Below are 55,064 nucleotides of genomic sequence, written 5' to 3' on the forward strand. Positions count from 1 at the left end.
TGAAGCACATTCCGGGGCATGGCCGGGCCACCGCCGACACCCATTTCCGCCTGCCGACCGTGGACGCGCCAGAAGCGGAACTTGACGCCACCGATTTCGCCGCCTTCGGGCTGCTGGCCGACCTCCCGATGGCGATGACTGCACATGTTGTGTTTAGCGCGATCGACGCCGCCCATCCGGCCACGACTTCTGCGACAATGATCGAACGGGTGATTCGCAAACGGATCGGGTTCCAGGGTTTGTTGATGAGTGATGACGTTTCCATGAACGCATTGGCCGGATCGATCGCCGAGCGTACGCGCGCGATCGTCGCGGCCGGCTGCGACATGGTTCTGCATTGCAACGGCAAGCTCGACGAAATGAAGGCCGTCGCAGCGGAAACGCCGGAGCTGGCCGGCCAGGCTCTGATCCGCGCCGATCGTGCACTTGCGGCGCGCAAGGCACCCACAGGCTTCGATCGTGACGCCGCGCGCGGCGAGCTCGACGCCCTGATCAACCGGCTGGGACCCGCGAGCGCATGACCGCTGAAATTCTGTCGTTTGAAACCGGCCGTCCCACGACGGAGCTGGCCGAGGCCGAGCCGGCGTTGGTCGTCGACGTCGAGGGCTACGAGGGCCCGCTCGATCTGCTGCTCGCGCTGGCGCGGCAGCAGAAGGTCGACCTCGCCAAGATCTCGATCCTGGCGCTCGCCGACCAATATCTTCAGTTCATCGAGGCCGCCCGCAAGATCCGGCTGGAGCTCGCCGCCGACTATCTCGTGATGGCGGCCTGGCTCGCCTTTCTGAAGTCGCGCCTGCTGCTGCCCGAGCCGCCGGCGCAGGAAGGTCCGAGCGCCGAGGAGATGGCCACGGCACTTGCCAACCGGCTGCGCCGGCTGGAGGCGATCCGCGAGGCCGCCAATCGCCTGATGAACCGGCCGCAGTTCCAGCGTGACGTGTTCCCGCGCGGTAACCCGGAGGCCATCGCGGAGGTCCGTCGTCCCAAATTCACCGCGACCCTGTTCGACCTGCTGTCGGCCTATGCCATCCAGCGGCAGTCGCGCGTCGTCACGTCCGTTCATATGGCCAAGCGCACCGTCTGGTCGCTCGCCGAGGCGCGCGCGTCGCTCGAACGGCTCGTCGGCATGACCGAGGTGTCGGACGACTGGGGATGTCTCGACGACTACCTGCTGGATTACGTCGTCGAGCCTGCACAGAAGGCCACCGTCTTCGCATCGAGCTTTGCGGCCGTCCTCGAGCTGGTTCGCGAAGGCAAGCTCGAGCTGAACCAGAAGCAGGCGTTCGCGCCGCTGTATTTTCGTAAGCGTCCACCGATCCAGCCCGGCGCCATGGCTGCGCCGGACTTGACGGTTGAGTAACGAACAAGGAGACCCTGCCATGGCAAGCTTGGCGGAACTGCGCATGGAAGAGCCCGACGAGATCGCGATCGAGCCCGCGGCGCGCCCCGAAGAGTTGCGCATCCTCGAGGCTCTCCTGTTTGCCTCGGCCGAACCGCTCGAGCAGGCCGCGCTCGCCAAGCGTATGCCTGAAGGTGTCGACATCAAGGCCGCACTGGCGCAGCTGCAGGCGGAGTACGCCAATCGCGGCGTCAATCTCGTGCGCGTCGCCAGCAAATGGACCTTCCGCACCGCCGGCGATCTCGCCTGGCTGATGACGCGCGAGAGCACCGAGACGCGCAAGCTGTCGCGTGCGGCGATCGAGGTGCTGGCCATTGTCGCCTATCATCAACCGGTGACGCGCGCCGAGATCGAAGAGATCCGCGGCGTCGTCACCTCCAAGGGAACGCTGGACGTTCTGCTGGAGACCGGCTGGATCAAGCCGCGCGGGCGCCGCAAGACCCCAGGCCGTCCGCTGACCTTCGGCACCACCGATGCGTTCCTGGCCCAGTTCAGCCTGGAGACCCTGGGCGATCTGCCAGGCCTGGAAGAGCTGAAGGGCACGGGCCTGCTGGATTCCCGTCTGCCGACCGGCTTCACCGTCCCGACGCCATCGGACGATCCGACGCTCCGGGAGGACGAGGAGCCGCTGGATCCGGGCGACCTCGATCTGGCGCTTGCGCCGGCGGTCGAGGCCGAACCTGGCGACGCTGAGGCGGCAGAGACCGAAACGGCGGAAATGGAGACGGTCGCAGCCGAGACAGCCGTGGCCGAGGCTGCCGAGGGCGAGATGGGAACCGCCGAGACCGCGGTTCAGGACGACGCCTCGTCGCAGGTCGCCGTTGGCGATCTGGAACTGCCCGGCACCGATGCGGAAACCGACACGACGGAGCTGGACTTCGCCGTCGAGGAGACCGAGCTCGAGCAGGAGGACGAGGCCGTGACCGAGCTCGTCGAAACTTCTGCCGAGGCTCAGGCTCAGGTGGAGGACGAGGCAGAAGCAGAGGCCGAGATCGACGCGGCAGACCACGAGATCGACGCCGCCGATGACGAGCACGATCGCGATACCGACGAGGACGGCTCGCCGCACCAAAACTAGTGGTCGGAGCTGTTAACACTCGCGTTATTACGTAGGTCCCGCCGCGAATTGTCGGACCTTAAGTGCTTGTTTTTGGAGGCGTTGGCGCCTACCTTCCGCCCAGATCGGGCTGTCCGCGCGCTATTTTCGGCCGGTGCTAGGCCGCGTTCGTGTTGCTGTTTCGCAATCGAATGCTAGAAGCGAAGTGTCGCGGTCAAGTCCATGGATATGACGCGGTTTCGGCGGTAGCGTCGACGGGCAGTCGGGTGAAGGCTGCGCCGGTGTTTGGAGGGTTGCAGGATGGGTTCGCTTAGCATTTGGCACTGGATCGTCGTGATCGCGGTCGTCCTGCTGTTGTTCGGGCGCGGCAAGATTTCCGATCTGATGGGCGACGTCGCGCAGGGCATTAAGGCGTTCAAGAAGGGCATGCAGGACGACGACAAGGCGCCGGAGAAGACCGAGCCCGTCAAGTCGATCGATCATGGCGCCACGCCTTCGGCCACCCGCACGGATGTCGGCAGCAAAGCCGTTTGATCTGCGCGTGAAAGGCGCGGGCGGCGCGCCCCCGCAGGGACGGCACCGGGACCTGTTCAGGCAGGCCCGGGCAGGCGGGATCAGAGGCGTCGTCGCGTAGGCGGATTGTTTCATGTTCGATATCGGCTGGAGTGAGCTGCTCGTCATTGGGGTCGTCGCGTTGATCGCGATCGGTCCCAAGGAGCTTCCGGGCGTCCTGCGCATGGTCGGGCAATGGATCGGCAAGGCGCGCCGGATGGCCTCGGAGTTCCAGGGCCAGTTCCAGGAGGCGATGCGCGAAGCGGAAATGGCCGACCTCAAGAAGAGTTTCGACGAGGTCCGTGAGGCCGCCAGCGGTTTCACCCCGACCGGCGTGATCTCCTCGTTGCAGCGCGACGTCGACAAGGCTCTCGATATCGAGGGGATCGACAAGCCTACTGAGCCGGCGCCCGCACCGGACGCGGCCGCTGCTTCGTCCGAGCCTCCTTTGATGACCCCGACGCCCCCCGAACCGCCACAGGCCGAGACCTTCGTGGAGGCTGAAGCTCATCAACCGGTGGGCGAGCCGCTGGCGATCGTACGTGAAATCAAGCCCGAGCCGCAGCCCGAAATGTCTGCGTCAGCAGAAGCTGAACGCCTGAAGGACGCCAAAGCGTCATGACCGTCGAAGATATCGAGGCCAGCAAGGCCCCGTTGATGGACCACCTGATCGAGCTGCGGTCGCGGCTGATCAAGGCGCTGCTCGGCTTCGGCGTGGCCTTCATCTTCTGCTTCTTCTTCGCCAAGCAGATCTACAACATCCTGGTGCTGCCGTTCGTCTGGGTGGCAGGTGCCGAGAACAGCAAGTTCATCTACACCCAGCTGCTCGAATATTTCATCACGCAGCTCAAGCTGGCGATGTTCGGCGCCGGCTTCATCTCCTTTCCGATCATTGCGACGCAGATCTACAAGTTCGTGGCGCCCGGCCTCTACCGCCACGAGCGCAATGCTTTCCTCCCTTACCTGATAGCGACCCCCGTCTTCTTCGTGCTCGGCGCCATGCTGGTCTATTTTGCGGTGTGGCCGATGATCGTGCGCTTCTCACTCGGCATGCAGCAGCTCGGCGGCCCCGAGACGGCGCAAATCGCGTTGATGCCAAAGGTCGGCGAATATCTGTCGCTGATGATGTCGCTGATCTTCGCCTTCGGCATCGCATTCCAGCTCCCGGTCATCCTGACCCTGCTTGGGAGGATCGGCATCGTCACCTCGCAGATGCTGAAGGAGAAGCGGCGCTATTTCATCGTGATCGCCTTCATCATCGCGGCCGTCCTGACGCCGCCCGACGTGCTCAGCCAGGCCTCGCTGGCATTGCCGCTGCTGGCCCTCTACGAGGGCGCGATCATCGCGGTCGGCATCGTCGAGAAGCAGGCGGCTGCGGCCAAGGCGGGCTCTTCGTCGGGCTCCGGCAACTTGCCGACCACGCCAGCGGAATAGGGCAGGCCCGCAAGCCCGGGCTCCATCCCGGGCGTTGCCTGTTCCCATCCGCCGCCTTTCGCGGTAGTGCAGGCCGGCCCGTGATCCACGGCGACTCGCCGACATCTTTCGTTCCCAGGACCGAACGACCATGCACGACATCAGATCGATCCGTGACAACCCGCAAGGTTTCGATGCGGCGCTGACGCGCCGGGGTCTGTCGCCCCAGTCGTCGCAACTGCTGGGCATCGACGAGCGGCGTCGCGCGGCGATCCTGGCGTCCGAGCAGGCGCAGGCCCGGCGCAACGCCGCTTCCAAGGAAATCGGCGAGGCCAAGAAGGCCAAGGACGAGGCGCGTGCGAGCGCGTTGATGGAGGAGGTCGCGAGGCTCAAGACCACGATGCCGGAGCTCGAGGCCGCAGCGAAGCAGGCCGACCAGGAGCTGGCGCGCGAGCTGTCAGCGATTCCGAATCTGCCGCTCGACGAAGTGCCCGACGGCAAGGACGAGCACGACAATGTCGAGCGCCATGTGTTCGGCGCCAGGCGCAACTACGCGTTCGCGCCCAAGCCGCATGACGACATTGGTTCACCGCTCGGCATGGACTTCGAGGCGGCCGCAAAACTGTCGGGCGCGCGCTTCGTCGTCCTGAAGAAGGGACTGGCGCGGCTGGAGCGCGCGCTTGGGCAATTCATGCTCGACCTGCACACGACCGAGCACGGCTACACCGAGATCAACCCGCCGCTGCTGGTGCGTAACGACGTCATGTTCGGCACGGGACAATTGCCGAAGTTCGAGGACGACCAGTTCTGGGCCGTGAAGGGCGAGCTGATTGCGGAGCCGGATGATCGCCTCAAGACCGAGCGGCTCGGACTCATTCCAACTGCTGAGGTTGCCCTGACCAACCTCGTGCGCGAGTCCATCGTCGACGAGAAGGAGCTGCCGATGCGGCTCACGGCGCTGACGCCGTGCTTCCGCGCCGAGGCAGGCGCGGCCGGCCGCGACACCCGCGGCATGATCCGTCAGCATCAGTTCACCAAGGTCGAGCTGGTCTCGATCACGACGCCGGAAGCCAGCAAGGACGAGCATGAGCGCATGCTGGCCTGCGCCGAGGAGGTGCTGCGCCGGCTCGATCTGCACTATCGCGTCATCACGCTGTGCACCGGCGACATGGGCTTCTCCTCGCAGAAGACCTACGACATCGAGGTCTGGATGCCGGGGCAAGGCGATGGCGGCGCCTTCCGCGAGATCTCCAGCTGTTCGGTGTGCGGCGACTTCCAGGCGCGCCGCATGGATGCACGCTATCGCGGAAGTGACGGCAAGCCGCGCTTCGTGCACACATTGAACGGCTCGGGCACGGCTGTCGGCCGTGCGCTGATCGCGGTCATGGAGACCTATCAGCAGGCCGACGGCTCGATCGCGGTCCCCGACGTGCTGCAGCCCTATATGGGCGGCCTCAAGGTGGTGGCCGCCGAGCCATAGCGCCGCGGCAAATTGCATCCGCCCCGGTCGCCGCCATTGCGTGGCGGCCGGCGGGTCGTATCCTCCGGTTCTGTTCAGCAATTGCTTTTCAGAAACCGGCAACATGGTCCTGCATCGGGATATTTTCTGGATCGGGCGGCAATGGGCCGTCACCGGCTCCGGCATCCAGGCGGTCGATCAGCGCCTGAAGGGAGCGTTCGACGTCGATTGCTCGAGGGTCTGGGACGAGGGTCTGCACGACTCGCTGCGCGATCAGCCCTGGTTCAACCCGGTCGACTTCGAGAAGGCGTTGAGTGTCGCGCGGGCCCGGTTTGCAGCAGTGCCGCCGACCGAGCCTTCAGCAGTGCCGGCGCCTCCTGCTCAGCAGGCAGCCGGCGTATCCGGCACGTCCAGCCTACCGTTGAGGCTGGGCATACGAGGGCAGCTCGCCAGGTTCCTGCCGCAGTGGCGGATCCGGCATTGACCGGGTGATGCCGGCGAGCGCTCGGGTTTGCCTCGCTGCTGCACAGCAGATAAGACACCCCCGAACGATGCTTTCGAAGAGACGGAAGGTTGGCCATGCGGATTCTCTGCACCAATGACGACGGGATCCATGCGCCGGGTCTCAAGGTGATCGAGGAGATCGCACGGGCCCTGTCCGACGACGTCTGGATCGTGGCGCCCGAGCTCGACCAGAGCGGCGTGTCGCATTCGCTCTCGCTCAATGATCCGTTGCGGCTGCGCGAGGTCGGCCCGCGCCACTTTGCCGTGCGCGGCACGCCGACCGACTGCGTCATCATGGGGGCCCGGCATATCCTGGGGGCGAAGCTGCCCGACGTGGTGCTGTCCGGCGTCAACAAGGGCCGCAACGTTGCCGAGGACGTGGTCTATTCGGGCACCATCGCCGGCGCGCTCGAAGGCACCATTCTCGGCTTGCCGTCGTTCGCCCTGTCGCAGGAATTCAGCATCGCCACTCGCGACAAGCCGTCCTGGGACACCGCGCTCAAATTCGGCCCGCAGATCGTGCGCAAGGTGCTCGAAGCCGGCGTGCCGAGGAATACAGTGATCAACGTCAACTTCCCCGCCTGTGCACCGGAAGAGGTCAGGGGCGTCGTGGTCACCCGCCAGGGCAAGCGCAATCTCGGCTTCTTGAAGGTCGATGAGCGGCGCGACGGCCGCGGCAACCCCTATTTCTGGATCGGCTTCGACCGGGCAGCTTCGCTCGATTTGCCCGACGAGGGGACGGACCTCGCAGCTCTCGCGGCGCACTACGTGTCAGTGACTCCGCTTCGCCTGGATCGCACGGACGAGGCGTTCTCCGGCAAGCTCAGCGACATTCTCGGCTGAAGCGCCTTCTACCCCTGCGGCTCAGCGCCACGCAGGGCATGATCGATCGCCTTTCCGAGCGTCTCGAGCTGGAACGGCTTCTGCAGGGCCGGCCGGTCGCGATATTCTTCCGGCAACCCCGACGAGCCGTAGCCGGTTGCGAAGATGAAGGGCCGGTTGCGCGCCTTGATGAGATCGGCCACCGGCGAGATGACCTTGCCGTTGACGTTGACGTCGAGAATGGCAACGTCGAAATAGGTGCTCTCGGCCAGCCGCATCGCTTCGCCGATTTCGCCGGCCTCGGCCGCGACGGTGTAGCCGAGCTCTTCCAGCATGTCGGCCACCATCATTCGGATCATGACTTCGTCTTCAACCAAAAACACAGAGCCGCGCGGCGGCCGCGGTGCAGTCATGATGTCAGTCCTTGCCCATATCCGATTTGACGCTCGCAAATAACGGCTTATGGCGCAACGTCAACAATGTCGTCTTTCATGGCCGTGCGGCGTGGGCACGATCGCCCATAAGGTGAACGAACCGGACCCGACTTGGTTCCTCGTGCGGAACGCGGTCGTCGTCGGGACCATGACGGTGCATCCTGGTTGCGACGGGCGCGCGGAAAATCGGTGCGCAACCCTCGCCCGGCAGGTAAATTGCGCAGGAGCCCACCAACCGACATCCCGATGCCCCCAGCTGCTCCTCCCGAGAAAATGATGTTTCAGCTGACCCTGCGTCGGCGCGGGATCAGCGATCAGGCGGTGTTGCGTGCGATGGAAGAGGTGCCGCGGGAGGAGTTCGTTCTGCCGGCCGACCGCCCGGACGCCTATCGCGACAGCGCGATGGCGATCGCTTGTGGACAGACCATCAGCCAGCCCTTCGTCGTCGCCTACATGACCGAGCAGCTCAAGCTGCAGAAGTCCCATCGTGTCCTCGAAATCGGGACGGGGTCGGGGTACCAGGCCGCGATTCTGTCCAGGCTGGTTACCAACGTCCTGACGGTGGAGCGCTTCCGGACATTGGCCGACAAGGCCAGGGAGCGGTTGGAGAAGCTCGGCTGCTTCAATGTCGAGGTCATGCTCGGCGATGGCTACGCGCTGCCGCCGGGGGGCGGCCAGTTCGACCGCATCATCGTAACGGCGGCGATGGATGAGATTCCCCAGAGCCTGCTCGACCGGCTGGAGCCGGACGGTATCCTGATCGCGCCGGTCGGGCCGCAACACGGGGTGCAGACGCTCGTCAGGATCACGCGGACGGGTGATCGTTTCGACCGAAAAGAGCTCGTCGACGTGCGATTTGTGCCGGCAATTCCGGGAATTGCGCGCGAACTCTAAAGAGACGGATCAGCAGGCCGCACAACGCTTTATTCGCGGCTTAAGCGCTTATTTACCGCGGCTGTGTTTACTCGAATTCGTTGTTTGTTGCGTACGAGTGAGTAACCATGCCCGCCACTGTCGAGTTGCTTCGCTCGCGCCGCCTGCCGCAGGTTGCGGCGTTGGCGCTGATGTCATTCGGCGTCGCCGGCTGCAGCGCCGACATGTCGACGCGGCTGTCGCAGACGCAAAATCCGTTTTCAAACCCGTTTGCATCCGATTCCACCGGGTCGGTGCAGGCGCAGCCGCCCCGGCAGCACCAGCAATATAGCCAGTCCTACACGCCGGCTCCCGCGCCGGCGCCAGCCTATTCGTCCGCGGCGCTGCCGCCCCCGGCGGTCGGGGCTCCGCAATCCTATCCGACGGGCGGCGGTGCCGGAGGCATGTCGTCGGGCGGGCGCGGCGTCGCATCCTATGCGCCACCCGCTGCGGTCCCCGTCGCAGCGCCCGCCGTCGCCGCACCCCAGGCCTATGCACAGCCGGCGCATTCCTATGCTCCGCCGGCTCAGCCGCGGCTCGAGACCACCGGCACCGTGCCGCCGCGTTCGGTCGCGGCCGCGCGTCCTGCCAGTGGCACCAAGATCATCGTCGGCACCAGCGATACGCTCGACATCCTCGCCAAGCGCTACCGCGTGACGCCGGCTGAGATCCTGGCTGCCAACGGCTACAAGGGGCCGCGCGCGTTGTCGCCGGGCCAGCAGCTGATCATTCCGCATCCTGGCGCGGTGGCGGCTGCGCCCGCGGCCCAGCCCGTTGCTGCGGCGCCAATGATCGCGCCGAAGCCGGTGGCGGCCGCAGCACCGTCCACCGTCCACTTCGTCAACCGCGGCGAGACACTCGCCAGCATCGCCCGCCAGAATCATCTGACGGCGGCTGAGCTCGCCCGCGCCAACAACATCGATCAGGCATCGCCGCTGAAGCTCGGGACCAGGCTGACCGTCCCTGGCAGGGCCGTAGCGGCAGCCGCGCCGGTGGCCCCGGTCGCAACCGTTCCCCAGGCGGTTGCGACCGTGCCGGCGCCAGCGCCGACGACGCGGGTTGCGGCGGCAGGTCCGGTCCAGAGCGCCCGCCTGGCCCAGGCCAATCCGGCGCCCGAGAAGGAGGAGGAGCCGGCGCGGCCGGCCGAAACCACCAGCTCGCTGCCGACCTTCCGCTGGCCGGCTCGCGGCAAGGTGATCACGAGCTACGGCGCCAAGACCAACGGCAAGTCCAACGACGGCATCAACATCGCCGTGCCCGAGGGCACCCCGGTGAAGGCAGCCGAAGATGGCGTCGTCGCTTACGCCGGCAATGAATTGAAGGGCTATGGCAATCTGGTCCTGGTGCGGCATTCCAACGGCTATGTCACCGCATATGCCCATGCGAGTGAGCTGATGGTGAAGCGCGGTGATCCGATCAAGCGCGGCCAGGTCATTGCCAAGTCGGGTCAATCGGGAGAAGTCGGATCGCCGCAGCTCCACTTCGAGATCCGCAAGGGATCGTCTCCGGTTGACCCGCTGCAATTCCTCAACGGGGCGTGAGCCGCGACGCCTGCCGTCCTCACATGCAAGGGCTCGCCTCTGGGCGAGCCCTTGTCGTTTGAGGCGGGATATCAGCCAAAGGCGTCATTGCGAGCGCAGCGAAGCAATCCAGGGTGGTGTGCGGGACTCTGGATTGCTTCGCTGCGCTCGCAATGACGGAGGCTGAGACTGGTTGCGTGCCACGTAGGCGACTGTCATCGCCTGCGATGGGGCGCGGAAGGTCGGATTACTTCGCGCTCAGCCGCACGCCGAGGCGGCCCGCCAGATCCTGCGTGAACTGCCAGGCGACGCGGCCGGAGCGCGAGCCGCGCGTCGTGGCCCATTCCAGCGCCTCGCGCTCCAACTGATCCGCGGCGACTGCGATGTCGAAATGGCCGCAATAGCCTTTGACCATCGCGAGATATTCGTCCTGGCTGCAGCGGTGGAAGCCGAGCCACAGGCCGAAACGGTCGGATAGCGAGACCTTCTCCTCGACCGCTTCGCCCGGATTGATCGCGGTGGAGCGCTCGTTCTCGATCATATCGCGGGCCAACAGATGGCGTCGGTTCGAGGTGGCGTAGAGAATGACGTTCTCGGGCCGTCCCTCGATGCCGCCTTCGAGCACGGCCTTCAGCGATTTGTAGGACGCATCATTGCCGTCGAACGACAGGTCGTCGCAGAACACGATGAAGTGGAACGGCGCGGCACGCAGGATGTCCATCAGCGCCGGCAGGCTCTCGATGTCCTCGCGGTGAATCTCGATCAGCTTCAGCCGGTCGGCCGGCTTGCGCGTGACGTTGATGCTGGCATGGGCGGCCTTCACCAGCGATGATTTGCCCATGCCGCGCGCGCCCCACAACAAGGCGTTGTTGGCCGGCAGGCCGTTGGCAAAGCGCTCGGTGTTCTCGATCAGGATGTCGCGCATCCGGTCGATGCCCTTGAGCAGGTCGATCTCGACACGGCTGACGCGCGGCACCGTCGAGAGCCGGCCGTTCGGATGCCAGACGAAGGCGTCGGCCGCGTTGAGGTCAAGCGCGGGCGTGGCACCCGCATGGGTTGCCGCCAGATGCGCGGCAATGGCTTCCAGCGCACGGGCAATCCGGTCAGCCGTATCGTCGGAGGCGGGGCGGGCAGGACGTTTTGCCGCGATCTCTCGTGGCTTTTGCGCTGCAGGCCGGGTGCCTTTGGCGAGCGGTCCGAGGGCGTTTTTGGCGGGGCTACGGGACGGGGCTTTGGCTGGTTTTTTCGACATGCTGCAAGTTCCTGATGGGGCAGCCATATCGGGCCTCGCCGGCTGCCGCAAGCGGGGCGAAATGAAGGGGCGGGGCGCCTTGCTATTGGGACTGCTGCCGCTATATTCCGCGCGAAATTCGCAAGAGGCCGGCCCGCGCCGAGACATGCGTGGTTCGCCGGCTATTCCCGTCTCACCGGGCGCTGCCCACGAGGATCGACCACATGCTGATCACCCCTGCCTATGCCCAGGCCGCCGGCGCTGGCGACACCAACAGCATGCTGATGTCGCTGCTGCCGTTCGCGCTGATCTTCGTGATCATGTATTTCCTGATCCTTCGGCCGCAGCAGAAGAAGGTCAAAGAGCATGCCGACCTGGTCAAGAACGTCCGCCGCGGCGACACCATCGTGACCCAGGGCGGCCTGGTCGGCAAGGTGACCAAGGTCGTCGACGACGACCAGGTCGAGTTCGAGATCGCCGACGGCATCCGCGTGCGCCAGATGCGCCAGATGATCACCGGCGTCCGCACCAAGGGCGAGCCCGCGAAGGCAGACGCAAAGGACGACAAGAAGGACGAGAAGGCCGCGAGCTGATTGCGGCCCGGCCAGATCAACTCCGGCCTTCGCTCTCTAGTGATGTTCTGATTTTTCGGGCCGGCTACGGCCCTTACGGACAAGCTCCATGTTGTATTTCACGCGGTGGAAGGCGCTGGGCATCATTCTCACGGCGCTCGTCGTGTGCCTGTGCGCGGTGCCCAACTTCTTCTCCGAGGCGACGGTCAAGACCTGGCCGGCCTGGGCGCAGCGCCGGCTGGTGCTCGGCCTCGACCTGCAGGGTGGCTCCTATCTGCTGCTCGAGGTCGACTCCAACTACATCAAGAAGGAGCGGCTCGATGCCGTGCGCGACGACGTTCGCCGCACGCTGCGCGATGCCAAGATCGGCTACACCGGATTGGTGAGCCGGGGTGATGGGGTCGAGGTCCGGATCACCAAGGAAGGCGACACGGGAACTGCGATCTCCAAGCTGCGTGATCTCTCGCAGCCGCTCGGTGGGCTGCTCGGTTCCAGCGGCCAGCGCAGCCTCGAGGTCAGCGATGCCGGCGGCGGACTGGTCCGGCTGACGATCCCGCCGGCGGCCATCACGGAACGCATCCGCCAGACCATCGAGCAGTCGATGCAGATCGTCGAGCGCCGCGTCAACGAGCTCGGCACCGTCGAGCCGGTGATCCAGCGCCAGGGCAACGACCGCATCCTGGTGCAGGTGCCGGGCTTGCAGGATCCGACGCAGCTCAAGAACCTGCTCGGGCGCACGGCCAAGATGGAATTCCGCATGGTCGACACCTCGGTGCCGGCGGATCAGGCGATGCAGGGGCGGGTGCCGCCGGATTCCGAGGTGCTGCAGAGCGCGTCGCCGCCCAACCAGCCCTATGTCGTCAAGAAGCAGGTGCTGGTCTCCGGCGGAGATCTCTCCGACGCGCAGACCGGCTTCGACCAGCGCACCAACGAGCCGATCGTCACCTTCCGCTTCAACTCGGCCGGCTCGCGCAAGTTCGCGCAGGCCACGACCGAGAATGTCGGGCAGCCGTTCGCCATCGTCCTCGACAACAAGGTGATCTCGGCGCCGGTCATCCGCGAGCCGATCACCGGCGGCTCGGGCCAGATCTCCGGCAATTTCACCGTGCAGTCGGCCAACGAGCTCGCGATCCTGCTGCGCGCCGGCGCGCTGCCGGCGCCGCTCACGGTCATCGAGGAGCGCACCGTCGGTCCGGGTCTCGGCGCCGATTCGATCGCCAAGGGTGAGCTCGCCTCCTATGTCGGTTCGATCCTCGTCATCGTGTTCATGCTGGTGACCTACCGGCTGTTCGGCGTGTTCGCCAACATCGCGGTGGTCGTGAACGTCGCCATGATCTTCGGTGTGCTGTCGCTGCTCAACGCCACGTTGACCTTGCCGGGCATCGCCGGCATCGTGCTGACGGTCGGCATCGCCGTGGACTCAAACGTGCTGATCTATGAGCGCATCCGCGAGGAGCTGCGTGGCGGCCGCAACGCGATCTCGGCGATCGACGCCGGCTTCAAGCGCGCGCTGGCGACCATTCTCGACTCCAACATCACCACCTTCATCGCCGCCGCCGTGCTGTTCTACATCGGCACCGGCCCGGTGCGCGGCTTCGCCGTGACGCTGGGCATCGGCATCCTCACCACGGTCTTCACCGCCTTCACGCTCACCCGTCTGATCGTCGCGGGGTGGGTGCGGTGGAAGCGGCCGCAAAGCGTGCCAATCTAGGAGCTACTGTGACACACTGGGTTCTCATCGGGCTTGGCATCCTGATCGTGGTGCTGACGGTGGTCAGCGCGCTCGGCCTGCTGCCGTCGCTGCGCATCGTTCCCGACGACACGCATTTCGATTTCACGCAGTTCCGCCGCATCAGCTTCCCGATCTCTGCGGCGCTGTCGATCCTGGCGATCGTGCTGTTCTTCACCCATGGCCTGAACCTCGGCATCGATTTCCGCGGCGGCACCCTGCTCGAGGTGCGGGCCAAGTCCGGCACTGCCGACATTGCGGGGATGCGCGCGAAGCTGTCGACGCTCGGCCTCGGCGAAGTGCAGCTGCAGCAGTTCGGTGCTGATACTGATGCATCGGTTCTGATCCGTATCGCCGAGCAGCCTGGCGGTGATGCCGCGCAGCAGGAGGCCGCCAACAAGGTGAAGGCGGCGATCGGTGATTCCGTCGAATATCGCCGCGTCGAGGTCGTGGGTCCGCGCGTCTCTGGCGAGTTCCTCGCCGTCGGCTTGCTTGGCCTGATGCTCGCGATCGTCTCGATCCTGATCTATCTCTGGTTCAGGTTCGAGTGGCAGTTCGCGCTCGGCGCCATGATCGCCAACGTCCACGACATCGTGCTGACCATCGGCTTCATGTCGATCAGCCAGGTCGACTTCGACCTCACCAGCATCGCGGCGCTGCTGACCATTCTCGGCTACTCGCTGAACGACACCGTCGTCATCTACGACCGTATCCGCGAGATGCTGCGGCGCTACAAGAAGATGCCGATGCCGCAGCTGCTCAACGAATCGATCAACTCGACCTTGTCGCGCTCGATCATCACGCACGTCACGGTGACCCTGGCGCTGCTGGCGCTGCTCTTGTTCGGCGGCCCGGCGATCCACAGCTTCACCGCGGTGATGATGTTCGGAGTCGTGCTGGTCGGCACCTACACCTCGATCTTCATCGCGTCGCCGATCCTCATCTATCTTGGCGTGCATTCGGTCCGAGCCGAAGCGCAGGAGGAGAAGCCGGCGGCGAAGAAGAAGATGCCGTGATTCGAAGGAAGCTTGCCTTCGGATCAGATCTGGAGGCAGCAAGCTGGTCTCGGGCATGACCACTCCGAACGACACTCCGCACTTCCCGCGATCGGCGCCGATCGACGGCTATGGCAAAGGCGGCTTTGCCTTTGCCGGCATGTCGCACCGCGGCTCGCTGTTGTGCCTGCCCGACTCGATCTGGGCCTGGGATGTCACTCGGCCCGGCCAGATCGACCGATATTCGCTGCAGCGCGTTTTCGACGCGGCGAATAGAATCGACACGCTCATCATCGGCACCGGAAACGAAGTCTGGATCCCGCCCGCACCGCTGCGCGCGGCCCTGCGCGGCGTGAACGTCGTGCTCGATGCGATGCAGACCGGCCCCGCGATTCGCACCTACAACGTCATGATCGGCGAGCGGCGCCGGGTTGCGGCAGCGCTCATCGCCGTCCCATGAGCGAGACGAGCGCCAACAGCGACGCCGCGTTCTGTGCAGGCCTTGTCCGCGAGCACGATTTCGACCGCTACGCCTCGACGCTGTTCATGCCACCCGAGCCCCGGCGTGCGCTGTTGTCGCTGTACGCATTCAACGTCGAAGTAAGCCGCATTCGAGATCTGGTGTCGCAGCCGCTGCCGGGCGAAGTCCGGCTGCAGTGGTGGCACGACACGCTGACGGGTCACGAACATGGCGGCGCCGAGGGAAATCCCGTTGCGGCCGAATTGCTGCTCACCGTGCAGCGCTTCGCGCTTCCGGTCGAGCGGCTGACGCGCCTGGTCGATGAGCATCAGTTCGATCTCTACAACGATCCGATGCCGTCAATGGCGGCGCTGGACGGCTATCTCGGCGACACGCGTGGCGCGCTGTTCGCGCTGGCCGCGCAGATCATCGCGCCGCCGTTTGCGGACGCCGATCATCTCGCGCACCATGCCGGCATCGCGCAAGGGGTGCTCCAGGTGATCGCGTCGCTGCCGCGCGATGCCGCCCACCGGCAGCTCTACGTTCCGCTCGATCTTCTCGCGCGGCATGCCGTCGGCCAGGAGGAGATGTTCTCCGGCAAGGCATCACCGGCGATCCAGGAGGTGATCATGGACCTGCGCGGGCAGGCCCGGCAGCATCTCGATCACACCCTCGAACTGGCGCGTCAGGCGCCGCCGGCCGTGCGGCCGGTTCTGCTGCCGCTCGCGCTGGTCCGGCGCGACCTCGCGCGGGCCGGGCCCCGCGACGATCCGTTTCAACCGCGCCCCCGCTCGCGCCTTGCGACGCTGTGGACGCTGTGGCGGGCCGCGGGGACGGCGAGTTTTCGCGCGCGCTGACGCCGTCGCGGGCTCAAGCCGAGGGCATCGTGTTCCAGAGTGGCGGGCTGTGCAGGAGTCTCGGCATGTCCGGCGGCTCGTGCCGGTGGATCGTGCAGCGGGTGTCCCAGACGACGAGATCACCGGGCCGGCAGGTGTGGGTCCAACTGAACTCGGGCCGTTCGGCAAGCTGCCAGAGATCGTCGAGCAGCGCGTCTGATTCGTCCTGCTCGAGGCCGACGACGTAGGAATGGCGGCGCTGCCCCAGTGCGAGCATCGAGCGGCCGGTATCGATATGATTGCCGACCAGCGGGTGCACCGGGCCTGCGATGACGGTGCGACGGCCGTCATCGGCGGTGTCGGTCGAGAGATGACGAACCTTCAGATGAGCGACGCGGCTGCGCAGCGCCGGCGAGAGCGCGTCATAAGCGGCGTAGAGGCTGCAGAATGACAGTCTGTCGCCCAGCAAGCCGCCGGGAGAGGTGTAAAATAGATCCGCGTGACCGAAGCGGCGGCTGAAAGCCGCGATGTCACGTTCACCAAGACGCTGGCCGCGCACGAGCAGGACCTGGTGCTTGAGCAGCGCGCGCATGAACGAGGCGAACGCCCAATCATCGAAGGATCCGAGATCGACATTGCAGACCTCGGCACCGAGCGTCTTTCCCGTCGGGATGACCTGGATGAGGCTGCTTTCGGCGCTTCGAGCAACGTTGCTTCTGAGACTCACTTGCGTCATCTCCCAAGTTTCACCAGCGCCTGCAAATCAACCATCGTAATTTGTCGCGGGTGTTTCGGCTCGGAGGCAATTCGCGGAAGGATCGCGGCACGATCTGCCGATTGTCGGCACACTCTGCCGCTCTGAGTCGGAAATTGGACGCTTCAAGGCGACGCACGAGGAAATATCCAGCAACCTGCAACTCATTCGCAGGCAATCTGGCGCTTGATCGTGCGGATGTCGCGCGCAAGCGAATCAGTGCGGGCGATTCGTTCCCTTGATCTGGGTCCGATGCATGATTCGCCGCGCATGATCATCGAACGGATCGCGCCGATGCATGGTGCAGCGATTGTCCCAGATGACGAGATCGCCGACCTTCCAGACATGCTCCCAGGCGAATTCCGGACGGGCTACATACGCCCACAATTCGTCGAGCAGTGCCTCCGATTCCGCCAGTTCGAGCCCGACCAGATAGGCGTTGCGCCGGCGGCCGAGATAAAGCATCTGCCGACCGGAATCGGGATGCGTGCAGACCAGCGGATGGATCGCGCCCGGCGAGGTGCGCGGATCATCGGTCGGCGTCACGCCCTGACGTACGAAGCCGCCGCTGTTGTAGGTGCCGTCGTGCTTGATCTTCAGATCCGCGACACGGCGCTTCAGTTCGAGCGGAAGCGCGTCGTACACGGCATACATGCTGCAGAACGAGGTGTTGCCGCCGGCGGGCGGAATTTCCAGCGCGTAGAGCGCGCTCGCGATCGGCGGCGTGTCGAGATACGACATGTCCGTATGCCACACCGCTTCTCCCGCGCCGAGACTGCCGATCGCCTCGCCATTCACCTTCACGTTCGAGACGATATAGATTTCGGGCAGACCGTCGACGAAGCGGCGCCCGTTCTCCTGCACCGGCGCCCAGTCGAGATCACCGAAGCGGCGGCTGAAGGCGATCAGGTCCTGGTCCGTCAGACCCTGGCCGCGCACCAGCAAAACGGAGTGCGTGTGAAAGGCGCGGAGCAGGGCGCCGAAGGCCGCATCGTCGAGATGCCTGAGATCGACATGTCGAATCTCCGCCCCGAGTTGCCGGCCAGTCGGGATGATCTCGATGCTCGACGACCGAGAGATTGTCGCCGCGCGGGTCTCGACGTTCATTGCCAAATCCTCCCAAACGACATTGCAACCACAGGATACAATGGCCGGGCCGCGAAGTCTCGTCCGCTCAGGCCGAAGGCAGCTTCAGGTCGGCCTCGAAATTGAACCGGTCGCGCAGGTTCTTGCGCGAGTCCAGGATGTCCTTGAGGAAGGCGCGATCACTGTCGCTCGTGAGCATCGGCTCGATCAGGTCGATCTGGTTCATCGCGACCAGCTGCAACAGCTCGGTGCGTGGCCTGCCGCTGGCGTCGCGCGGCAGGGCATGCACGACCTGGATGTGCTCCGGCGGCTTCGGGCCCTTGGCTGAAGCAAGCTCGTTCTGCAACTGGGTTTCAAGCGTAGGCTGCTCCCCCTCGACGAACGCATACAGCCCGACGCCGGTTCGGCGGTCGGCGAAGGCGACGATCGCGGCATCGCGCACGGCCGGGTTCTTCCGGATCATATCCATCAGCACCGGCGCATCGTTGACGAGGCGCCGTCCACCCCCCTCGCGGTCGGTGAAATTGAAGATGCCGCGCGTGATCGCGCGATACACCTTCTTGCCGGTCATCAGCCAGATGCGCGCGAACAGCGATTTGCGTGCCAGGATCTTGCGCTCCTTCGGCGTCAGCGCCTCGGGCGCGTAACTCCGCTTGTGCTTGAGCAGGTGACGCAAATCCTCATAGGCCGCGATCCGGAACAGGCGGCTGCGGCTGTCGAAGCAGGCGGCCAGCTGAAAGTCCGTCACGTAGCTATGGCCGTCGTGACCGACCAGCCAGTTCTGCTCCTTGGCGAGATCGTTGTGCGTGATTCCGGCGCGATGCAGCCGGCGCATCATCCGCTTGGCCGAGCGGAAATAGGCGACGTTGCCGTGCGGCTTGGCCAGATGCAGCGCCACGCCATTGATGAAGCCGCGGACCAGCGCGCGATCGCCCGCCCACAGCAGATCGGGGCCGGCGTTGAGCCCCCTGGCGCGCGTCAGCGCCTTGCGCTCGCGCGCGAACAAATGCCGCGCCAGCACGAACGACCACCACGGCACCTCGTCGAGCCGGCGCAGCACCGCATCGACTTCGCCGGCCTCGCTCTTGAAGCGGCCGCGCTCGACGGTCGAGAACACGTCGCGCTTGAGCAGCACGCCTTCGCTCCAACGTGCCGCCAGCACGGCGGAATCAGTCTTCGGCAAACTCATGGGGCTCTCACGCAGCGGCCGCGACGCGCAGGTGCTCGGCGATCCAGCGGTCGAGATCAGCCAGCGCGCGGGCGCTCATCGCCTGCTTCTTCGCCACCGTCTTCTCGTTGCCCTTCAGCCGCGTGCCGTCCGGCTTGCGGGTGGGGGCCGCCGCCAGCGGCGGGAACAGGCCGAAATTGATGTTCATGGGCTGGAACGAGCGCGTCGCGCCGTCGATCGTCTCGATGTGGCCGCCGGTGATATGGCCGAGCAGGGCGCCGAGCGCGGTGGTTGGCGGTGGCGGCAGCAGATCGGCGCCGCGCACCTCGGCGGCGGCGTAGAGGCCTGCGATCAGGCCGATGCTCGCCGACTCCACATAGCCCTCGCATCCCGTCATCTGGCCGGCAAAGCGAAGCCGAGGTTGCGCGCGCAGACGGAGCTGCGCATCGAGCAGCTTCGGCGAGTTGAGGAAGGTGTTGCGATGCAGCCCGCCGAGCCGCGCGAATTCGGCGTTCTCGAGACCGGGGATCGTGCGGAAGATCTGCTGCTGCGGGCCGTATTTCAGTTTCGTCTGGAACCCGACCATGTTGTAGAGCGTGCCGAGCTTGTTGTCCTGGCGCAGTTGCACGATCGCGTAGGGTTTGACGGTCGGATTGTGCGGATTGGTCAGGCCGACCGGCTTCATCGGACCATGGCGCAACGTCTCGTGACCGCGCTCGGCCATCACTTCGACCGGCAGGCAGCCGTCGAAATAGGGCGTGTTGGTCTCCCACTCCTTGAAGTCGGTCTTCTCGCCGGCGAGCAGCGCCGCGACGAAGGCGTCGTACTGCTCCTTCGTCATCGGACAGTTGATGTAGTCGGCGCCAGTGCCGCCCGGACCGACCTTGTCGTAGCGCGACTGGAACCAGGCCTTGGACATGTCGATCGTGTCCTTGTGCACGATCGGCGCGATGGCGTCGAAGAAGGCGAGCGCCGTCTCGTCGGTCAGGTCACGGACGGCCTCGGCCAGCGGCTGCGAGGTGAGCGGACCGGTGGCGATGATCACGTTCTCCCAGTCCGCCGGCGGCAGGCCGGTGATCTCGCCGCGGCGCAGCTCGATGCGCGGATGGCCTTCCAGCGCGCTTGCGACGGCGGCCGAGAAGCCGTCACGGTCGACGGCCAAGGCACCGCCGGCCGGGACCTGGTTGGCGTCGGCGGCCCGCATGATCAGCGAGCCGAGCCGACGCATCTCGGCATGCAGGAGGCCGACCGCGTTATTGGCCGCGTCGTCGGAGCGGAACGAGTTGGAGCACACGAGCTCGGCCGGCGTCGCGGTCCGGTGCGCCTCGGTCATGCGGTCCGGCCGCATCTCGTGCAGCACGACGTCGACTCCAGCCTCGGCGAGCTGCCAGGCGGCTTCCGAGCCGGCGAGGCCGGCACCGACAATGTGGACGGTCTTCGAAGGTGATTTGGAGCCTGTCATGCGCGGGACAGGTAGCGCTTTTCCCGAGCGCTGCAAATGCGCCAGTGAGGCTCGGCGCGAGAAAGCGGGCGCGTGTGTCGCCGTGTGCGAACCGCCCGAAAACGGCAACGCCCGCAGCGAGGCGGGCGATGTCCGGTAGAGATCGGAAGAGGGCTGATCAGCCGTTGTAGTGACCGGCAGCAACGCGCGGGATGTCCGAGCGATCGAGACCGATGTCGGCGAGTTCGCGATCGCTGAGCTGCGACAGCTCGGCAACGTTGCGCTGATACTCACGGAACGCCTGAACCATGCGGATGAGCGAGAGCAACATGAGAAATCTCCTTTAGTTCGCGATTCAGTTCTTCGTTGGAACTTCATCGTTGAAATGAACATAGAAGGGAATGTTGCGATGCGGAAGCGTGAATGTTGCGATGCAGCTAACCCCTCGGCGCATAGCTTGAGTAACGCTTGGGTAAGAATCGGGCAGGGCGCCCAGCTGCTGAGCGAATTGCAAAAAACCCCGTATTCATGCGGTTTTTCAATCGCTCGTTCGGATTGCCGGATCGCGTAATGCCAACTCCGATGCTGGACAAGTTTTGGAGGTGCCCGCCCGGCCCGTACCTCGCGAAATGCATGGGTTGATATAATGAATATAAATTCATTATTTTGGCTTTACCTGTCGAATGGAAGGCTCGCCATCACGGATCGCTCGCGGCGATTTCATTTCGTGCCATCTTGCGGAAGGTGCGACAAAGTGTCGCGGTATCCGGCAATGATGCCGATGCCGCCGCACCAGCGAGGAAGAACAATGAACAAACTGTTTGGGGCCGCGCTCATCACTGCGGCAATCGTGGCGTTCGGTCCGGCTCAGGCCGCGCGGATGCATGGCGCCGGCTGCAGCGGGGCCAACCTGGAAAAGACCGAGACGGCGATCGAGGCCATGGCCGACGGCGACGCCCGATACACGGCGCAAAAAGAGATCGCGGCGGCGCAAGACGCGCTTCTGAGCGGCAAGATGGGTGCCTGCAGCATGCACCTGACCAGGGCGATGCAGGCCGGGATGAGCAAGTAGCGGGCGTATCACAGCATCATCGAACGAACGGCCGGTCGCGATGCCGCGATCGGCCTCACTCTCCCTCCTACGGCGCCCGCGCCAGCTGGGTCGCGAACGTCGCGATCGTCCGCGCATAGACCTCGCTCTTGTTCCACTGCTGGATGACCGCAAAATTCGGGCCGCCGGGCTCCCAGTCCTTGCCCTTCTGCCAGCCATAGCCCTTCAAATAGTTCGCGGTGGAGGCGAGAACGTCGGGCGCGCTGCGGATCAGGTCGCGCCGGCCATTGCCGTCGAAATCCACGGCATATTTGATCCAGGACGACGGCATGAATTGGGTCTGCCCGATCTCGCCGGCCCAGGCGCCGTGCATCTCGGCCGGTTGAAGGTCGCCGCGGTCGACGATGCGCAGCGCATCCAGCAACTCGCCGCGGAACTGCTCGGCGCGGCGGCAGTCATGGGCCAGCGTCGCGAGCGCGCGGATGGTCGGGAACTTGCCGACGTTGACGCCGAAATCGGTCTCGAGACCCCAGATCGCGACCAGCACCTCGCCGGGCACGCCGTAGCTCTGCTCGATCCGCGACAGCACCGAGCCGTATTGCTTCAGCATGTTGGAGCCGCGGGTCAGGCGCGGCGGCACCATGCGCCCGGAGAACTCCTCGAAGGTCTGGCTGAACACCTTCTGACCGCGGTCGCGGTTCAGCACGCTCTGGTCGGGCGTCACGCCCGTCAGCGCCGCATTGATCGTGTTCTGCGAGATGCCTTTGGCCGCCGCTTCGGTCTTGAACTCGGCGAGCCAGCCGTCGAAATTGCCGTTGCCGCAGGGTACCGCGGCATGCGCTGGCGCTGACAGGGGGGTGAGGGCAGCGAGACAGGCAAGAGCGGAAACGGCGAGAACGCGAGCAATCATCGAAACACCTGGACGGCAATGGATTCAAAAGGCGTTGCTGGGCGTGCTCCATGTCGGGCGTAACCGCGGCAGCAGCAAGGCCTTTCGATCACATTGGCGTCGGATTTCGTGAGCGCCGCCACACTCTGCGGCCACTCGACGCGACCGCCGGCCTGGAGGCCGGCGGCAGTGAAGATTCATCGCGGCGTCCTCACATCTGGTCACGCGAGCGCCACGGGAACAGGTTCGCCGGGAAATCCGCCGCGGGCTTGGAGCTGCGGGGGGCCGGCGGCACGATCCGGGCGGCGTCGGGATGGATCGCGATGGCCTCACGGTAGAGATGCCAGGTGGCGTGGCCGAGCACCGGGATCACGACGGCGAGGCCGAGGAAGAACGGGATCGTGCCGGCCACCAGGAGCACTGCGACGATGAGGCCCCAGGCCGCAACCGGAACTGGATTCTTGGCCGCCACGCGCAGCGAGGTGACCACCGCTTCGAGCGCGCCGGCGTGACGGTCGAGCATCAATGGGAAGGACACGATGCTGAGGCACAGCGCCAGCAGCGCGAACAGGAAGCCTGCGCCACAGCCGACCGCGATCAGCCACCAGCCTTGCGGTGTGGTGAAGACCCGCTGCAGGAAATCGCTCACACCGGTCGCGCCGCCATAGCCGAACACTGCGACGTAGATCGCCTGCGCCGTCGCGACCCAGGTGACGAACAGCGCGAGGAGCAGCGTGCCCAGTCCGAGCATCGAGCCGAACGACGGCGACCGCAGCACCTCCAGGGCGTCCCAGGCACTGGTGTCCTCGCCGCGGTCACGGCGGCTGCTGAGCTCATAGAGACCGAGCGCGGCGAACGGGCCGAGCAGGGCGAAGCCCGCCGCCAGCGGAAACAACAGCGGCACCACCGCATAGCCGAACACTGCGCGCGCCAGCACCAGGCCGAGAACGGGATAGATCGCACATAGCATCACGGCGTGACTCGGCACCGCCTTGAAGTCATCCCAGCCGAGCCGGAGCGCGCGCATCAGGCTCGACATGTCGATCGTACGAATCGTCAGCTCAGCCGCGACCTCGTCTGCCGCCCGCACGTGGGAGGCAGCATTGCTGTGGTAGGTGGCCATCGTCGTGTGCTCCCTCAACTTGCGTAGGGCGCTTCCCAACCACGCAGGCGGGCTGCGCTTCTCGTTGGAACAAGTTCGCGGATGGCCAGACGCGACGAACCTCGGGACGGCCATTCGCGAACGGAAGTCATCAGGATAGTGCCAAAACAGGCTGCGCCTACTCACGCCTCGGTGAGGGCTGTGAATGTCGCAGTGCATTAGACTGGAACGCTCACGCAGAAGCTGGAGCATGGTCCAATAAAGTCGTTCCGCCGTCATTCCGCCTTGGGTAAGCTTCACATTGGTCGCCGTGTTCGCGTTTGGCAGGCCACGGCGGTGGCGGGGCGGCTCCGACGGGCGTCTCCGCAACGGAAGGCCGCCGGCCGAGTTCTTCTTACGATCACCATCCATTGGGAGCCATTGATGAGCGTTTTCGGAAAGATCATGGGCGCGATTTTCGGCCATCATGCCGAGGCGGCACCGGCCGGCGGCAGCACGCCCGCCGCTGGTGGTACCGCGCCGGCAGGCGGCGCGGCCGCGTCCCCGACGGCAGCCCCGGCTGCTGCGCCGCAAAATGTCGATGTGGCTGCGATCGTCGACAAGGCGGCGGCTGCCAAGCACGAGAAGCTGGAGTGGCGGACCTCGATCGTCGACCTGATGAAGGCGCTCGACATCGATTCCAGTCTCGCTGCGCGCAAGGAGCTCGCCAAGGAGCTCGGCTACAGCGGCGACACCAACGATTCCGCCAGCATGAACGTGTGGCTGCACAAGCAGGTGATGAGCAAGCTCGCCGCCAATGGCGGCAAGCTGCCGCCGGAGATCAAGCACTGAGCGTGCGCCGCTCACGGCAAGAACAAGAAAGCGAAAGGCCCGCCATCGTGCGGGCCTTTGTCGTCTTGGATCGCGTCGAGCGCGAGGCTGCGCCAGCGCCTCAGACGTGTACGAAGCCGGCGCGTTCCCAGGCCTCCGCGTGCAGCTGGTCGCGCTCGAAGCCGATGTCGCGCAGCGTGCGCTCGTCGAGCTGGTCGAGATAGGCGAGCTGGGTGCGGTAGTGAACGTAGCGCTTGAGAACGTCGAAAATGGCTGTGATGAACATGTGCCTCTCCCCATGGGTCTGGTTGCTTGTTCGGCGGGGGATTGCTGATCCATCCAGGTAGCCATTGCGTTAAAGCGCACCGTCCAATCGTCTCGTCCGGTAATTCCACGGCCCATCAGGCCATGAGATCCCGATTCTCCGGATGGTCACGGAGGTAGTCGGCGACGAAGCTGCAGCCCGCGATGACCTTGCGGCCGTCGGCGCGGATCAGCGCGAGGGCGCCTTTCACGAGCTGCGAACCGATGCCGCGGCCGCGCAGCGGTAGCGGGGTCTCGGTGTGGGTGATGATCACCCCCTGCGGCGTGGCCCGGTAATCGGCAAACGCGACGTGGCCATCGATATCGAGCTCGAAGCGGCTCCCGGCCTTGTTGTCACGGACATCAGTCATGCGTCCCTACTTTCGCTTGGGCTTCTCGGTGATCTTGAGGAACTCCGCCAGCAGTGTACGGATCGACCATGGCTTGCCATCGACCGCACCCCGGATGTCGTCGATCTTCCATTGGCCGGCCTCGCGCACGAGGTCGTAACGGATGATGTCGTCGGCCTGTTCCTTGCGCTCGGTGCGGTGGCCGCGAATGCTGACAGCAACGGTTGCCTTGTCGCCGTCCTGCATTTCCGGCGTTACCTTGAACGAGGCGACATCGGGATCCTGCGAATTCGTGACGGGATCGAAATCGATCGCCCCGACCTCGCCCTTGGGCGTGCGGGCGTCCATTTTCGCCCATTGGGCGGCCAGCGACTTCGACAGATATTTCGCGCGCGCCGCCTTGTCCTCGATGACGAAGGTGCCGCCATCCTCGCCCTTGCCCTTGGCGACGCGGGTGTAGATCGCGGTCATGATGCCGACGGGCTCGTTGGAAGAAGACGCCTGCGCGTGCAGCGGAGAAGCGGCGAGCACGCCAGCGAGGCCGAGAAGCAGGAAGCGACGATCGATCATGGTTGTCCTCAAATCAGATTCGGCGCGCGGTGATATGAAGAAATGCGCGGCCGGCCACGGTTTGTCGCGCGGCATCTGCATCCGTTCGAAACACGCCACCGCATGGGTGCGATGGGGAGGCCGGCCTTGCGAGGGCGAGCAGGACCGGGATAAACAGGCCCAAAGGGTATCGGGCGGCTGAGATCGCCTGAAGGATCGATCGAGGGGACGCTTCCATGGGTCTGTTCGTCAGCTGCAGCGGCGCGAGAGGTTGTCGATGACACCGGCACCCCTGCGCATGTCCCGCCGGGTGATGAACCTCGCGCATATCGTTACGCAAAATGGCCGCCGGCTTGGCGATCGCGTCGGCTTCGTCTGGGGCGAGAGGTCGTGGACCTGGCGCGAAATCGACGCGATGGTCTCGGCGCTCGCGGCGGCGCTGGCCGAGCGGGGGATCGCCAAGGGCGATCGCATTCTGGTGCACTCCAAGAACTGCGAGGAGATGTTCGTCTCGATGTTCGCCGCGTTCCGGCTCGGCGCGGTCTGGGTGCCCACCAATTTCCGACTGATGCCGGACGAGGTCGCCTATCTCGCGACCGCCTCGGGCGCCAAGGCATTTCTCTGCCATGGCGATTTTCCGGAGCATGCTGCGGCGGTGACGACCACGGAGTTCACGTGGCGCATCGGCGAGGGCGGCAGCTTCGGCGCGCGCTCCGTGGCCGACGCCATGCAGGCGCATGCGGGCGCAGAGGTCGCAAATGCGGCCGTCGAGCACGACGATCCCTGCTGGTTCTTCTTCACCTCGGGCACCACGGGCCGCTCCAAGGCGGCGGTGCTGACCCATGGCCAGATGGCGTTCGTCATCACCAATCATCTCGCGGATCTGACGCCGGGCACGACAGAACACGACGCGTCTCTCGTCGTGGCGCCGCTGTCGCACGGCGCCGGCGTGCACCAGCTGATGCAGAGCGCGCGCGGCGCCCGGACGGTGCTGCTGCCGAGCGAGAAGTTCGACATCACCGAAGCCTTCCGCCTGATCGAGAGGCATCGCGTCAGCAACCTGTTCACGGTCCCGACCATCCTCAAGATGATGGTCGAGCATCCCGCGGTCGACCAGTTCGATCATTCTTCGCTGCGGCATGTCATCTATGCCGGCGCGCCGATGTATCGCGAGGACCAGAAGAGCGCGCTCGCGCGGCTCGGCAAGGTGATCGTGCAGTATTTCGGTCTCGGCGAGGTCACCGGCAACATCACGGTGTTGCCGGCCGCGGCGCATGAGGAAGAGGATGGACCGGAGGCGCGGATCGGCACCTGCGGCTATGAGCGCACGGGCATGCAGGTCTCGATCCAGGACGATCAGGGGCGTGAGCTCAAGCCCGGCGAGACTGGCGAGATCTGCGTCATCGGACCGGCCGTGTTCGCGGGCTACTACGACAATCCGGAGGCCAACGCGAAGGCGTTTCGCGACGGCTGGTTCCGCACCGGCGATCTGGGCCACATGGACGAACACGGCTTCGTCTACATCACCGGCCGCGCGTCGGACATGTACATCTCCGGCGGCTCCAACATCTATCCGCGCGAGGTCGAGGAAAAGATCCTGACGCATCCGGATATCGGCGAGGTCGCCGTGCTTGGCGTGCCCGATCCGGTGTGGGGCGAGGTCGGCGTCGCCGTCTGCGTCGCGCGCGAGGGCGCGGCGGCGCCGAGCGAGAGCGCCATCGCCGGCTATCTCGCGACCAAGCTGCCGCGCTACAAGATGCCGAAGCGGTTCTTCTTCTGGGACGCGTTGCCAAAATCGGGCTATGGCAAGATTCCGAAGCGTCTGGTGCGCGACGAGCTCGAGGCGCGCGGCCTGCTCGATCTCACCAGGCAGGACTGACGCGTGATGCGATCCATCATCCAGCCCGGCGCGCCCGTGGCCGACCGCATCCAGTGGGTTGCGGCGCGCGGCCGTGCTTTCACGTTCACGCTCGAAAAAGGCCTGCCGCTGCTGGAAGCCGCGCGCCGCGGCTTCGCGGCCAATGGCTTTGCCGGTGGCGTGCTCGACATCAAAGGCGGGGCGCTCGGACCGTTCGCCTATGTCATGCCGGCGCTGTCGAAGACGGCGGATCATGCCGCGTTCTACAGCGAGACCTATCGGCCCGCCGGTGTGACGCGGCTGTCGACCGCGACGATGACGCTCGGCGTGCGCGACGGGGCGCCATTCTTCCATTGCCACGCGCTGTGGACGGAACAGGGCGGCCGCGCCGGCGGAGGGCACATCCTGCCGGAGGAGACCATCGTCGCCGAGCCGTTCGAGGTCGAGGCTTTCGGGCTCGATGGCGCGATCTTCACGGCCGCGCCTGATCCCGAGACCGGCTTCAGGCTGTTCGGCCCGGTGACGGCTGCGCCGAGCGCTGCCACGACGGATCGCCGCGCCTTCGCGCTGCGGCTGCGGCCGAACCAGGATTTCGCCGGCTGCCTCGAGGCGTTCTGCCGGGCGCAGCGGATCAGCAAAGCGCGCATTCGCGGCGGCGTCGGCTCGACCATCGGGGCGCGCTTCGAGGACGGCGGCGTCGTCGAGCCGTTCGCGACGGAGCTGACGATCACCGCCGGCACGATCGCGCCCGGCGACGACGGCGTTGAAGCCATCGTTGACGTCGCGCTGGTCGACTACACCGGCGCACTCGCGCAAGGCCGCCTCGTCCGCGGCGACAATCCGGTGCTGATGACCATGGAGCTGGTGCTGGAGGTCGTGGCATAGCGGTGGTGCGGCGGTGGCCGATGCGGCCGCGATGTGCGAGATTGCCGGGGATGTCACCGAGGTTGTGAAGGCGTCATGGCGAGGAAGCAACGCGAGATCCGGCTGCCAGCCCCTTATCTGAAGCGGCTGTGGCTCGATCCGGCCAAGATCTCCGATCGCGCCGCCTATCCGTTCTGCCTGCCGTTCCTGCAGGATGAGTTCGAGCTCAGCTTCACGAGTGCGATTACGATCATCGTCGGCGAGAACGGCACCGGCAAATCGACCCTGCTCGAAGGCATCGCAGCGCTCGCCGGCTATGACGAGGCCGGCGGCGGCAAGGGTTACATGCCGGTTGATCATGGCCGCGCGGTGGAGCGCATGGGCGGCGCACTCGCTGCCGCGCTGCGGGCGAGCTGGCTGCCGAAGATCACGCAGGGCTGGTTCTTCCGCGCCGAGAGCTTCTTTTCGGTGGCGCGCTATCTCGACCAGGCCGCACTGGACGATCCGCTCGGCGGGCCGCCGCCGGACTTCCTGTCCCACTCCCACGGCGAGGGCTTCCTGCGCTTCTTCGACGAGCGCTGCCAGCGCCAGGGCATCTACATCTTCGACGAGCCGGAATCGGCGCTGTCGCCGGCGCGGCAGATCGAGTTTTTGAAGCTGATGCGGCGGATGGATGACTCCAGTCATTGCCAGGTGCTGATGGCGACGCATTCGCCGGTGCTGATGGCCTATCCGGGCGCGACGCTGCTGCGGTTGACCAAATACGGGTTGGAGCCCGTCCGCGTGCAGGACACTGATCATTTCAAGGCCATGCGCGAGTTCTGCAATAATCCGGACGGGTTCGTGCAGGCGGTGTTCGCGGAGTGAGGGCTCCATACGACTCTGGATTGCTCGCCGCGACTGGCCATGTGACACCGATCTCGCGATGCCCTGGCATCCGAGCTTTGACATTCATTCCGCCCTCCCAAGGTGAGAGGGCGCAGGGAAGGCCGGGTGCAGGCCGCACCCATGGCCCGCCTGCGAAAAAAATGCAGGCGGCAGGAACCACAGGATTGGCCGAGCAACCGGCCTTCCCTGCGCGACGGTTTACGACTTATACGCGCTCTCCTCGGTGCACCGGGCTTTCTGGCCACCGTCATCGGCGCGACGCCCAGAAGGCATCGACACCCATTTGACCTCAGCGTCGGGAGGTCAGGACCACACGATTTCGCCGTCCGCCCCGCGACCCGTCGTCTTGCGCATCAGCACCGGGCCCGTGACGTCCATCGCATCCCGCCCTCCACGCCCGTGACGACCGCGAAGCGCCCCTCTCGTGAGGACGGGACGCATGCAGGAAAACAGAAATTCCGTAAAAACGAAAGAAGAATATTTTTCGCGGCAGGACTGGACAAGGGTGATGCCGCTGATCCCGTGCGGAAATTTAGGTTTTGCGCACGGCTGTTTTGGTGTCAAAACGGCCGCGTCGTGGCTCGGCCATGTGCGCGGCTTGCCCGTCGGGCGACTCGGAACGTGACGGGAGCGAAGGAAGAGGGGGCTGCATGCCGGAGCAGATCGGTCGCCACGACAAGCTCGAACGGGCGCTGCTGGCCCTGGATGATCGCGCCATGGTGCTGGAGGAGCTCGACGGCTTCATCGCCGGCCTGCTCGTGCTCCCTGAGCCGATTCCTCCGGGCGAATGGTTCGCGGCGGCCTTCGGGCTCGGCAAGGGGCATCGCTCCGTCTTCTCCAGCATCGACCATGCCAATGAGGTGCTCGGGCTGGTCATGGACTATCACCGGGAGATCGCGCTGACGCTCGCGCAGCATCCGGAGCAGTACCAGCCGCGTTTTCCAATCGACGCCTTCAACGGCGACGTCGTCTGGGAGCTGTGGATCGACGGTTTTGCGGCGGCCGTGGACCTTCGCCATGAGAGGTTCAAGGCTTATCGGCAGGTCGACGGGGAGGTGGGCGAGGCGGCGCTGCGTCTGATGGTGGCGATCGAGCTGGCGCTCGACGACGATCGTGCCGAGAACGCCAAGCTCGACCGCGAGGCGCCGGCTGATATCCGCGAGGCGGTGCTGACGCTGTATCAATACCGGCAGAGCGGGCCGCCGGTGCCCACGTCGACCAACTTTGCCCGGCAGCCCAATCCGTTCGCCTCGTTCGGCAAGACCGGCCGCAACGACCCCTGTCCCTGTGGTTCCGGCCAGAAATACAAGCGCTGCTGCGGCGCGAATTGAGGCGGCCACGACACGGTCTTTTTTGTTGCAACAATCCGGTGCGGTGCAAAGATAGGCCTGTCCGCGCCGGATGCGCGGGCCAATGAAAGTGACCGAGGAAACGAGATGAGGATGGTGTTCGGCAAGGCGCTGACCGCAAGGACGGCGCTCGCGATCGCGACGACGGCCCTGACAATCACGACCCTGACGATGGCGGAAGCGCATGGGCCCACCCGGCGCAAGGTGCAGGAGCACGTGGAGATCAACGCCGCGCCCGCCAAGGTGTGGGCCGTGATCGGCAACTTCCAGGACATGAGCTGGCTCGGCATCGTCGACAAGACCGCGGGCGACAAGGGCAACGAGATCGGCGCAACGCGCAAGCTGACCCTGAAGGGCGGCGCCACCGTCGACGAGGAGCTCTACAAATACGACGCCGAGAAGATGAGCTATTCGTATCGCATCACCGCCGTCGACGTGAAGGTGCTGCCGGTGACGAACTACTCGTCGACCATCGCGGTGACGCCGAGCGCGGACGGCAAGGGCAGCTTGGTCGAATGGACCGGCGCGTTCTACCGCGGCTTCCCCAACAACGACCCGCCGCCGGAGCTGAACGACGAGGCCGCCGTCAACGCGGTGAGCGGGCTCTACAAGGGCGGGCTCGAGGGCCTGAAGAAGAAGGTGGAGGGCGGTAGCTGAAGGGGCGGATTGGTAGTTAGGGATCGATGATGTCGCCCAGCCGGCACTGCGCTCCCTCTCCCCGTTCTTACGGGGAGAGGGTTGGGGTGAGGGGCAGACGCACGGGAAGTGCTCGTGGAGAGACCTGTACCCCCTCACCCGGATTGCATCTGGCGATGCAATCCGACCTCTCCCCGCAAGCGGGGAGAGGTAAGCACCGAGTCCGCTACTCTGCCACCAGTCCTCTCTCTCATTTTGGCCGAGCCCTTCTGTTCGCAGTTGTACTCGCCCTTGGCACCGCAGCTCACGCCGAGGAAGCCTTCGTCACCAATCAGCTCAGCGACGATCTGACGATCGTCGATCTCGCGACCTCGAAGCCGGTGGCGACGATTCCGATCGGCGGCAAGCCGGCCGGAGTTGCCGTCGCCGCCGACGGCCGCTTCGCCTATATCGCGAGTCCGGACGACAAGACCGTCAGCGTCGTCGATGCTGCCGAGCGAAAAGTCGTCGGCCGCATCGAGGTCGGTGGCGGGCCGCTCGGCATAGCGGTGACGCCGGACGGTTCGACGGTCTACGTCGCCGACTGGTACAACGCCGCGATCCGCGTGATCGATGCGAAGACCCGTAGCGTGAGCGGCAGCATCACGGTCGGCGCCTCGCCGTCGGGGCTTGCAGTGACACCCGACGGCAAGCTGCTGCTGTCCGCCGACCGCGACGACGACATGGTCTCGGTGATCGACACGGCGACGCGCCAGCGCCTTGCGACCATCAAGGTCGGCACGCGGCCGTTCGGTGTCACCATCGACGCCGAGGGCAAGCGCGCCTACACGGCAAATGTCGCCTCCAACGACGTCTCGGTGATCGACCTCGTCGAGCGCCGCGAGATCGGCCGGGTCAAGACCGGCTTGCGGCCCTATGCGGTGGCGCTGGCGCAGGGCAGGGGCTTCGCCACCGACCAGTATGACGGCACGGTCAGCGTATTCGACCTGGCGAGCCTGCAGCCGCTCAAGCGCATCAGTGTCGGCGATTATCCGGAGGGCATCGAGGCGACCGCCGACGGCCAGCGCGTCATCGTCGCCAATTGGGAGAGCAACATCCTGAGCGTCATCGACGTGGCCGCGCTGAAGGTCACGGGAGAGATCAAGGTCGGGGACGGTCCGCGCGCCTTTGGCGCGTTCCTGCGGCGGTGAGGCGTTGGGCTACGACCAGGCGCTCGCAAAGACGCGGGCAGGTATTGAGATTTGTCGCTGTCCCGGCGCCGATGCAGGTTACGGATCTCGTTCGGCAGGCACGACCAGCCGCCCCACGATCTCCTCCACCCGCGTGAACAGCATCTCCGGCTGGTGGTCGCGCAGCGCCTGCTCCGCGGCATAGCCCCATGTCACCGCGCCGAAGGCGATGCCGGCGGCGCGCGCCGCCTCGATGTCGCGGGTCTCGTCGCCGATCGCGATGGCCCGGGCCGGGTCGACGCGCAGCCGCTTCAGCACCCGGCGGAACTTGCGTGCCTTGCCGAACACCGAGGCCGAGCAATCGAAATCGGCGAACAGACCGGCGCGCAATCCGAGCTTCTGCCGCGCGTTGGCCTCGCTGTCCGACGAGACCAATGCGAGCGTCGTGCCGTTCGCGGCAAGCGTGTCGAGCATGATGTCGACGCCTGCAAACAGCGGAATGCTTGCGGCATGCGCCGTCTTCAGGCGGCGCACGTGGCGCGCGATGAAGGGCAGCTTCCAGCGCGGCACCTGAAGGAAATCGAGGATCTCGCGGGTCGAGGCATGGCGCAGCCCGTCGATGTCCTCGTCCTTCACCTGGCGAAAGCCGAAGCGCGCGGCGACCGCATTCACGTGGACCCGAAACCACGGGAAGCTGTCGGCGAGCGTGCCGTCGAGATCGAAGATGACGAGAGAATATGGCATCGCGCGGGGTGAGCGTGGCGAGGGGCTGATGATCGTCGAGGCGTGTCGTGCTGCGACAGCCCTGCGCCATAGCAACGGGAGGGGCGGGGCGCAATGAGACGCGACCATTGCGTCTCGCAGCGCCATGGCGACGTTCGATGATCAGGGGTTGAACATGTTGTGATGTGCACCTGGAGATGACGCGGTCTATGATCGCGGTGCGCCGGCGGATCAGGGTCTGCCTGCCCGATTTGATCGAAATTGTTTTCATCATTCAAGCCAGAGAGATTTCACATGGCCCTCAACAAGGTTGCTGCAGCCTATCTGTCCTACTTCGCCTATATCGACGATGCGCTCGATGCGGTTCAGCCGAGCGATTTCGTGACGATGCTGAAGTCCGTCCCATCGGGCGCCGCGAACGGTCCGTGGTCGCTCGTCTGGGGCCCGGCGGTCAACAACGGCGTGCTCGCCTATGTCGCGCAAGGCAGCGACGGCAGCTATGCGCTGGCGTTCCGCGGCACCGATGTCGACGGCTCGGTCGCCGGCGCCTTCGAGAACGTGCTCGCCGATGCCGACGCGGTTTTCCAGGTGCCGTGGCTGTATCCGCAGCAGGCCGGCGCGCCGCTCCAGATCAGCGCCGGAATCAACGACGCGCTGGCGCTGGTCATCGCGCTCACCGATCCCACGACGGACCTGTCGCTGCTGGACTATCTGCGCGGCCTCGCGGCCAAGCAGAACCTGCAACTGATGGTGACCGGGCACAGCCTCGGCGGCGCGCTCGCCGTGGCGGCGACGGCATGGCTGCAGGATCAGCTGCCGAAGCTGAACTCGTCGCTGAAGTTCACGCTGTGGCCGCACACCTTCGCGGCTCCGACGATGTGGAACGCGGGATTCGCGGCGACCTTCGCGAAGAGCTACACCTATTACGCGGCGGTCAACAGCAACGACATCGTGCCGATGGGCTGGGCCAACCTGAACGGGATTCTCGGCACCTATCCGCCGCCGGCGCCTGTCCTGAAGGACACCAACTACTACTCGATCTACAAACCGCTCGAGTGGCTCAGCGCATCGATCCCGACCTATACCGCGATTGCGCCGAGCAATCCGGACCTGTTCACGATCACGCCGATCGTCGAGGCGAACGACTCCTGGACCGCGGAAGCCGGCTACATGCATTCCATGCAGCTGCAGTATTTCCCGCATGCGACCGGCACGAAGGCGCCGCCGCTGCCGGGAGTCACCAAGACCGGCGTGGCGCGGCCGCGGGCGGTCGCCGTCGCGGCCTGAGCGTCGCAGGGGAGCTTTTGCGGGGCTGGGTTCGCTCAGTCCTGCAAGGGGGCTCGGTGCGACGGCCGATCAACCTTTGATCACGATTTTTGTGAGTGTGCGCTGCAGGAACGCCTTGCGCCGTGCGGTGGTTGCCCCCGTGCAGAAGCAAGGAGAGAGACATGCAACGCACGATCAAGATGGCCGCGCTGGCCGCAGCCACCGTGGTGATCGGCACCGCCGCCGCGTCGGCGCAGGGCTATGCCCGTTTCGGCGACTCCATGGCCTGGGTGCCGCCGGCGCAGACCACGGATTCCGAGCCGGTGTATGGCGCCGCGCCGGGGCCGGCCTACGCGCCGGGTCCGGTGGCTGGCCCAGTGGCCTGGGGCGGCGGCTACAACGGCACCAACCATCCGACACCGGGCTCGACCCAGGGCGATGTCGGTCCGTCTGGCAACAACAATGGCACGCTGACCGGCGTCTATCGTCAGTGGTAGTCGCTTTCAGAGCTTTCAGATAAGTCAGCGTCAAGTTGACGAGCCCGCCGCCCGGACACGAGTGGCGGGCTCGTTTTTCGCAGGGAGCCGCCAAGATGCAGCCGCGTTGGATCATTCAATCGCGGCAATGTGAGCGAAGCGTTGTGTCGCAGCATTGTCGTGACCTGCCGCGGAACCGGCAGGGTCCTTACGTTGTTTGCTCCGCGATAATTAGGAACGAAGGAGCAAGTTCATGACGCGCATGTTTGGTTTGGCGGCCTTGACCGCGGTCACGCTGGTTGCCGGCACCGCCGCCGCTTCAGCCGGCGAGTACGGCCCGGGTGGCTACGGCTATGGCGGCCAGGTCACCAGCACCTACGCCTACCGCGATTCCTTCGCCTGGGCGCCGGGTCCGGTCTATGAGGAAGGCTACGTCGCGGTCGCGCCGGGCCCGTATGACGGCCCGGGCTGGGGCGCCGGCTACAACGGCACCAACCATCCGACTCCGAGCTCGACCCAGGGCGATGTCGGGCCCGGCGGCAACAACAACGGCACGCGCAGCGGGTACTATCGCTGGTGAGTTGTACGTGAGCAGACAGACGAAGCCCGCCGCTCGTGATCGAGCGGCGGGCTTCGCTTTTTGGAGAGGACGTTTATCCATCGCGCCCCTCATTGCGAGGGACAAAAAGCGACGAAGCAATCCGGGGGCTCGGGTTCGGCCCTGGATTGCTTCGCTTCGCTCGCAATGACGGCGCGACGGAACTACTCCGCCGCCTCGCTCGCGGCGCCGCGGCTGCGCTTCTTCGGCTTGGCCGACTTCTCCAGCACCGGCTTCAGGAACTGCCCGGTGTAGCTGCGCGGGGCCTTGACGATGTCCTCGGGCGGGCCCCAGGCGACGATCTCACCGCCGCCGTCGCCGCCTTCGGGGCCGAGGTCGATGACCCAGTCGGCGGTCTTGATGACCTCGAGATTGTGCTCGATGACGACGACCGTGTTGCCCTGCGCGACCAGCTCGTGCAGCACCTCCAAAAGCTTCTTGACGTCGTGGAAGTGCAGGCCGGTGGTCGGCTCGTCCAGGATGTAGAGCGTGCGGCCGGTGGCGCGCTTTGACAATTCCTTGGCGAGCTTGACGCGCTGGGCCTCGCCGCCGGACAGCGTGGTGGCCTGCTGGCCGACATGGATGTAATCGAGGCCGACGCGGCGGAGCGTCTCGAAGGTGTCGCGCACGCGCGGCACCGCCTTGAAGAATTCGGCGGCCTCCTCGACGGTCATGTCGAGCACGTCGGCGATCGACTTGCCCTTGAACAGCACGTCGAGCGTCTCGCGGTTGTAGCGCTTGCCCTTGCAGACATCGCAGGTGACGTAGACGTCGGGCAAAAAGTGCATCTCGATCTTGATGACGCCGTCGCCCTGGCAGGCCTCGCAGCGGCCGCCCTTGACGTTGAAGGAGAAGCGGCCGGGCTCGTAGCCGCGCGCCTTCGATTCCGGCAGGCCGGCGAACCATTCGCGGATCGGCGTGAACGCGCCGGTATAGGTCGCGGGGTTGGAGCGCGGGGTGCGGCCGATCGGCGACTGGTCGATGTCGATGATCTTGTCGATGTGCTCCAGGCCCTCGATGCGGTCGTGCGGCGCGGCCGCCTCGTTGGCGCCGTTGAGCTTGCGCGCGATCGCCTTGTACAGCGTGTCGATCAGCAGCGTCGACTTGCCGCCGCCGGACACGCCGGTGATCGCCGTGAACAGGCCGAGCGGAATCTCGGCGGAGACGTTCTTCAGATTGTTGCCGCGGGCGTTGACGACCTTGATGGTGCGGCGATGGTTCGGTGGCCGCCGCTCGGGTACCTCGACCTCGAGCTCGCCGGTGAGATATTTGCCGGTCAGCGACGCCGGATTGCGCATGATCTCGGCCGGCGTGCCCTCGGCGACGATGTTGCCGCCATGGGTGCCGGCGCCGGGGCCGATGTCGAGCACGTAGTCGGCGAGGCGAATGGCATCCTCGTCATGCTCGACCACGATCACGGTGTTGCCGAGGTCGCGCAGCCGCTTCAGCGTGTCGAGCAGGCGGGCATTGTCGCGCTGGTGCAGGCCGATCGACGGCTCGTCCAGCACGTAGAGCACACCCGTCAGCCCCGAGCCGATCTGCGAGGCCAAGCGGATGCGCTGGCTCTCGCCGCCGGACAAGGTGCCGGAGGAGCGCGCCAGGGTCAGGTAGTTCAAGCCGACATCGAGCAGGAAGGTCAGGCGGTCGCGGATCTCCTTGAGGATGCGGGTGGCGATCTCGGTCTGCTGCGCGTTCAGGGCCTTCGGCACCTCGGCAAACCATTCGCCGGCAGCCTTGACGGAGAGATCGCTGATTTCGCCGATGTGCTTGCCGCCGACCTTGACGCACAGCGCCTCGGGCTTGAGCCGGAAACCCTTGCAGCCGGCGCAGGGCACGTCGTTGAAATACTTGCCGAGCTCCTCGCGCGCCCACTCGCTCTCGGTCTCGCGGAAGCGGCGCTCGATGTTGGTGATCACGCCCTCGAACGGCTTCTTGGTGTCGTAGGCGCGAACGCCGTCCTCATAGGTGAACTTGATCTCGTCGTCGCCGGAGCCGTGCAGCAGCGCGTTCTGCGTCTTCTTCGGCAGATCCTTCCACTTGGTGTCGAGCGTGAACTTGTAGAACTTCCCCAGCGCGGTCAGCGTCTGCAGGTAGTAGGGCGATGACGACTTGGCCCACGGCGCGATCGCGCCCTTGCGCAGCGTGACGTCCTTGTCGGGGATCACGAGGTCGGCATCGACGTGCTGCTCGACGCCGAGGCCGCCGCATTCGGGGCACGCGCCATAGGGGTTGTTGAACGAGAACAGCCGCGGCTCGATCTCGGGGATGGTGAAGCCGGACACCGGGCAGGCGAACTTCTCGGAGAACAGGATGCGCTCGGGCCCGCTCTTGTCGTGGATCTTGGCCACCTTCTTCTTCTCGTCATGGCCGGGCTTGACCCGGCCATCCATCTCCTTCGAAGAGGATGGATCACCGGGTCTCGCGCCTTCGGCGCGGCCCGGTGATGACGAGGAAGGGGCTGCATCCGCGAACTCGATCACGGCCAAGCCCTCGGCGAGCTTCAGCGCGGTCTCGAAGCTCTCCGCCAGGCGCTGGCCGATATCGGGGCGCACGACGATACGGTCGACGACGACATCGATGTCGTGCGGGAACTTCTTGTCGAGCGTGGGCGCCTCGGCGAGCTCATGGAAGGTGCCGTCGATCTTGACGCGCTGAAAGCCCTTCTTGAGATATTCGGCGAGTTCCTTCTTGTACTCGCCCTTGCGGCCGCGCACGACCGGCGCCAGCAGATAGAGGCGGGTGCCTTCGGGCAGCGCCAGCACGCGGTCGACCATCTGCGACACGGTCTGGCTTTCGATCGGCAGGCCGGTCGCCGGCGAGTAGGGTACGCCGACGCGCGCCCACAGCAGGCGCATGTAGTCGTAGATCTCGGTGACGGTGCCCACCGTCGAGCGCGGATTCTTCGAGGTCGTCTTCTGCTCGATCGAGATCGCCGGCGACAGGCCGTCGATCTGGTCGACATCCGGCTTCTGCATCATCTCCAGGAACTGGCGTGCATAGGCCGACAGCGATTCGACGTAGCGGCGCTGGCCCTCGGCATAGATGGTGTCGAAGGCGAGCGAGGATTTGCCGGAGCCGGACAGCCCGGTGAACACCACCAGCCTGTCGCGCGGGATCTCGACGTCGATGTTTTTCAGATTGTGCTCGCGGGCGCCGCGGATGGTGATGGCCCGCAGGCTCGACTGGTTGGCTTGCGCGCGCTGCTTGGCCTTGAGCACTTCATCCATGACGATCGTCCCACGGCGCGAGACCGCGCCATTGTTGCAGGCGCGTTCTGCCGGGAGCCGGCCATCGGACGCCAGAGGGAAAAGGTATCGTCGGAACGTAGGAAGAACGTGGCCGGATTTCCAGTACCGTCAGCGAATCATCAACAATGCGCTCAGGGAATGGCAGCGAATGGCAGGAGGCTGCCGGTTCCGTCCGGCCCTGTGCGCGATCCCGCAAAGAAAAAGCCTCCGCTCTGGCAGAGCGGAGGCTGTGTGCGTTGGCCCGGAGGCGACGTTCTTAGAAGTGGTAGTTGATGCCGACCTGACCGGAATGCACGTTGAGCGTGCCGGTCGCGAGCGTGCCGAGGCCGGTGAAGGTGTAGCTCTCGCCACCGAAGCTCTTGTAGAGGTACTCGCCCTTCAGCGACCAGTTCGGGGCGAACATGTACTCGACGCCTGCGCCGACGGTCCAGCCCGAGTGGATCTTGCTGTCCGAAACGGCGACGCCCGGAGCCGTCAGCGAGATGCGGTTGTCCGCCCAGGCGTAACCGCCGGTGGCGTACAGCAGGGTCGGGCCGAAGGCGTAACCGATGCGGCCACGGACGGTGCCCCAGTCACGGATCTTCGATTCGGCGGTCACGCCAAGCGCGCCGACGGAGGCATTGATGTCAGCCCAGGCAGCATCGGCCTCGAGGCCGAACACGACAGCACCCTGCTGCCAGTTGTAGCCGACGGTGCCACCGGCGAAGCCGCCCTTCATGGCCGCAAAGTCAGCATCCTCATTGGCGTAGCCACCCATCGCACCGATGTAGAAACCGGTCCAGGTCTGCACCGGCGCGAGAACCGGGGCCTTGGTGTAGGTCGGGCGTGCGGCGAGATCAGCGGCGGCAGCGGGAGCGGCCAGGGCGGCCAGGGCCACGGTCGCGAGCAAGATCTTCTTCATTCCAGTCTCCAGTTTATTCCTCGAAGTCCGCATCGCACCGATAAGCTTACGCACGAAACAGACTCACCCGTTCAAGTTGACGAGGTTCCTATAGCCCGGTTCCGTACGGATTACCGTCACCCTGAAGACACACTCGCGGCCAAACCGCGTTTTACGGCCCAGTTCCAGAAAGCCTATGTTACTCAATTGCTTGGTTCCGTGTGTGGCGAGCCGGCACGGTGGTATCGGTGCAACAAAAAAGGCCGGCTTTCGCCGGCCTTTCTCGGAACCTATCGGTTGCAGGTATCAGTATTTGGCAATGACCGGGCCGCCGAAATGGTAGCTGAGGCCGACCTTGACGGTGTGGACGGTGTCCTTCCACTCGGAGCGGTTGGTCGCGAAAGCGCTGTACTGGATCGCGCTCTTGCCGAAGTCGAGATAGTTGTACTCGAGCTTGGCCGACCAGTTCGGGGCGAACATGTATTCCGCGCCGGCGCCGACCGTGTAGCCCCAGCGGGTGGTGGTCTGGCTGAAGACGTTGCCCGGCACGCCGTCGTAGCGGTGCTGCAGTTGGCCCACGGCGGCACCGCCGCTCACGAAGAACAGAGCGGGACCTGCGGCGTAGCCGAGGCGGCCCTTGATGTCGCCGAAGCTGGTCAGCTTGGTGAAGAAGGTGTCGCCCACGCCGGCATTGACCACTGCGGAGCGGCCGTTGATGTCGGCCCAGTGATAGTCGCCTTCGAGGCCGAACACGACGTTGTCGACCTGCCAATTGTAGCCGAGCACGCCGCCGACGAAGCCGCCATTGGTGTTGTAGTTCTGGGTGCCCAGGAAGCCCGGCGCATTGAAGCGGCCAAGGAAGGTTTCCTTGCTGGTGCCCCAGCCGCCGCCGCCCTGGATGCCGGCGTAGAGGCCCGACCAGCTCAGGATCTGCGCGACCATGGGCGGCGCCTTGGTGTAGGGCCGTGCCGCCATGTCGGCCGCCGACGCGGACGTGGCGGCCGCGACGCCGGCGAGGGCCGTCGTGATCACAAGCAACTTCTTCATCAAATTCTCCCCCGGGAGGTTGGAATGACAAGCGATGGGCAAGTCATACACAGGGCATCCCGGAGACGCTGTAACGCGCCCGCCACAGAAACGAAAAAGCGTTATAAATCATATATTTAGCACAAAAACGCCGCGGCGCTGCCGGGCTGTTGACACGAAAAAGGCCGGCGTGGAGGCCGGCCTTTCCGAATGCGTGCGAGTGGCGGCTTTTTTCAGTAGCGGGTGCCCATCGGCGCTCCGAATCGATAGTTCACTCGGACGGTCGCCATGTCGATGTCCTGCTTGACGGTGTCGACGCGCGACAGCACGGTGGCGGTGGCCGGGAAGCTGATGTCGCGCGACCCCATGAACAGGTGGTCGTACTCGACGGCGACCGACCAGTTCGGCGCGAAGCCGAACTCGACGCCGGTGCCGACGGTGCCGCCCCAGCGGGTCTCGCTGGCGGAATCCAGCAGCGTGCCGACCGGGAAGGGCGCAGCCGCATTCGCCGTGCCGGTGTATTTGTTGTGGGTGACGGCGGCGCCGCCCTTCACGTACCAGAGCACGTTGCCCCAGGCATAGCCGACCTGGCCGGTGAACAGGCCGATCGCATCGGTCTTGGTGGTGTTGGTGATGCCTGCAGCCAGCGCAGCCGTGCTCGCGTTCGACGACTTCAGGTCGGTCCAGTCGCCCTGGGCCTCGACGCCGAACACCCAGCTCGCCGCCTGCCAGCGATAGCCGATCTGGCCGCCGATGAGTCCGCTCGAGGCATTGTGGCAGCCTTCGGACTGAGTCGGTACGACCGGCACGCCGCCGACGCGATTGAGCGTCCAGCAGTTGTGGCTCCAGTCGGCGCCGCCATTGACGCCGAGGTAGAACCCGGCCCAGTTCGGCAGCGGCGTGACATAGGCCGGCGGCGGCGCCTTGCTGTAAGGGCGCGTCGCGAAGTCGGCCGCGGAGGCCGGCGCCAGTCCCAGCGCCGCGGCTCCAGCGGTCAAGATCAAGGTCGTCTTCTGCATTCGTCTCTCCCCAGTCCCATAACTGTCCTCGCACCGGATCCCTCCGATCCGGGCACACGCGAAGGTGGCCTGTGGCTGGTTGTAGGAGAGACTGCTTTCTAAACTCGTGATCGGCAGCAGGCGTGCGGCGGGATGTGTCGAACGTGCTTAAGCGCGGGTAAAGATCGCGGCCGTCGCGCCGATCGTGGAGCTGTCCCGAGGGCACGCATGGTGAGCGCCTGGCGCGTCAGGCCTCGAGTGCCAGTCTTCGAGCGCGCCAGTCTTCGAGTGCCTGTCCTCGAGGGTCAGTGCTTGGAGACGACGGGACCGCCCCAGCGATAGTTGACGCGGACCGTCGCCATGTCGACGTCCTGGCCGACCGCATCGGTCCGGCCCGCGGCTCCACCGGGAACACCGGAGAAGCCCAGGGTGCGGTTGCCCATGAACAGGTGCTCGTATTCGGCTGCGACCGACCAGTTCTTGGCGAAGCCGACCTCGACACCGGTGCCGACCGCAGCCCCCCAGCGCGTGGCGCTGGACTGGTCGAGAGCCGCGCCCGTTGCCGTGGCGAGACCGTTGTACTTCTCGCTTGCGACCGCGGCGCCGCCCTTGACGTACCAGAGCACGTTGTTCCAGGAATAGCCGACCTGGCCGGTGAACACGCCGATGCCGTTGATCTTGGTCTGGTTGGTCACGGCCGGGGCGAACTGGCTGGTGTTGCTGCCCTTGAGGTTGGCCCAGTTGCCCTGACCTTCGACGCCGAACACCCAGCCGCCAGCCTGCCAGCGATAGCCGATCTGGCCGCCCGCCAGCGCGCCGGTCGCATCATGGCAGCCCTCGGCATTGGTCGCCGCGACGCCGGCAAAAGTGACCTTGTTGGTCCAGCAGGTGCGGGAGGATGCGCCGCCGGCGTTCAGGCCGACATAGAAACCACTCCAATCATAGATCGTCGCGATCATCGCAGGCGCTTTGGTGAAGGTGCGCGCGGGCAGATCGGCAGCGATGGCCGGCGCAATCCCCAGCGCCAGCGAAGTTGTCGCCCCCAGCAACAGCCTTCTCATCGCATTCCCCAAACCAAGTCCGACGCCCGCACGCACGCTCTCACCAACGCCCACCCGCCGGACCTTGATAGCCCCTTCCGCCGTAAAAAGCCGTCACCCAAAGGACACAACGGCTCGGCAAGTACCGGTTCTGGCACGCAAAAAAAGGCCGGCGCGAGGCCGGCCTTTCGACATATTCGCTTTTGGCGTGCGATCAGTAGCGCGACATGCCCGGACCACCGAAGTGGTAGGAGATGCCGGCCTTGACGGTATGGACGGTGTCGCTCCACTCCGAGCGGTTGGTCGCGACCGGGGAGTACTGGATCGAGCTCTTGCCGAAATCGAGATAGTTGTACTCGACCTTGGCCGACCAGTTCGGAGCGAACATGTACTCGGCACCGGCGCCGATCGTCCAACCCCAGCGCCAGTCGTTCTGCACGAACACGTTGCCGGGAACGCCATCGTAGCGGTGCTGCAGATCGCCGACCGTGGCACCGCCGCTGACGAAGAGCAGTGCCGGACCCGTGGCCCAGCCGAGCCGGCCCTTGATGTCGCCGAAGCCGCGCAGCTTGGTGAAGTAGGTGTCACCGACGCCCGCGTTGATCACGGCCGAGCGGCCGTCGATGTCCGCCCAGTGGTAGTCACCCTCGAGGCCGAACACGATGTTGTCGACCTGCCAATTGTAGCCGATCACGCCGCCGGCGAAGCCGCCGGTGATGTCGTAACGCTGCGTGCCGGCGAAGATGGCCGTATTCGGCGCACCGAAGAAGGTCTCATCGCTGCGGCCCCAGCCGCCACCGCCCTGCAGACCGAGATAGAAGCCGGCCCAGGTCGGAAGCGGAGCGGGCGCCATCACCGGGGCCTTCGTGTACGGGCGGGCGGCGAGATCGGCGGCTCCCGCCGGCGTCAGCGCCCCCAAAACCATCAAGCTGACAGCTCCAAGAAAAATTCTTTTCATCCCAAGTCTCCCGCTTTGGGCGTCTCCAAAATGGTCCCCGGAGACGCACGTCTGTGAAGTTGGTGCGACCACGCTTGCGGCCCCAATCCGTCCTCAAATATACGCGATTCAACCCTGGATACCGTCTCCCAAAAGCCACAGGCGGGGAGGAAGTGGGGCGATGTAAGCTGATGAAAGTTAATCGCTTTTTCGTGATTGACGGAACTTTTTCGCGGTTCCATTGGGTTCCATCGGGTTCCTTGGAACTCGACGCACGGTTGTAGACACAGGCGCGCGAACAAAACTGGAACAATGGCCGTCCGCCTGCTATATGTGGATAAACAATGGACGAGGCGGGTGGACCGCGCGGCAACCGTATAGGGTCCGCCGCGAGAGGAAGGGTTAGCCACCGGACGCCGTGAGGCCGGTGTGGACGGCCGGTCCGATGATCGAGAACCGCGGGAGAGTGGTGATGGCGGGTAGTGTGAACAAGGTGATTCTGGTCGGCAATCTCGGCAAGGACCCCGAGATCCGGCGTACGCAGGATGGGCGGCCGATCGCCAATCTGAGCATTGCGACGTCGGAAACGTGGCGCGACAAGGCGACCGGCGAGCGCAAGGAAAAGACCGAATGGCACCGTGTGGTGATCTTCAATGAAGGTCTCTGCAAGGTCGCCGAGCAGTATCTGAAGAAGGGCGCCAAGGTTTACATCGAGGGCGCGCTGCAGACCCGCAAATGGACCGACCAGAGCGGCGTCGAGAAGTACTCGACCGAGGTCGTCCTGCAGGGCTTCAACTCGACCCTGACGATGCTCGATGGCCGTGGTGGCGGGGGCGGCAGCTTCTCCGATGACATGGGTGGCGGCGATTTCGGCAGCAGCGGTCCGTCGATGGCGCCGCCGCGCCGCGCGGTCGCTTCGGCCGGCGGTGGCGGACGCAACAGCGACATGGACGACGACATTCCGTTCTGAGCCGCCTGCGTCCTCGGTCGATACAAGGTGGCTTCCGTCCGTGTCGGGACGGGAGCCGGGGCGATCACCTCGGGTCTCGCATTGCAGGCGATCGCGCGCGTCTGACGTTTCGTTCGCTTGAGCTGTGCGTAACCTGACCACCGGGGTGTTGCATGAGCTTCGCACCGCTGCTCGCCGCCGAGCCCGCCGTCCTGCTGCACGCTGTCGCCGCGATGACGGCGTTCGCACTGGGGCTGGTCCAGTTCGCAGCCCCGAAAGGGACCTTGCCGCATCGAACGCTCGGCTGGATCTGGGTCACTCTCATGGCCGCCGTTGCGGCCAGCTCGTTCTGGATTCACACCATCCGGCTGGTCGGTCCCTTCAGCCCGATTCACCTGCTGTCGCTCTATACGCTGGCCGTGCTGCCGGTTGCGGTGTGGGCTGCGCACCGCCATCGGGTGGGGCCCCATCGCCGGGCCATGATCACGCTGTTCTCCGGCGCCCTCGTGATTGCCGGACTGTTCACGCTCATGCCTGGACGGATCATGCACAAGGTGGTCTTCGGCCCATAGCCAAACAGGGTTCCCGGAGCCTGCCATGGGCGGCCGCGGCAACCGGTTAAGTCCCTGGAAAGGCGAGCAGAAAAAGCGCGCTCCGAACCCCCTTGGGGGTGGCTAGCGGCAGCGCCATGCGCTATATGATTCCAAGCGATTTTCGCGTGTCAAAACCGACCGGTATCCCCTTTGTCCGATAAAGAAGATGAGAAGCCCGGCGAGCCGGGCGGACCTTCCGACATTCGTCCCGTTTCCATCCTCGACGAGATGAAGCGCTCCTACCTCGATTACGCGATGAGCGTGATCGTGTCGCGAGCGCTGCCCGATGCGCGCGACGGCCTCAAGCCCGTGCACCGGCGCATCCTGTATTCGATGTACGAGCAGGGGCACACGCCCGACAAGAAGTACGTCAAGTCCGCGCGCGTGGTCGGCGACGTCATCGGTAAATACCATCCGCATGGCGATCAGTCGATCTACGACGCCATGGTGCGCATGGCGCAGGACTTCTCGATGCGCGTGCCGCTGATCGACGGCCAGGGCAATTTCGGCTCCGTCGACGGCGATCCCCCCGCGGCCTATCGATACACCGAAGCGAAGCTCGCCAAGTCGGCGATTCCGCTGCTCGACGACATCGACAAGGACACCGTCGACTTCCAGGCCAACTACGACAATTCCGACAAGGAACCGTCGGTTCTTCCGGCCAAATATCCGAACCTGCTGGTCAATGGCGCCGGCGGCATCGCGGTCGGCATGGCCACCAACATCCCGCCGCACAATCTCGGCGAGGTGATCGATGCCTGCATCGCGCTGATCGACAATCCCGCGCTCACGATCGACGACCTCATCAACATCATTCCAGGGCCGGATTTCCCCACCGGCGGCATCATCCTCGGCCGCGCCGGCGTCCGCTCGGCCTATCATCTGGGCCGCGGCTCGATCATGATGCGCGGCAAGGTGACGATCGACACGATCCGCAAGGATCGCGAGGCGATCATCATCTCCGAGATTCCCTACCAGGTGAACAAGGCGACGATGGTCGAGCGCATCGCCGAACTGGTGCGCGAAAAGAAGATCGAAGGCGTCGCCGACCTGCGCGACGAAAGCGACCGCGACGGCTACCGCGTCGTCGTCGAGCTGAAGCGCGACGCCGTGCCGGACGTCGTGCTCAACCAGCTCTACAAGTTCACGCCGCTGCAGACGAGCTTCGCCGCCAACATGCTGGCGCTCGACGGCGGCCGCCCGCAGACGATGACGTTGAAGGACCTGCTGACGATCTTCGTCGCGTTCCGCGAGCGTGTCGTCACGCGCAGGACCAAGTTCCTGCTCAACAAGGCGCGCGACCGCGCTCATATCCTGGTCGGCCTTGCCGTGGCCGTCGCCAATATCGACGAGGTCATCCGGGTCATCAGGACGTCGCCCGATCCTGCGACCGCGCGCGAGGCGTTGATGTCGCGCGACTGGCCGGCGCGCGACGTCGAGGCCATCATCACGCTGATCGACGATCCGCGCCACCGTCTTTCCGAGGACGGCACCATCCGGCTGTCGTTCGAGCAGGCCAAGGCGATTCTCGACCTGCGCCTGCAGCGCCTGACCGCGCTCGGCCGTGAGGAGATTTCCGACGAGCTCGACAAGCTCAAGGTCGAGATCAACGACTATCTCGACATCCTGCGCTCGCGGGCGCGGGTACAGGGGATCATCAAGGACGAGCTCGCCGCTGTTAAGGCGGAGTTCGGCACGCCGCGCCGCACCGTGATCGCCGAGCAGGAAGGCGAGGTCGAGGACGAGGACCTGATCCAGCGCGAGGACATGGTCGTGACCGTGTCGCATGCCGGCTACACCAAGCGCGTGCCGCTGTCGGCGTATCGGGCGCAGCGCCGCGGCGGCAAGGGCCGCTCGGGCATGCAGACCCGCGAGGAGGATTTCGTCAGCCGGCTGTTCGTGGCCTCCACGCACACGCCGGTGCTGTTCTTCTCGTCGCGCGGCCAGGTCTACAAGGAGAAGGTCTGGCGGCTGCCGATCGCGGCGCCCAACGGGCGTGGCAAGGCGCTGATCAACATCCTGCCGCTGGAGCAGGGCGAGCGCATCACCACCATCATGCCGCTGCCGGAGGATGAATCCTCCTGGGCCAATCTCGACGTGATGTTCGCGACCACCGGCGGCAACGTCCGCCGCAACAAGCTGTCGGATTTCGTCGACGTGCGCCGCTCCGGCATCATCGCGATGAAGCTCGACGAGGGCGAAGAGATCGTCAACGTTCAGATCTGCACCGAGCGCGACGACGTCCTGCTCACGGCGTCGGGCGGGCAGTGCATCCGCTTCCCCGTCACCGACGTGCGCGTCTTCACCGGTCGGACCTCGATGGGCGTGCGCGGCATCGCGCTCGCCGGCGGCGACAAGGTGATCTCGCTGTCGATCCTGCGCCATGTCGAGACGACCTCGGACGAGCGTACGGCGTACTTGAAGATGCGCCGGGCGATGTCGGGCGATGCTGCCACCGAGGAGCCGGTCGAGGCCGAGGGCGAGGAGGCGGCCGCTGGCGCGATCCAGCTGTCGCAGGAACGCTATGTCGAGATGTCGGCGCAGGAGCAGGTGGTGCTGACCGTCTCGGTCAACGGCTACGGCAAGCGCACCTCGTCCTACGAGTACCGCACCACCGGCCGCGGCGGCAAAGGCATCGTCGCGATGTCGGTCAACAACCGCAACGGCAAGCTCGTCGCCTCATTCCCGGTCGAGGATGGCGATCAGATCATGCTGGTGACGGACAAGGGGCAGTTGATCCGTTGCCCCGTCGACGGCATCCGCATCGCGGGACGCTCGACGCAGGGCGTCATCGTGTTCGACACCGCCGATGATGAGCACGTCGTTTCGGTGGAGCATATCGGCGAGGAGGCCGAGAACGGCAACGGGAACGCTGACCAGGCGAATGGCGAATAGGGCGTAGCGAATAGCGGACGACGCAGGTCTTTCGCTGTTCGCCTCACTGCGTCCGCTCGACCGAGACCATCCTGGCCTCGCGGATGGTTCCCCGGGTTCCGGCGCTGCGCAGGCAGCCCGCCTCGAAGTTGGGCCAGGCCTGCTGCGAGCAGTCGCGGCCGATCGGGCGGATGTCCAGGCGGTCCGCCTTGGCCAGCGGACGCGGCACGCTGGCTTCGACCTGGGGAGCGAAGCCGGGCAGGAGGGTGATGCCGGCAGCCACCAAGCCGGCTGCTGCGACTGCAGATAGCGCTTTGATCATGACGGTCCCCTGTCTGGGCCGTTCGGCCCGTGTTCGTTAACGATTTGATAACCAGGTCGGGTTTCGAGACGTCTTCGCGGGACGGGCGAATTGGTTTCGTCTCGGCGCGAGCGTGTTTCATGTCGGATGTTCCGACGAAACAATCGCGGTAGCCGACCACGGTTCCGGCCCATCGGCGTCGCACCTCATTCCATCGCAATGCAGTCTCTCGGCCGCTCTTTGCCCATCACAGCCACGCCAGCGTGCCTGACGGCGGCTTGCCGGCCTGTTCCGGGCGGTATAGGACGAGCGCATGCAACGCATTGCGCTCTATCCGGGCTCGTTCGATCCCGTCACCAACGGCCATCTCGATGTGGTCCGGCAGGCCGTCCACCTCTGCGACCGCCTGATCGTCGCGGTCGGCGTGCATCACGGCAAGAAGCCGCTGTTCTCGACCGAGGAGCGGCTGGCGATGGCGCATGAGATCTTCGGCCCCGTGGCAGCCGCGGCGGGCTGCAGCTTCGAGGCTTCGACCTACGACAATCTGACGGTCACGGCCGCGCAGAAGGCAGGTGCGATCATGATGATCCGGGGCCTGCGCGACGGCACCGATTTCGACTACGAGATGCAATTGGCCGGCATGAACCAGACCATGGCACCGCAGGTCCAGACGGTGTTCGTTCCAGCCTCGGTGGGTGTCCGTCCGATCGCAGCCACGCTGGTTCGCCAGATCGCCGCCATGGGCGGCGAGATCTCGCATTTCGTGCCGCCGTCGGTGGTCGAAAGTCTCAAGGCCAAGTTCAAGTGATCCTTCAGGCACCGGCCGCTTCCGGCGGTGCCTTCCTCTCCACATCGTCTCATGTCATCGGAGTTGCCATGATCCGCGCGCTCGCTTTCGTCTTCGCTCTCGTCTTCGCATTGCCGGCGCTGGCCCAGTCGCTGCCTGCCGGCCTCGACAAGCAGAATGCCCTGGTCATCGACACCACCAAGGGCCGCATCATCATCAAGCTGCGCACCGATCTGGCGCCACAGCATGCCGAGCGGCTGAAGACGCTGGCGCGCGAAGGCTTCTACAACAACGTGCCGTTCCACCGCGTCATGGACGGCTTCATGGCGCAGGCCGGTGACGGCCAGAACTTCAATGGAACCGGCGGCTCGAAGTACCCGAACCTGAAGCAGGAGTTTTCGTCAACGCCGTTCAAGCGCGGCACCGTCGGCATGGCGCGCCGGGGCGATAGCGTCGATTCCGCCAACTCGCAGTTCTTCATCTGCTTCGGCGATGCCTCCTTCCTCAACGGCCAATACACCGTGATTGGCGAGGTCGTGCAGGGCATGGACGTCGTCGACAAGCTCAAGAAGGCGCCTCCGGGCTCCTCGGGCGGTGCCGTCACCGATCCGGACAAGATGGTGAAGGTTCAGGTCGCCTCGGACATCAAGTAGAGGCAGAGCAGGGGGACACCCGGGTCTCGCGCCCGGTTCCCTCGGGCCTTAAGGAACCTTTTGCCACGTCGCGGCGGCATGCCGATTCTGCCGGCCCGCCACATCGACAGGGCCGGTGGCTTCAGCTTTAAACGCATTGGGTCTATTCTGGACCAGCATCGCGGGCCTCGTCGTGCTCGGATTGCCGTCAGGAGGGGTGACGGCCGCACATGGGAAGGCGCCGCGACATTTCAGACCCAGGATTTGCTTTGTCCTGACCCCCCGTCAATTCTACCAAAACCGAGAGACCAGCATGGCTGTGACCGAAAATACCTTGATCCTCGAGACCACCCAGGGCCCCGTCACCATCGAGATGCGTCCCGATCTCGCGCCCGGCCATGTCGCGCGCATCAAGGAGCTCGTCCGCGAGGGCTTCTACGACGGCATCGTCTTCCACCGCGTCATCGACGGCTTCATGGCGCAGACCGGCTGCCCGCAGGGCACCGGCACCGGCGGCTCCGGCAAGAAGCTGAAGGCCGAGTTCAACGCCGAGCCGCATGTTCGCGGCACCGCCTCGATGGCGCGTGCGGCCAATCCAGATTCAGGCGACAGCCAGTTCTTCATCTGCTTCGACGACGCCCGCTTCCTGGACAAACAGTACACGGTCTGGGGCAAGGTCACCGAGGGCATGGAGAATGTCGACAAGATCAAGCGCGGCGAGCCGGTGCAGAACCCGGACAAGATCGTGAAGGCCTACATGGCCGCCGACGCGGCGTAACCAACGACCCTCTCCATGAACACGCCTCTCGGCGTGTTCATGGTCGGTGTGCAGTACCGCCCTCGGCTTTTGACCCTCATGGTGAGGAGCGTGCGCAGCACGCGTCTCGAACCATGAGGCCACAGTCGGGCCTCATCCTTCGAGACGCGCTGACGCGCTCCTCAGGATGAGGTTTTCGACGGTCGTTCCAGAACGACGATGCGCACAGACCTCTTCGACTTTCAGTTGCCCCCCGAAAACATCGCGCTGCGGCCGGCGAGCCCGCGCGAATCCGCGCGCATGCTGGTGGTGCAGGGCGATGGCGTGCTGCGCGACCGCACGGTCGCCGACCTGCCGGACTGGCTGGAGCCGGGCGATCAGCTTGTCGTCAACGACACCAAGGTCATCGCCGCTCAGCTCTCAGGACGCCGCATCAGCCGCGAGACCGAGGCGAAGATCGAGGCGACCCTGATCAAGCGGCTCGACGGCTCGCGCTGGCAGGCGCTGGTGCGGCCCGCCAAGAAGCTCGCGCCAGGCGATACGATCCGTTTCGGCAACGAGGGCAAGGTCTGCCTGCTCGGCCATCTCGACGCCACCGTCGAAGCCAAGGGCGAGGAGGGCGAGCTGACGCTGTCCTTTGTGTTTCATGGGCCCGCGCTCGACCAGGCGATCGCCGATCTCGGCCGGCCGCCGCTGCCGCCCTACATCGCCGGCAGGCGGCCCGCAGACGAGCAGGACGCGACCGATTATCAGACCATGTTCGCGGCCAAGGAGGGCGCGGTGGCGGCCCCCACCGCCGGACTGCATTTCACGCCGACGCTGGAACGGCGGCTGCGCGAGCGCGGCGTCGGGCTGCAGCGCGTCACCCTGCATGTCGGCGCCGGCACCTTCCTGCCCGTGAAGGTCGATGACACCGAAGGCCACCGCATGCATGCGGAGTGGGGCAGTCTGACGCCTGAGACCGCCGCTGCGCTGAACCAGGCCCGCGCCCAAGGCGGCCGCATCGTCGCGGTCGGAACGACGTCGCTGCGGCTGCTTGAGAGCGCGGCGCAGCCCGACGGCACGATCGCACCATTCGAGGCGGAGACGTCGATCTTCATCACGCCCGGCTATCGCTTTCGCGCGGTCGACATCCTGATGACCAACTTCCATCTGCCGCGCTCGACCCTGTTCATGCTGGTCTCGGCCTTCGCCGGGCTCGAGACGATGCAGGCGGCTTACGCGCATGCGATTCAAAGCGGCTACCGGTTCTATTCCTACGGCGATGCGTGTCTGCTGTTCCGCCAGCCGGACGAGCGGGTCGTCGAGCCGTAGAGCGCAGAAACGTAGGGTGGGCAAAGCGGCGCCGAAGGCGATGCGTGCCCACCGTCTATCACCCGCTTTCGCGGGTGATGACAGTGTTGGTGAGGAGGGTGCGTGGCCGCCTCACGCCATGGCCTGCTCCGGCAAGAGCTCGGCGATCTGCACCGCATTCAGCGCAGCGCCCTTGAGCAGCTGATCGGCGGCGACGAACATCGCGATCGAGTGACCTGACGGATCGGACAGATCCGTCCTGATGCGGCCCACCAGCACGTCGTCCTGGCCGGAGGCGTCGACCGGCATCGGGAAGTAGTTCTTCGCGCGGTCGTCGACCACGCGCACGCCGGGCGCGGTCGCCAGGATGCGGCGGACGTCGTCCTCGGTGATCGGCTTCTCGCATTCGAAGGTGATCGCCTCGCAATGGGCGCGCAGCACCGGCACGCGGACGCAGGTGACGCCGATGGCGATGCCCTCGTCCTCGAAGATCTTGCGGGTCTCGTTGATGACCTTGGTCTCTTCGTCGTTGTAGCCGGTGTCGGGATCGATGGCGGTGTTGTGGCTGAACAGGTTGAAGGCGAACGGATGCGGCATCACCTTGGGCGCATAGACCTGGCCGTTGAGGCTCGCGCGGGTCGACTGCACCAGCTCGTCCATCGCCGCCGCACCGGCGCCGCTGGCGGCCTGGTAGGTCGAGATGATCATGCGCTTGATGCGGTTCTTCTGGTGGATCGGCCACAGCGGCACCAGCGCCGTGATGGCCGCGCAGTTCGGGTTGGCAATGATACCCTTGTGGTCGCGGATGCGGCGGGCGTTGATCTCCGGGATGACCAGCGGAACGTTCGGGTCCATCCGGAAGGCCGAGGAGTTGTCGACCACCACGGCACCGGAGCGGACCGCAATCGGCGCAAACTTCTTGGAGATGCCGCTGCCGGCCGAGAACAGCGCGATGTCGACGCCTTCGAACGAGCGCTCGTTGAGCTCCTCGATCACGATCGTCTGGCCACGGAAGGTGAGGGTCTGCCCGGCCGAGCGGGCGCTTGCCAGCGCCTTGAGCTTGCCGACGCGGACATTACGGCGGTCCAGGGTGGCGATGAACTCGGCGCCGACGGCGCCGGTGACGCCGACGATGGCAATGGTGGGATCGTGAGGCACGTCTTCAAGTCTCCGGTTGGAATCTGGGCATAAAAAAAGCCCCGGACCTTCATCAGGTGGGGCTTCGGTTCGAAGATGGTCGCAATCGAGTTCGACTACGCGCGCACGCCTCCCGAGGCCCGCAAGGGCTTGGTGGTTTTCGTCGTGCGTTTGGTCGAGGTCGACATGGCGCCGGACCATAGGGGCGGCCGGAACCGCCGTCAACGGCCGAAAGGCACCAAAACAGCGCCATCGCGGTTGAATCGGGGGCGGTCCTGACGCAATAAGCCGGCCATGAGCTCCTCGGTCAGCGACCTTCCCAACCATTTCGAACTGCTCGGCACAGACGGCGCGGCCCGTACCGGCCGGCTGACGACTCCGCACGGCGTGGTGCGCACCCCGGCCTTCATGCCGGTCGGCACCGCCGGCGCCATGAAGGGCATCCACTGGCGCGACGTCCGCGAGGCCGGCGCCGACATCGTGCTGGGCAACACCTATCACCTGATGCTGCGGCCAACGGCAGAGCGCATCGCCGCCCTTGGCGGCCTGCAGCGCTTCACCGGCTGGGGCGGTCCGATGCTGACCGATTCCGGCGGCTTCCAGGTGATGTCGCTGTCGGGCTTGCGCAAGGTGACCGAGCAGGCGGTGACGTTCCGCTCGCACATCGACGGCGCGAAGATCGAGCTGTCACCGGAGCGCGCCATCGAGGTGCAGCGCCTGCTCAACTCCGACATCGCGATGCAGCTCGACGAATGCGTGCGGCTGCCGGCCGAGCGCGACGATATCGAGCGCGCGATGCGGCTGTCGCTGCGCTGGGCCGAACGCTGCCGCCGCGCCTTCGAGAAGGCGCCGGCAGGCTACATGCTGTTCGGCATCGTGCAGGGCGGCGATGTGCCCGCATTGCGCGTCGCCAGCGCGCAGGCGCTGGTCGAGATCGGATTCCACGGCTATGCGATCGGCGGCCTGGCCGTCGGCGAGCCGCAGGCGGTCATGCTCGAGATGATCGAGGCGACCGCGCCGGCGCTGCCGGCCGACCGTCCGCGCTACCTGATGGGCGTCGGCACGCCTGACGATCTCCTGGAGTCGGTCCGGCGCGGCATCGACATGTTCGACTGCGTGCTGCCGACCCGCAACGGCCGCCACGGCGTCGCCTACACGCGCTTCGGGCCGGTGAACCTGCGCAACGCGCGTCATGCCGACGATGACAGGCCGCTGGATGAGGAGAGCCCGTGGCCGGCGGCGCGCAGCTATGCCCGCGCCTATCTGCATCATCTGATCAAGGCGGGCGAGGCGCTCGGCGCGACGCTGCTGTCGGAAATCAACATTGCCTATTTCCAGCAATTGATGGCCGGGATGCGCGAGGCGATTGCACAGGGGCGGTTCACGGAATTCTACGAGCGCACCAAGGCCGATTGGGCGCGCGGCGACATCGCCTCGCGCGCCGGCTGACGGCCGCTTCAGGTGAAGGCCGTCAGCTTGTTGTGAGCCCGGCCCCGTGCGCCGGCCCTCATGAAATTGTGCTGATCATGCACTGCCGACCGGCTCGATGGCCGACGGCTGCGTTATCCTCAGCCATCGAACGGCCGTGACATCACGTCGCGGAACTCTCTCGCCCTGGGGCCGTTCAGTTGCAGACGAAGCGGCTTTTCACGGAGTGCTTGGTGACGAAGCCATAGCCGCAGGTGTCGCAGGTCCAGAGATAGCTGATCGCATTGTCAGCCAAATATGCCGACGCCTCCGCGGCAATCATGGAGTCGGCGCAGACCGGGCATGTCGGCAGATCGCAGCCGCGGGGATTCGGGCGGGCGGTTGCGGTCGACACGAGATCAGCGAGTGCTGACATATTGACCTCCTGGACGATCTCTTTGTTGGCGATCTCTGCTTGAACGACGTCAATTTCGAAAAGGTCGATTTCGAACAAGTCGCGTTCGAACGGGTCTATTTCCGACGAGTCCAACTTTCGCGGATATCAAATCCGTCACACAAAGAGTTTTGTCTGGGTGGTCTGTTCTTATATCTATTCTACAACGGCGCTTTCGTTTGGCACGAACGCCCCGATTGTATCACTCCGAAGATGACATCTTGCTGATGTCCGCCCGGGTTGCAGTCGACCTGCACCGTGAATCTTCATCCGGCTGAAATCAAGCATACACCGAGTTTATTGACCTTGTCGCAACACAAATGCGTTGGTTTTTCGCAATTTAGCCACGACTTGTTGTGCGCCGCGATCGTCCTAAGATCGCGCAAACGTGCTTGCGCAGCGCAACAGGCTCGCTGAAGATGGTCAGAAGCGTTGTCGACGTCGCGCGGGGCGCGCAGAGGAGTGATTTCATGGAGTCGTCAGCACAGCGTCCAGGACGCGGGCGCGTATTTGATTCAATTGTCGACGC

Annotated in this window: 59 protein-coding genes (2 of these 59 only partly in view); 37 read left to right on the forward strand and 22 right to left on the reverse strand. The window is 65.4% G+C overall.

Going from position 1 to position 55,064, the window contains the following annotated elements; all coding sequences use genetic code 11:
• The 9 genes from nagZ to surE form a co-directional block, all read left to right on the forward strand.
• On the forward strand, window positions 1-521 hold the 3' portion of the coding sequence (nagZ, locus tag QX010_RS07185) for a beta-N-acetylhexosaminidase (RefSeq protein ID WP_316178557.1). The gene continues 508 nt to the left of window position 1, outside the view; the window shows 521 of its 1,029 coding nt (coding positions 509-1,029); the start codon falls outside the window, past its left edge; the stop codon is at window positions 519-521.
• Window positions 518-1,357 carry a ScpA family protein gene (locus tag QX010_RS07190; RefSeq protein WP_315751001.1) on the forward strand — a complete coding sequence of 280 codons (840 nt, stop codon included), beginning with the start codon at window positions 518-520 and terminating at the stop codon, window positions 1,355-1,357. The genes nagZ and QX010_RS07190 overlap by 4 nt, the downstream gene beginning before the upstream one ends.
• Before the next feature lie 19 nt (window positions 1,358-1,376).
• Entirely contained in the window at window positions 1,377-2,474 is a 1,098-nt protein-coding gene (scpB, locus tag QX010_RS07195; RefSeq protein WP_316178558.1) for an SMC-Scp complex subunit ScpB, read from the forward strand.
• Between the two features lie 279 nt (window positions 2,475-2,753).
• On the forward strand, window positions 2,754-2,987 hold the full coding sequence (locus QX010_RS07200; protein ID WP_006614346.1) for a twin-arginine translocase TatA/TatE family subunit: 234 nt from the start codon (window positions 2,754-2,756) through the stop codon (window positions 2,985-2,987).
• A gap of 112 nt (window positions 2,988-3,099) precedes the next feature.
• Window positions 3,100-3,627: a Sec-independent protein translocase protein TatB gene (gene tatB / locus QX010_RS07205; RefSeq protein ID WP_316178560.1), complete on the forward strand. Its 528-nt coding sequence runs from the start codon at window positions 3,100-3,102 to the stop codon at window positions 3,625-3,627.
• Complete coding sequence (gene tatC / locus QX010_RS07210; protein ID WP_316178562.1) at window positions 3,624-4,439, forward strand: twin-arginine translocase subunit TatC; 816 nt, start codon at window positions 3,624-3,626, stop codon at window positions 4,437-4,439. Before tatB ends, tatC begins: the two co-directional genes overlap by 4 nt.
• A 130-nt stretch (window positions 4,440-4,569) precedes the next feature.
• Window positions 4,570-5,898, forward strand: coding sequence for a serine--tRNA ligase (gene serS, locus QX010_RS07215; protein WP_315799821.1), 1,329 nt, complete (start codon window positions 4,570-4,572; stop codon window positions 5,896-5,898).
• Window positions 5,899-6,001: 103 nt separating this feature from the next.
• Complete coding sequence (locus tag QX010_RS07220) at window positions 6,002-6,361, forward strand: hypothetical protein (RefSeq protein WP_316178943.1); 360 nt, start codon at window positions 6,002-6,004, stop codon at window positions 6,359-6,361.
• Between the two features lie 95 nt (window positions 6,362-6,456).
• Window positions 6,457-7,224 (forward strand): 5'/3'-nucleotidase SurE, encoded by a 768-nt coding sequence (surE, locus tag QX010_RS07225; RefSeq protein WP_315799823.1) that lies wholly within the window; start codon window positions 6,457-6,459, stop codon window positions 7,222-7,224.
• Between the two features lie 8 nt (window positions 7,225-7,232).
• On the opposite strand, the gene QX010_RS07230 is transcribed toward surE, so the two are convergent.
• Entirely contained in the window at window positions 7,233-7,616 is a 384-nt protein-coding gene (locus QX010_RS07230; protein WP_315799824.1) for a response regulator, read from the reverse strand.
• Window positions 7,617-7,883: 267 nt separating this feature from the next.
• On the opposite strand from QX010_RS07230, the gene QX010_RS07235 reads away from it, so the two are divergent.
• The gene (locus QX010_RS07235) at window positions 7,884-8,531 is read left to right on the forward strand and encodes a protein-L-isoaspartate(D-aspartate) O-methyltransferase (RefSeq protein WP_315800417.1); all 648 of its coding nucleotides are present in this window, start codon (window positions 7,884-7,886) and stop codon (window positions 8,529-8,531) included.
• A 107-nt stretch (window positions 8,532-8,638) separates the two neighbouring features.
• Window positions 8,639-10,090 carry a LysM peptidoglycan-binding domain-containing M23 family metallopeptidase gene (locus tag QX010_RS07240; RefSeq protein WP_315799825.1) on the forward strand — a complete coding sequence of 484 codons (1,452 nt, stop codon included), beginning with the start codon at window positions 8,639-8,641 and terminating at the stop codon, window positions 10,088-10,090.
• Between the two features lie 226 nt (window positions 10,091-10,316).
• On the opposite strand, the gene QX010_RS07245 is transcribed toward QX010_RS07240, so the two are convergent.
• Window positions 10,317-11,321, reverse strand: coding sequence for an ATP-binding protein (locus QX010_RS07245; protein ID WP_316178564.1), 1,005 nt, complete (start codon window positions 11,319-11,321; stop codon window positions 10,317-10,319).
• 203 nt (window positions 11,322-11,524) lie between these two features.
• Here QX010_RS07245 and yajC point away from each other — a divergent pair, with 203 nt between their 5' ends.
• From yajC to QX010_RS07270, 5 genes are all read left to right on the forward strand, one after another.
• The gene (gene yajC, locus QX010_RS07250; RefSeq protein WP_172108587.1) at window positions 11,525-11,893 is read left to right on the forward strand and encodes a preprotein translocase subunit YajC; all 369 of its coding nucleotides are present in this window, start codon (window positions 11,525-11,527) and stop codon (window positions 11,891-11,893) included.
• Window positions 11,894-11,981: 88 nt separating this feature from the next.
• The gene (secD, locus tag QX010_RS07255) at window positions 11,982-13,583 is read left to right on the forward strand and encodes a protein translocase subunit SecD (protein WP_316178566.1); all 1,602 of its coding nucleotides are present in this window, start codon (window positions 11,982-11,984) and stop codon (window positions 13,581-13,583) included.
• Window positions 13,584-13,591: 8 nt separating this feature from the next.
• On the forward strand, window positions 13,592-14,617 hold the full coding sequence (gene secF, locus QX010_RS07260) for a protein translocase subunit SecF (RefSeq protein ID WP_315799828.1): 1,026 nt from the start codon (window positions 13,592-13,594) through the stop codon (window positions 14,615-14,617).
• Window positions 14,618-14,672: 55 nt separating this feature from the next.
• Window positions 14,673-15,056, forward strand: a complete 384-nt coding sequence (locus tag QX010_RS07265) for an Mth938-like domain-containing protein (RefSeq protein WP_316178568.1) — start codon at window positions 14,673-14,675, stop codon at window positions 15,054-15,056.
• On the forward strand, window positions 15,053-15,913 hold the full coding sequence (locus tag QX010_RS07270) for a phytoene/squalene synthase family protein (protein ID WP_316178570.1): 861 nt from the start codon (window positions 15,053-15,055) through the stop codon (window positions 15,911-15,913). The genes QX010_RS07265 and QX010_RS07270 overlap by 4 nt, the downstream gene beginning before the upstream one ends.
• A gap of 13 nt (window positions 15,914-15,926) precedes the next feature.
• Here the strand turns inward: QX010_RS07270 and QX010_RS07275 are convergent, their stop codons facing one another.
• The 5 genes from QX010_RS07275 to QX010_RS07295 all read right to left on the reverse strand — a co-directional run bounded on the left by QX010_RS07275 (window position 15,927) and on the right by QX010_RS07295 (window position 20,672).
• Window positions 15,927-16,619: a TauD/TfdA family dioxygenase gene (locus QX010_RS07275; protein ID WP_316178571.1), complete on the reverse strand. Its 693-nt coding sequence runs from the start codon at window positions 16,617-16,619 to the stop codon at window positions 15,927-15,929.
• A 243-nt stretch (window positions 16,620-16,862) separates the two neighbouring features.
• Window positions 16,863-17,753, reverse strand: coding sequence for a TauD/TfdA family dioxygenase (locus QX010_RS07280; protein WP_316178573.1), 891 nt, complete (start codon window positions 17,751-17,753; stop codon window positions 16,863-16,865).
• Window positions 17,754-17,820: 67 nt separating this feature from the next.
• On the reverse strand, window positions 17,821-18,921 hold the full coding sequence (locus tag QX010_RS07285) for a serine/threonine protein kinase (protein ID WP_316178574.1): 1,101 nt from the start codon (window positions 18,919-18,921) through the stop codon (window positions 17,821-17,823).
• A 7-nt stretch (window positions 18,922-18,928) separates the two neighbouring features.
• Window positions 18,929-20,362, reverse strand: coding sequence for a methylenetetrahydrofolate--tRNA-(uracil(54)-C(5))-methyltransferase (FADH(2)-oxidizing) TrmFO (gene trmFO / locus QX010_RS07290; protein ID WP_316178576.1), 1,434 nt, complete (start codon window positions 20,360-20,362; stop codon window positions 18,929-18,931).
• Window positions 20,363-20,519: 157 nt separating this feature from the next.
• Window positions 20,520-20,672: a DUF1127 domain-containing protein gene (locus QX010_RS07295; RefSeq protein ID WP_006614327.1), complete on the reverse strand. Its 153-nt coding sequence runs from the start codon at window positions 20,670-20,672 to the stop codon at window positions 20,520-20,522.
• Between the two features lie 477 nt (window positions 20,673-21,149).
• Here QX010_RS07295 and QX010_RS07300 point away from each other — a divergent pair, with 477 nt between their 5' ends.
• The gene (locus QX010_RS07300) at window positions 21,150-21,413 is read left to right on the forward strand and encodes a hypothetical protein (protein ID WP_316178946.1); all 264 of its coding nucleotides are present in this window, start codon (window positions 21,150-21,152) and stop codon (window positions 21,411-21,413) included.
• Between the two features lie 67 nt (window positions 21,414-21,480).
• Here the strand turns inward: QX010_RS07300 and QX010_RS07305 are convergent, their stop codons facing one another.
• Window positions 21,481-22,302, reverse strand: a complete 822-nt coding sequence (locus QX010_RS07305; RefSeq protein WP_315799836.1) for a lytic murein transglycosylase — start codon at window positions 22,300-22,302, stop codon at window positions 21,481-21,483.
• Between the two features lie 190 nt (window positions 22,303-22,492).
• Complete coding sequence (locus QX010_RS07310) at window positions 22,493-23,404, reverse strand: DUF2189 domain-containing protein (RefSeq protein ID WP_316178578.1); 912 nt, start codon at window positions 23,402-23,404, stop codon at window positions 22,493-22,495.
• Between the two features lie 402 nt (window positions 23,405-23,806).
• Here QX010_RS07310 and QX010_RS07315 point away from each other — a divergent pair, with 402 nt between their 5' ends.
• Window positions 23,807-24,214, forward strand: a complete 408-nt coding sequence (locus tag QX010_RS07315) for a DUF3597 domain-containing protein (RefSeq protein ID WP_316178580.1) — start codon at window positions 23,807-23,809, stop codon at window positions 24,212-24,214.
• A gap of 100 nt (window positions 24,215-24,314) precedes the next feature.
• Here QX010_RS07315 and QX010_RS07320 read toward each other — a convergent pair whose 3' ends face one another.
• The 3 genes from QX010_RS07320 to QX010_RS07330 all read right to left on the reverse strand — a co-directional run bounded on the left by QX010_RS07320 (window position 24,315) and on the right by QX010_RS07330 (window position 25,416).
• Window positions 24,315-24,479 (reverse strand): DUF1127 domain-containing protein, encoded by a 165-nt coding sequence (locus QX010_RS07320; protein WP_315799839.1) that lies wholly within the window; start codon window positions 24,477-24,479, stop codon window positions 24,315-24,317.
• Window positions 24,480-24,594: 115 nt separating this feature from the next.
• The gene (locus QX010_RS07325; RefSeq protein WP_315799840.1) at window positions 24,595-24,867 is read right to left on the reverse strand and encodes a GNAT family N-acetyltransferase; all 273 of its coding nucleotides are present in this window, start codon (window positions 24,865-24,867) and stop codon (window positions 24,595-24,597) included.
• Window positions 24,868-24,873: 6 nt separating this feature from the next.
• Window positions 24,874-25,416, reverse strand: coding sequence for a DUF3828 domain-containing protein (locus tag QX010_RS07330; RefSeq protein WP_316178583.1), 543 nt, complete (start codon window positions 25,414-25,416; stop codon window positions 24,874-24,876).
• A 256-nt stretch (window positions 25,417-25,672) separates the two neighbouring features.
• Here QX010_RS07330 and QX010_RS07335 point away from each other — a divergent pair, with 256 nt between their 5' ends.
• The 7 genes from QX010_RS07335 (at window position 25,673) to QX010_RS07365 (ending at window position 32,180) form a co-directional block, all read left to right on the forward strand.
• Window positions 25,673-27,274, forward strand: coding sequence for an acyl-CoA synthetase (locus QX010_RS07335; RefSeq protein ID WP_316178585.1), 1,602 nt, complete (start codon window positions 25,673-25,675; stop codon window positions 27,272-27,274).
• A gap of 6 nt (window positions 27,275-27,280) precedes the next feature.
• The gene (locus QX010_RS07340) at window positions 27,281-28,138 is read left to right on the forward strand and encodes a PCC domain-containing protein (RefSeq protein ID WP_316178588.1); all 858 of its coding nucleotides are present in this window, start codon (window positions 27,281-27,283) and stop codon (window positions 28,136-28,138) included.
• 75 nt (window positions 28,139-28,213) lie between these two features.
• Window positions 28,214-28,984 carry an AAA family ATPase gene (locus QX010_RS07345; protein WP_316178590.1) on the forward strand — a complete coding sequence of 257 codons (771 nt, stop codon included), beginning with the start codon at window positions 28,214-28,216 and terminating at the stop codon, window positions 28,982-28,984.
• A 460-nt stretch (window positions 28,985-29,444) separates the two neighbouring features.
• A complete protein-coding gene (locus QX010_RS07350) occupies window positions 29,445-29,630 on the forward strand; it encodes a hypothetical protein (protein WP_316178591.1) in 186 nt (61 codons plus the stop codon).
• A gap of 25 nt (window positions 29,631-29,655) precedes the next feature.
• Complete coding sequence (locus tag QX010_RS07355; RefSeq protein ID WP_316178593.1) at window positions 29,656-30,336, forward strand: UPF0149 family protein; 681 nt, start codon at window positions 29,656-29,658, stop codon at window positions 30,334-30,336.
• Between the two features lie 105 nt (window positions 30,337-30,441).
• A complete protein-coding gene (locus QX010_RS07360) occupies window positions 30,442-31,011 on the forward strand; it encodes an SRPBCC family protein (RefSeq protein ID WP_316178594.1) in 570 nt (189 codons plus the stop codon).
• Window positions 31,012-31,166: 155 nt separating this feature from the next.
• The gene (locus QX010_RS07365; RefSeq protein WP_316178596.1) at window positions 31,167-32,180 is read left to right on the forward strand and encodes a cytochrome D1 domain-containing protein; all 1,014 of its coding nucleotides are present in this window, start codon (window positions 31,167-31,169) and stop codon (window positions 32,178-32,180) included.
• Between the two features lie 78 nt (window positions 32,181-32,258).
• Here QX010_RS07365 and QX010_RS07370 read toward each other — a convergent pair whose 3' ends face one another.
• Window positions 32,259-32,903, reverse strand: coding sequence for an HAD hydrolase-like protein (locus tag QX010_RS07370; RefSeq protein WP_316178598.1), 645 nt, complete (start codon window positions 32,901-32,903; stop codon window positions 32,259-32,261).
• Between the two features lie 273 nt (window positions 32,904-33,176).
• On the opposite strand from QX010_RS07370, the gene QX010_RS07375 reads away from it, so the two are divergent.
• The 3 genes from QX010_RS07375 to QX010_RS07385 all read left to right on the forward strand — a co-directional run bounded on the left by QX010_RS07375 (window position 33,177) and on the right by QX010_RS07385 (window position 35,204).
• Window positions 33,177-34,169 carry a lipase family protein gene (locus tag QX010_RS07375; protein ID WP_315799847.1) on the forward strand — a complete coding sequence of 331 codons (993 nt, stop codon included), beginning with the start codon at window positions 33,177-33,179 and terminating at the stop codon, window positions 34,167-34,169.
• Between the two features lie 161 nt (window positions 34,170-34,330).
• Complete coding sequence (locus tag QX010_RS07380; RefSeq protein ID WP_316178600.1) at window positions 34,331-34,645, forward strand: hypothetical protein; 315 nt, start codon at window positions 34,331-34,333, stop codon at window positions 34,643-34,645.
• 232 nt (window positions 34,646-34,877) lie between these two features.
• The gene (locus QX010_RS07385; protein ID WP_316178602.1) at window positions 34,878-35,204 is read left to right on the forward strand and encodes a hypothetical protein; all 327 of its coding nucleotides are present in this window, start codon (window positions 34,878-34,880) and stop codon (window positions 35,202-35,204) included.
• Between the two features lie 182 nt (window positions 35,205-35,386).
• Here the strand turns inward: QX010_RS07385 and uvrA are convergent, their stop codons facing one another.
• The 6 genes from uvrA to QX010_RS07415 form a co-directional block, all read right to left on the reverse strand.
• Window positions 35,387-38,449: an excinuclease ABC subunit UvrA gene (uvrA, locus tag QX010_RS07390; protein WP_315799850.1), complete on the reverse strand. Its 3,063-nt coding sequence runs from the start codon at window positions 38,447-38,449 to the stop codon at window positions 35,387-35,389.
• 277 nt (window positions 38,450-38,726) lie between these two features.
• The gene (locus tag QX010_RS07395) at window positions 38,727-39,371 is read right to left on the reverse strand and encodes a porin family protein (RefSeq protein ID WP_315799851.1); all 645 of its coding nucleotides are present in this window, start codon (window positions 39,369-39,371) and stop codon (window positions 38,727-38,729) included.
• Between the two features lie 285 nt (window positions 39,372-39,656).
• A complete protein-coding gene (locus QX010_RS07400; RefSeq protein WP_315799852.1) occupies window positions 39,657-40,397 on the reverse strand; it encodes an outer membrane protein in 741 nt (246 codons plus the stop codon).
• Window positions 40,398-40,609: 212 nt separating this feature from the next.
• Window positions 40,610-41,395 carry an outer membrane protein gene (locus tag QX010_RS07405; RefSeq protein WP_316178605.1) on the reverse strand — a complete coding sequence of 262 codons (786 nt, stop codon included), beginning with the start codon at window positions 41,393-41,395 and terminating at the stop codon, window positions 40,610-40,612.
• 284 nt (window positions 41,396-41,679) lie between these two features.
• A complete protein-coding gene (locus tag QX010_RS07410) occupies window positions 41,680-42,435 on the reverse strand; it encodes an outer membrane protein (RefSeq protein ID WP_315799854.1) in 756 nt (251 codons plus the stop codon).
• Between the two features lie 193 nt (window positions 42,436-42,628).
• Window positions 42,629-43,372, reverse strand: coding sequence for a porin family protein (locus tag QX010_RS07415; protein ID WP_315799855.1), 744 nt, complete (start codon window positions 43,370-43,372; stop codon window positions 42,629-42,631).
• 451 nt (window positions 43,373-43,823) lie between these two features.
• Between QX010_RS07415 and QX010_RS07420 the strand changes: the two genes are divergently transcribed.
• The 3 genes from QX010_RS07420 to gyrA all read left to right on the forward strand — a co-directional run bounded on the left by QX010_RS07420 (window position 43,824) and on the right by gyrA (window position 47,788).
• The gene (locus QX010_RS07420; protein WP_315711764.1) at window positions 43,824-44,321 is read left to right on the forward strand and encodes a single-stranded DNA-binding protein; all 498 of its coding nucleotides are present in this window, start codon (window positions 43,824-43,826) and stop codon (window positions 44,319-44,321) included.
• A gap of 152 nt (window positions 44,322-44,473) precedes the next feature.
• On the forward strand, window positions 44,474-44,872 hold the full coding sequence (locus QX010_RS07425) for a DUF2306 domain-containing protein (protein WP_316178607.1): 399 nt from the start codon (window positions 44,474-44,476) through the stop codon (window positions 44,870-44,872).
• 171 nt (window positions 44,873-45,043) lie between these two features.
• Window positions 45,044-47,788 carry a DNA gyrase subunit A gene (gene gyrA / locus QX010_RS07430; protein ID WP_315799857.1) on the forward strand — a complete coding sequence of 915 codons (2,745 nt, stop codon included), beginning with the start codon at window positions 45,044-45,046 and terminating at the stop codon, window positions 47,786-47,788.
• 43 nt (window positions 47,789-47,831) lie between these two features.
• On the opposite strand, the gene QX010_RS07435 is transcribed toward gyrA, so the two are convergent.
• Window positions 47,832-48,089: a hypothetical protein gene (locus QX010_RS07435; RefSeq protein ID WP_315799858.1), complete on the reverse strand. Its 258-nt coding sequence runs from the start codon at window positions 48,087-48,089 to the stop codon at window positions 47,832-47,834.
• A gap of 292 nt (window positions 48,090-48,381) precedes the next feature.
• Between QX010_RS07435 and coaD the strand changes: the two genes are divergently transcribed.
• From coaD to queA, 4 genes are all read left to right on the forward strand, one after another.
• Entirely contained in the window at window positions 48,382-48,876 is a 495-nt protein-coding gene (gene coaD, locus QX010_RS07440; RefSeq protein WP_316178610.1) for a pantetheine-phosphate adenylyltransferase, read from the forward strand.
• A gap of 68 nt (window positions 48,877-48,944) precedes the next feature.
• Window positions 48,945-49,508 carry a peptidylprolyl isomerase gene (locus QX010_RS07445; protein WP_316178611.1) on the forward strand — a complete coding sequence of 188 codons (564 nt, stop codon included), beginning with the start codon at window positions 48,945-48,947 and terminating at the stop codon, window positions 49,506-49,508.
• A gap of 292 nt (window positions 49,509-49,800) precedes the next feature.
• Window positions 49,801-50,265 (forward strand): peptidylprolyl isomerase, encoded by a 465-nt coding sequence (locus QX010_RS07450; RefSeq protein ID WP_315799860.1) that lies wholly within the window; start codon window positions 49,801-49,803, stop codon window positions 50,263-50,265.
• Window positions 50,266-50,463: 198 nt separating this feature from the next.
• Window positions 50,464-51,558, forward strand: coding sequence for a tRNA preQ1(34) S-adenosylmethionine ribosyltransferase-isomerase QueA (gene queA, locus QX010_RS07455; protein ID WP_316178612.1), 1,095 nt, complete (start codon window positions 50,464-50,466; stop codon window positions 51,556-51,558).
• A gap of 111 nt (window positions 51,559-51,669) precedes the next feature.
• Here queA and QX010_RS07460 read toward each other — a convergent pair whose 3' ends face one another.
• Entirely contained in the window at window positions 51,670-52,695 is a 1,026-nt protein-coding gene (locus QX010_RS07460; RefSeq protein ID WP_316178613.1) for an aspartate-semialdehyde dehydrogenase, read from the reverse strand.
• Window positions 52,696-52,968: 273 nt separating this feature from the next.
• Here QX010_RS07460 and tgt point away from each other — a divergent pair, with 273 nt between their 5' ends.
• On the forward strand, window positions 52,969-54,123 hold the full coding sequence (gene tgt, locus QX010_RS07465; protein ID WP_316178614.1) for a tRNA guanosine(34) transglycosylase Tgt: 1,155 nt from the start codon (window positions 52,969-52,971) through the stop codon (window positions 54,121-54,123).
• Between the two features lie 175 nt (window positions 54,124-54,298).
• Here tgt and QX010_RS07470 read toward each other — a convergent pair whose 3' ends face one another.
• Entirely contained in the window at window positions 54,299-54,517 is a 219-nt protein-coding gene (locus QX010_RS07470) for a hypothetical protein (RefSeq protein WP_315711782.1), read from the reverse strand.
• Window positions 54,518-55,005: 488 nt separating this feature from the next.
• Here QX010_RS07470 and cysK point away from each other — a divergent pair, with 488 nt between their 5' ends.
• On the forward strand, window positions 55,006-55,064 hold the 5' end (the start) of the coding sequence (cysK, locus tag QX010_RS07475) for a cysteine synthase A (RefSeq protein WP_316178616.1). 904 nt of this gene lie beyond the right edge of the window; only the first 59 of its 963 coding nucleotides appear in the window; the start codon lies at window positions 55,006-55,008; its stop codon lies off the right edge, out of view.

Source organism: Bradyrhizobium sp. SZCCHNRI1009 (assembly GCF_032487575.1).
Classification (GTDB): Bacteria; Pseudomonadota; Alphaproteobacteria; order Rhizobiales; family Xanthobacteraceae; genus Bradyrhizobium.

Coding starts and splice junctions, on each gene's coding strand:
- QX010_RS07190 (WP_315751001.1), top strand. CDS start 518: ATGACCGCTGAAATTCTGTCGTTTGAAACCGGCCGTCCCACGACGGAG.
- scpB (WP_316178558.1), top strand. CDS start 1,377: ATGGCAAGCTTGGCGGAACTGCGCATGGAAGAGCCCGACGAGATCGCG.
- QX010_RS07200 (WP_006614346.1), top strand. CDS start 2,754: ATGGGTTCGCTTAGCATTTGGCACTGGATCGTCGTGATCGCGGTCGTC.
- tatB (WP_316178560.1), top strand. CDS start 3,100: ATGTTCGATATCGGCTGGAGTGAGCTGCTCGTCATTGGGGTCGTCGCG.
- tatC (WP_316178562.1), top strand. CDS start 3,624: ATGACCGTCGAAGATATCGAGGCCAGCAAGGCCCCGTTGATGGACCAC.
- serS (WP_315799821.1), top strand. CDS start 4,570: ATGCACGACATCAGATCGATCCGTGACAACCCGCAAGGTTTCGATGCG.
- QX010_RS07220 (WP_316178943.1), top strand. CDS start 6,002: ATGGTCCTGCATCGGGATATTTTCTGGATCGGGCGGCAATGGGCCGTC.
- surE (WP_315799823.1), top strand. CDS start 6,457: ATGCGGATTCTCTGCACCAATGACGACGGGATCCATGCGCCGGGTCTC.
- QX010_RS07230 (WP_315799824.1), bottom strand. CDS start 7,616: ATGACTGCACCGCGGCCGCCGCGCGGCTCTGTGTTTTTGGTTGAAGAC.
- QX010_RS07235 (WP_315800417.1), top strand. CDS start 7,884: ATGCCCCCAGCTGCTCCTCCCGAGAAAATGATGTTTCAGCTGACCCTG.
- QX010_RS07240 (WP_315799825.1), top strand. CDS start 8,639: ATGCCCGCCACTGTCGAGTTGCTTCGCTCGCGCCGCCTGCCGCAGGTT.
- QX010_RS07245 (WP_316178564.1), bottom strand. CDS start 11,321: ATGTCGAAAAAACCAGCCAAAGCCCCGTCCCGTAGCCCCGCCAAAAAC.
- yajC (WP_172108587.1), top strand. CDS start 11,525: ATGCTGATCACCCCTGCCTATGCCCAGGCCGCCGGCGCTGGCGACACC.
- secD (WP_316178566.1), top strand. CDS start 11,982: ATGTTGTATTTCACGCGGTGGAAGGCGCTGGGCATCATTCTCACGGCG.
- QX010_RS07265 (WP_316178568.1), top strand. CDS start 14,673: ATGACCACTCCGAACGACACTCCGCACTTCCCGCGATCGGCGCCGATC.
- QX010_RS07270 (WP_316178570.1), top strand. CDS start 15,053: ATGAGCGAGACGAGCGCCAACAGCGACGCCGCGTTCTGTGCAGGCCTT.
- QX010_RS07280 (WP_316178573.1), bottom strand. CDS start 17,753: ATGAACGTCGAGACCCGCGCGGCGACAATCTCTCGGTCGTCGAGCATC.
- QX010_RS07285 (WP_316178574.1), bottom strand. CDS start 18,921: ATGAGTTTGCCGAAGACTGATTCCGCCGTGCTGGCGGCACGTTGGAGC.
- trmFO (WP_316178576.1), bottom strand. CDS start 20,362: ATGACAGGCTCCAAATCACCTTCGAAGACCGTCCACATTGTCGGTGCC.
- QX010_RS07295 (WP_006614327.1), bottom strand. CDS start 20,672: ATGTTGCTCTCGCTCATCCGCATGGTTCAGGCGTTCCGTGAGTATCAG.
- QX010_RS07300 (WP_316178946.1), top strand. CDS start 21,150: ATGAACAAACTGTTTGGGGCCGCGCTCATCACTGCGGCAATCGTGGCG.
- QX010_RS07305 (WP_315799836.1), bottom strand. CDS start 22,302: ATGATTGCTCGCGTTCTCGCCGTTTCCGCTCTTGCCTGTCTCGCTGCC.
- QX010_RS07310 (WP_316178578.1), bottom strand. CDS start 23,404: ATGGCCACCTACCACAGCAATGCTGCCTCCCACGTGCGGGCGGCAGAC.
- QX010_RS07315 (WP_316178580.1), top strand. CDS start 23,807: ATGAGCGTTTTCGGAAAGATCATGGGCGCGATTTTCGGCCATCATGCC.
- QX010_RS07320 (WP_315799839.1), bottom strand. CDS start 24,479: ATGTTCATCACAGCCATTTTCGACGTTCTCAAGCGCTACGTTCACTAC.
- QX010_RS07325 (WP_315799840.1), bottom strand. CDS start 24,867: ATGACTGATGTCCGTGACAACAAGGCCGGGAGCCGCTTCGAGCTCGAT.
- QX010_RS07330 (WP_316178583.1), bottom strand. CDS start 25,416: ATGATCGATCGTCGCTTCCTGCTTCTCGGCCTCGCTGGCGTGCTCGCC.
- QX010_RS07335 (WP_316178585.1), top strand. CDS start 25,673: ATGACACCGGCACCCCTGCGCATGTCCCGCCGGGTGATGAACCTCGCG.
- QX010_RS07340 (WP_316178588.1), top strand. CDS start 27,281: ATGCGATCCATCATCCAGCCCGGCGCGCCCGTGGCCGACCGCATCCAG.
- QX010_RS07345 (WP_316178590.1), top strand. CDS start 28,214: ATGGCGAGGAAGCAACGCGAGATCCGGCTGCCAGCCCCTTATCTGAAG.
- QX010_RS07350 (WP_316178591.1), top strand. CDS start 29,445: ATGCAGGAAAACAGAAATTCCGTAAAAACGAAAGAAGAATATTTTTCG.
- QX010_RS07355 (WP_316178593.1), top strand. CDS start 29,656: ATGCCGGAGCAGATCGGTCGCCACGACAAGCTCGAACGGGCGCTGCTG.
- QX010_RS07360 (WP_316178594.1), top strand. CDS start 30,442: ATGAGGATGGTGTTCGGCAAGGCGCTGACCGCAAGGACGGCGCTCGCG.
- QX010_RS07365 (WP_316178596.1), top strand. CDS start 31,167: ATGCAATCCGACCTCTCCCCGCAAGCGGGGAGAGGTAAGCACCGAGTC.
- QX010_RS07370 (WP_316178598.1), bottom strand. CDS start 32,903: ATGCCATATTCTCTCGTCATCTTCGATCTCGACGGCACGCTCGCCGAC.
- QX010_RS07375 (WP_315799847.1), top strand. CDS start 33,177: ATGGCCCTCAACAAGGTTGCTGCAGCCTATCTGTCCTACTTCGCCTAT.
- QX010_RS07380 (WP_316178600.1), top strand. CDS start 34,331: ATGCAACGCACGATCAAGATGGCCGCGCTGGCCGCAGCCACCGTGGTG.
- QX010_RS07385 (WP_316178602.1), top strand. CDS start 34,878: ATGACGCGCATGTTTGGTTTGGCGGCCTTGACCGCGGTCACGCTGGTT.
- uvrA (WP_315799850.1), bottom strand. CDS start 38,449: ATGGATGAAGTGCTCAAGGCCAAGCAGCGCGCGCAAGCCAACCAGTCG.
- QX010_RS07395 (WP_315799851.1), bottom strand. CDS start 39,371: ATGAAGAAGATCTTGCTCGCGACCGTGGCCCTGGCCGCCCTGGCCGCT.
- QX010_RS07400 (WP_315799852.1), bottom strand. CDS start 40,397: ATGAAGAAGTTGCTTGTGATCACGACGGCCCTCGCCGGCGTCGCGGCC.
- QX010_RS07405 (WP_316178605.1), bottom strand. CDS start 41,395: ATGCAGAAGACGACCTTGATCTTGACCGCTGGAGCCGCGGCGCTGGGA.
- QX010_RS07410 (WP_315799854.1), bottom strand. CDS start 42,435: ATGAGAAGGCTGTTGCTGGGGGCGACAACTTCGCTGGCGCTGGGGATT.
- QX010_RS07415 (WP_315799855.1), bottom strand. CDS start 43,372: ATGAAAAGAATTTTTCTTGGAGCTGTCAGCTTGATGGTTTTGGGGGCG.
- QX010_RS07420 (WP_315711764.1), top strand. CDS start 43,824: ATGGCGGGTAGTGTGAACAAGGTGATTCTGGTCGGCAATCTCGGCAAG.
- QX010_RS07425 (WP_316178607.1), top strand. CDS start 44,474: ATGAGCTTCGCACCGCTGCTCGCCGCCGAGCCCGCCGTCCTGCTGCAC.
- QX010_RS07435 (WP_315799858.1), bottom strand. CDS start 48,089: ATGATCAAAGCGCTATCTGCAGTCGCAGCAGCCGGCTTGGTGGCTGCC.
- coaD (WP_316178610.1), top strand. CDS start 48,382: ATGCAACGCATTGCGCTCTATCCGGGCTCGTTCGATCCCGTCACCAAC.
- QX010_RS07445 (WP_316178611.1), top strand. CDS start 48,945: ATGATCCGCGCGCTCGCTTTCGTCTTCGCTCTCGTCTTCGCATTGCCG.
- QX010_RS07450 (WP_315799860.1), top strand. CDS start 49,801: ATGGCTGTGACCGAAAATACCTTGATCCTCGAGACCACCCAGGGCCCC.
- queA (WP_316178612.1), top strand. CDS start 50,464: ATGCGCACAGACCTCTTCGACTTTCAGTTGCCCCCCGAAAACATCGCG.
- tgt (WP_316178614.1), top strand. CDS start 52,969: ATGAGCTCCTCGGTCAGCGACCTTCCCAACCATTTCGAACTGCTCGGC.
- QX010_RS07470 (WP_315711782.1), bottom strand. CDS start 54,517: ATGTCAGCACTCGCTGATCTCGTGTCGACCGCAACCGCCCGCCCGAAT.